Genomic DNA, 57671 nt, shown 5'->3' on the forward strand with positions numbered 1-57671 from the left:
GCAACCCTGAGACGGTCGGGAAACTGGCGCAGGGTCTTGGCATCGGGCGGCGGCAACTCGAGCGCAAATTCCAGTCGGACCTGGGTCTCTCCCCTTCACGGGCGGAGCTTCGGTTGCGCCTCGATGCCACGCGCCGGATGTTGGAGACCACCGTGCGGACCGTGACGCAGGTCGCTCATGCCACCGGGTTCTGCGATGCCTCGCATCTCATCAACACATTCAGGGCCGAGTTGGGCCTAACGCCGTCAGAGTACCGGCGAACGAATATGACCACGTCCATTTCCTCACGACCGCACGTTGCAGAGGTTCTCGTTCCGAGCCCACAAGAAGATCAGACAGAGTAGGATTATGAATTGCTGGATTATCTGACCGCAAAGGAAGCGCTGTTAGACGTGTGACGCGAGCCATTCCTGGCGTTCGAGCGATTCCGCGCTCGCGTGGAGATTTGTTGGCTACCAACGATTCTTGTAGCGTCGGCGGAGTATGGATCCGAGGCGAATGCCTGTATCGGTTGGAGCAAGATGGAGAGAATGAAGATCGGGGACACCTGCGTTGCGGCGGTACAGCCATCCGGTTCCGCCATTTTGGAGGATGGTTTGCCTGCGTTTCACGAGGCGCTGAAGGCAGGGATTACCCACAGCCTCGGGTTTAGCCAGGTTGGCGGGGATCCAGTCTGCTGGCGTGAGAAGGCACTGCCGGTCCTGCGCGAGCTCATCCTGACGCTGCCGGCAGCAAAGGAATTGGCCCCCGAAGTTCTCGAAACGGAAGACCGCGGCACTTATCAGGCCGCGCGCGTAGCTTTCAATGCCAGCGATGAAAGCCGCATCGAGGGGCTTCTTTTAACGCCCCGTGGGCGCGGTCCCTTTCCGGCGGCTCTTTGCCTTCACGATCATGGCTCGCGATTCGACATCGGCAAGGAAAAATGCATCCGGCCGCTGTCCGGCGCCGTATGCAAGGACGCCGCGTCCGACTGGGCGCGACGGTATTTCTCCGGCCGCTTCTATGGCGACACGCTGGCCGAACGTGGATATGTGGTGTTCGCCGCCGATGCGCTTGGCTGGGGCACACGGCAGGGGATCGGGTATGACGGACAGCAGGCACTTGCGTGCAATCTGCTGAATCTTGGCACCTCTCTTGCGGGCCTTGTCTTGCAGGAAGACGTTCGCGCAGCCGAGTTCCTGCAGAGCATGTCCGAGGTCGATCCGACACGGATCGCAGCGATTGGATTCTCCATGGGTGCCTTCCGCGCCTGGCAACTCGCCGCCCTCTCGCCCATTGTGCAGGCTACCGTCGCCGTCTGCTGGATGGCGACAAGCAAGGGCCTTATGGTCCCGGGCAATAATCATGTCCGCGGACAGTCGGCGTTCTACATGACACATCCGGGGCTTGTTCGGTATTTCGACTATCCGGACGTCGCAGCGCTGGCCGCGCCAAGGCCGATGCTGGTCTATGGAGCCCGAGAGGACCACCTGTTTCCGCCCGCCGCCGTCGAGGAGGCCTTTGCCAAGCTTGCCGAGGTCTGGGCCGCCCATGGCACCTCCGACCGGCTTGAGACGCGGTTCTGGCCGGGCGGTCATGTCTTTTCCCGCACCCAGCAGGAGGCGGCGTTCAGATGGCTCGACAGGGTGTTCGCGTGATGCCTCGTCACGGTGTGCGCGTTTCGCGCTTGCCCTTGCGGTGAGTTTTGTTGCAAATCATATAATTACATCAACTTCCCAGACAGATTTTCTGGGCAAACTGATGAGTGAGCAATTGCCGGCAACATCCATGAAGCCCAAGGGGCGAACACTGGTCGGGAACGTACGTGATGCGCTCAAGGCACAAATCGATGGCGGCCGCTACAAACCGGGCGACCGACTTCCGAGCGAGGCACAGCTCACAAAGGAATTCGCCGTTAGCCGGACCGTGGTGCGCGAAGCTATCGCCTCGCTCCGCGCCGACCGCCTGCTGGAGCCGCGACAAGGGGCGGGCGTATTTGTCCTAGAGGCGCCGAAAATCGTCGACCTCCCATTCCAGAACATCGATTTCGTCCGCGTCTCCTCAATGATCGAAATGCTGGAATTGCGAACCGCCGTCGAGGTCGAGGCGGCCGGGCTCGCAGCGCAGCGCAGATCGCCCTCCCAAGAGGAACGCATCGTGGAATGCTACCGGACCATCGCCGCCCTGGCGAAGGAAGGCAAGCCGACGACCGATGCGGATTTTGACTTTCACCTCGCCATCGCGGACGCCACGAACAATCCGAGATTTCGCGAATTCCTTGTCATGATCGGGCCCAGTGTCATCCCACGCCGCGCTTTGGGCACCAGTTCAGCTGACCCAGCGACCACGGGCTATCTCGAGGTGCTCGACAAGGAGCACGAAGAAATCGTCAGCGCGATCCTCGACGGCGACGAGGCGGGCGCCCGAAATGCAATGCTCCGTCACCTGAAGGGCAGCCAGTCACGCTATCGCAGCCTTCTGCGAAGCCCTGGCCAGCCGGATGCTGTGGATTGACGATGGCGGTAGATGGCTCTTTCTTCAGATGACCGAGGGGCAAAATGACAATCCGTGATGCTGCGGACAATAGTGCGAGAGCTGTTTTGCCTAAAGCCGAAACCCTTGTTTCGCGCATCAGCAATGCGCTGCGTCGGGATATCGAGGCGGGCGTCTTCCAGCCGGGCGACCGGCTTCCGAGCGAAAGCGAGCTTACGCGCACCCATGCCGTGAGCCGCAGCGTCGTGCGTGAGGCGATCGCGATCCTGCGGTCTGACGGACTTGTTGAGGCGCGCAAGGGCGCAGGCGTTTTCGCGCTGGCAAGAGACGGGTCCGCGGCCCTCTTCAACGACTTGACGGTGGAGCGGGTTTCCGCGGTAATCGAACTCCTTGAGCTGCGCTCCGCCTGCGAAATCCGGTCGGCGGCGCTGGCGGCGACCCGCCGGTCGGCCGCGCAGATCGAGAATATCCTGCGCTCCCATGAGGAGGTCGGCACTTGTCTGGCCAAGGGCGCGCCGACCCGCGACGCCGACTTCTGCCTGCATCTTGCCATTGCCGAGGCGACCCAGAACCGCCGCTTCCCCGAGTTTCTGCGGCTTGTGCGCCCAGGCATCATCCCGCGCGCGGAGTTGCAGGGCGGCAAGCCGGGGGAGCGCCCGCTCGATTACAACCAGCATCTTCAGGAAGAACACGCCGCTATTGTCGACGCCATAATCGAGGGCAATGCGGAGGCCGCCGCCGAGAGCATGCAGGCTCATCTGCAGGGCAGTCTTCAGCGATACCGATTGCTGCTGCGCTCGCGTACGGCCTCTTGACGGAAACGCCTCGTCCCGATTTGCATCGGGCAGCTCTCAGGCGGATGGCCTTGACAAGCAGCCTATGTGTCATACAGATTTTAATAGACATCATACAAGAACTACGCCGCAGCGCCGACAAAGGGACGGTACATGAATCGACGCAATTTTCCGGTCGTCTCCCCTTCGGAAGGGGTTGAGAGGCGAGTTCTGGCGGAGGCGCCGGAGCTGATGGTGGTCTCCTTTCGCTTCGACGCGGGTGCGGAAGGTGCGATGCATTCTCATCCGCATGTGCAGTCCACATTCGTGGAAAGCGGCCGATTCCGTTTCTTTATCGACGGCGATGCATTCGAGGTAGGAGCGGGCGACAGTTTCGTCATTCCGTCGAATGCCGAGCACGGTTGTGTCTGCCTGGAAAGCGGGCAGCTCATCGACTGCTTCACGCCGCGCCGCGATGACTTCATCTAAAAGAAAACCCATGCTCACCGTCAAAACGCGCCATGCGGTCCACCCTGGACACGCGAAGACGATGGACACCGCCGGATATCCTTTGCGCTCAGCCAGAACCGCGCATTTGTGAAGGGATGACGTACGTGAAGCAGATTCTGGCATATGGCGACAGCCTGACATGGGGGGCCGACCCCGTCACTGCTTTGCGCCACACGTATGAGGATCTTTGGCCGAGCATGCTGGAGGCCGGTCTCAATGGCGCGGCGCGCGTGATCCATGATGGGCTCGGCGGTCGCACCACTTGCTTCGACGATCACGCGGCGCCCTCGTGCCGCAACGCGGTGAAGACACTGCCGGTGGCGCTCGGAAGCCATATGCCGCTCGACCTCGTGATCTTGTTTCTGGGCACAAACGACCTCAAAGCTATCCATGGCGGCGTCGCCATCGGCGCGCAAGCCGGCATGCGGCGGCTGATCCAGATCGTGCGGAGCTATCCCTACAAGCCAGCTAACGCCGTTCCCGAGGTCCTGATTGTTGCGCCGCCGCCCTGCGCCCCATCGCGCAACGGTCCCCCCAATGGTGGGCGGCGGATCGAAGAATCGCTAGCGTTTTCAGGCCTTTACGCAGCTCTTGCTCAGGAAATGGGCTGTGCCTTCTTCGACGCTGGCATGGTGGCACAGGCCTCACCGGAGGACGGAGTTCACCTTGATCGGGAGGCGACACGGGCCATCGGCGGTGCACTTGTCGGTCCAGTTAAGGCAATTCTTGCCAGACATGTTTGAAACAGATTGACTCATCTTGTCATACATGTTTGAAAATCATCCGACCGCATGCGAGCCCGCATGCGGTGCGATTGAGGGAGGATACATGAGACGTTTTCTGGCTTCCGTCGCGCTTTGCGCTCTCGTCTTGGGCTCTGCGCCGCAAATTTCGCTGGCTGAGACACCCGACGACCAGCTCATCGTCGCGATGACTATGAACAACATCCTGACGCTTGACCCCGCCGCCATCACCGGCCGCGAGACGGTTCAGGTGCTCAACAACATTTACGACACGCTCGTCACGCTGAATCCCGACGACCGCAGCCTGCAGCCGGGCATCGCGGATAGCTGGGAGATCGCCGACGACAATATGTCCGTGCACTTCAACCTGCGCAAGGACGTGAGCTTCGCCTCGGGCAATCCGCTGACGGCGGAGGACGTTGCCTGGAGCCTTAAGCGGCTCCTGTCGCTCAACCTGGCGCAGGCTTCCTTCCTCAAGAGCCGCGGCTTCACCGCGGAGAATGCAGACAAACATTTCGTCGTGGAAGATCCGCACACCTTTGTCCTCAACCTGCCCCAGCCTGACGACCCGAAGCTGATCCTGATGCTTCTGGCGCAGAACGGGCCAGGCTCTATCCTCGACAGCAAGCTCGTCATGGAAAACGAGAAGGACGGCGACATGGGCGCGGCTTGGCTCACGCTCAATTCCGCCGGTTCGGGCCCCTACACGCTGACCCAGTGGAACTCGAACGAGTTCGTCATCCTCACCCGCAACGACGCCTATTGGGGCGATGCGCCGGCAATGACGCGCATTCTGCTGCGCCACCTGCCTGAGTCCCAGTCGCAGCGCCTGATGCTCGAACAGGGTGATATCGATGTGGGTTATTCGCTGCAGGCCGCAGATCTGAAGGCGCTTGCGGAGAACCCGGATGTCGAGGTGGAATCCACGCCGGGCGCGGGATTCTACTATCTCGCCGTCTCGATGAAGGACGAGCGCTTCGCCAATCCCAAAGTTCGCGAAGCGCTGCGCTACCTGATCGACTATGAAGGCATTAACGGCGCGATCATGCCTTTCTATGGCGAACTGCATCAGCGCCCTATCAGCTCGGGCGCGCTCGGCCTTCTGCCGGATCCGGGCTACAAGCTTGACGTCGAGAAGGCAAAGCAGCTCCTGACCGAGGCCGGTTATCCGGGCGGCTTCGAGACGACGATCCGCGTGATCTCGGAGCAGCAGTTCATGAACGCAGCAACCGCCATACAGAACACGCTAACCCAGGCCGGAATCAAGGGCGAGATCATCACAGGCTCGGGTGACCAGATCTATGGTGCGATGCGCGAACGCAAGTTCGAACTCCTGGTCGGTCGTGGCGGCGGCGGGCAGCAGCCCCACCCCGATAGCAACCTGCGGGCGCTTGCCTACAACCCCGACAATTCGGACGAGGCAGGTCTCACGAACTACCAGGGCTGGCGGACAAGCTTTTATGACGAGAAGCTGAACGGGATGATCGAGGACGCGCTGCTCGAACGCGACGGAGACGTGCAGAAGGAGAAGTACGCGGCCATCCAGGAACACATGGAAGAGATCGTCATGCCGATCCAGCCGTTCTCCGAGGTTATAGATACTGCGGCGTACCGGTCGGATGTGGAGGGGCTGGTCGTGAACCCCTGGCTCACGCGCTTCGACGAAGTGAACAAGAACCGCTGAGCGGACAGGACGGAAGAGACAAGCGGGCGCGTCGAAAGACGCGGCCGCTCTCTTTTATTCGTCAGACAGGCGGCGGAGTAGCCTGAGGACCGCTTTGCCGGCTGGACCGTTCTGCATGACCCTCGGATCAAGCCCCGAGGACCATGCCAGAACATCGAAGCGCCACTAGCGGTCAAATTAGGGTTGCCGTCAGAGCGCGCGTTCGTATGCCAGCGACGCCGCGATCAGCTCGCGGGCATAGGGATGCGTGGCTCCATTGCCCGAGATGGCCTCGCGGGGCAGAATTTCCGTCACCTCGCCGTGTTGCATCACGGCGAACCGCGCGCACATGTGGTCGACTACGGCCAGATCGTGGCTCACCATTACGTAGGTGAAGCCGCGGTCTTCGCGCAGCTTCTGGAGCAGGTTCAGGATCTCCGCCTGGACCGAGACGTCGAGCGCCGAGGTCGGTTCGTCGAGCAGCAGGACCGTCGGCTCGAGGATCAGCGCTCGCGCAATGGCCACACGTTGGCGCTGGCCGCCGGAAAGCTGATGCGGGAACCGATCGAGGAATGACAGGGGAAGACCGACATCGGTGATTGCCTTGCTCATCCGTGCCTCGCGGTCGCCGAGCTTGTGGATTTTCAAGGGCTCGGAAAGGACGGTGCGCACCGACTGCCGGGGATGGAGCGAGCCGTAGGGATCCTGGAACACCATCTGGATCTCGCGAGACCGGGCAAGGGGGGCGAGATCGCGCACGTTCGTCCCGCCGATGGTGACCTTACCGCTCCAGATGTCGGTGAGCATGGAGATGCATCGCAGCACGGTGGACTTGCCCGAGCCGCTCTCGCCCACGAGGCCGAAGCATTCTCCCGCCTCGACCGAGAATGACACGTCCGGCAAGACCCTGGCCGCGGCAGGCCCGGTCCCGAAGGTGATCGAGAGGTTTCTGATATCCACGCGCTTCATGCCGTCGGCTCCACGGCGTTGATCCAGTCGTCTTTCCGGTCGAGCACGGCAAGCGGCTTCCGGGAACCGCCGATCCGCGGCTGCGCCGCCAACAGACCTCGGGTATAGGGATGCCGGGCGTTGTCGAGTTCGCGCGCTGCCAGGCTTTCGACCATGTGCCCGGAATACATGATCAGCACGCGGTCACAGAAATTGCGCACGAGATTTAAGTCGTGGCTGATCATGATCAGCCCAATGCCGCGCTCGCGCACAAGCCCGTCGAGGATATCGAGTACCTGCAGCCGCACGGTTACGTCGAGCGCCGAGGTCGGTTCGTCGGCGATGACGAGGTCGGGATCGGCAAGCAGCATCATGGCGATCATGAAGCGCTGGCCCATGCCGCCGGAGATCTCGTGCGGATAGAGGTCGTAGACACGCATGGGATCGTTGATCTTCACCGCATCGAGCATGGCGAGCGCCTTCTCGCGTGCTTCGGCCTTGGTGCATCTGAAGTGACGCCGGTAGGCCTCGGCCACCTGGTGGCCCACCCGCTGGATCGGGTTCAGCGAGAACTTGGGGTCCTGCAGGATCATCGACATCCGCTTTCCACGCACATCGAGCATCTGCCTCTCCGAAAGGGACAGGAGGTCCAACTCCTCGAAGCGCATCTTGTCGGCTATGACCTTCGCCGTGGGCAGGAGTTTCAGGAGCGCGCGTCCGATCGTGGACTTGCCGGAACCACTTTCCCCGACGATGCCCAGCCGCTCGCGGCCGAGCGTGAACGACACGTCCTTCACCGCATCGCAGGTGGTGCCATTGTACCGGACTGAAAGGTTCCTTACGTCGAGGATGGAGGTCGCGCTCATCTCTTCACCTTCGGTTCATCTGCTTCGGGTCCAGCGCATCGCGCAGACCGTCGCCCAGAAGGTTGAAGGCAAGGCTGACGGCGAGGATGGCAAGGCCGGGAAAGGTGACGAGCCACCAGCTGTCAATCATGTATCGCCGCCCGGTGGCGATCATCGCGCCCCATTCGGGCAGTGGCGGCTGCGCGCCAAGCCCGAGAAATCCCAGCCCCGCGGCGGTCAGGATCACGGTCGCCATGTTGAGCGTGAGCCGGATCAGCACGGAGGGCAGGCACATTGGCACGATGGAGCGCCAGATGATGCGCGCTGGCGACGCCCCTTGAAGCCGCGCCGCAGCGATATAATCGGCCTGGCGGAAGGTCATCGTCTCGGCGCGGGCGAGCCGCGCTATGGGCGGCCAGGCGGTGAGCGCGATGGCGATGATGGCGTTGTTGAGGCTCGGCCCCAGTGCCGCAACGAAGGCCAACGACAGGATGAGCGAGGGGAAGGACAGAAAGATGTCGGTGATCCGCATCATCACCGTGTCGAACCGCCCGCCGAAATAGCCGGACGTCGTGCCGACCAGTAGCCCAATCGGTCCCACGATTACCGAGACGAGGAAGATGATGGTCAGCGTGATGCGCGAGCCGTACACGAGGCGGCTGAAGATGTCGCGGCCGAGTTCGTCGGTGCCGAAAAGATGCTCGCCGCCTGGCGCCTGGAGCGTATTGCCGAGATTCTGCACATAAGGATCGTGCGTTGCAATGATCGGTGCAATGAGCGCCACCAGAATGAGCAGCGTCAGAACGACCAGTCCGAAGGCCGAGGGCGGGCTGCCCCAAAGGAAGCGCACGATGTTGATCGCCGGGCGGAACGCTGCAGACGCGCGCGACCGGGCTTGCGGTATCTCACTCATCGGGTCCTCGGGTCGAAGATGCGGTAGAGGATGTCTGAGATCAGGTTCAGCGCGATGAAGATGATGCCGACGATCAGCACGCAGGTCATCACTGCGTTCATGTCGCCGATGATAAGGTTGTTCGTCAGGTATTGTCCGAAGCCGGGCCAGGCAAAGACCGTCTCGATCAGCACAGCGCCTTCGAGAAGCGAGCCGTAGGCCAGCGCCACGATCGTCACGAGTTGCACGCGGATGTTGCCGAAGGCGTGGCGCCAGATCGTCTGCGCGTTGGACAGGCCTTTGACCCTCGCGGTGGTGATATATTCCTGGTTGATCTGGTCGAGCATGAAGCTCCGCGTCATGCGGGTGATGTAGGCGGAGGAGGAATAGCCAAGCAGCGAGGCCGGCAGAATCAGGTGGTTGATCGCGGAGCGGAAGATGTCCCATTGTCCGGCCAGCGCGCTGTCGATCAGGAGAAAGCCTGTCTTTTCAGGCACCATGCCAATGTAGAACTGGCTCATCCGGCCGCTGCCGCCAACCCAGCCGAGCTTGGCGTAGAGAATGATGAGGGCGATCATGCCGGTCCAGAAGATCGGCATGGAATGCCCCATCAGGCTGAAGACCCGCACCAGGTGATCTTGCCAACGGTCCTTCTTGACCGCCGCGAGCACGCCCAGCGGCACGCCGAGCCCCGCGCCGATCACGATGGCGAAGGTGGCGAGCTCGATGGTGGCGGGAAGGACATGCAGGATGTCCTCGATGACCGGGCGGCCGGTGCGGATGGAGGTTCCGAAATCGCCCGTCAAAACGTCGCGGAGATAGAAGAGGAACTGCTCCCAGAGCGGCCGGTCGAGGCCAAGCTGCCGGAACACTTGTTCATAGGTCTCGCGGGTTGCGTCTTCACCGACGATGGCGCGCACCGGATCGGCGGGCATCATGCGGCCGATCACGAAAGTCAGCAGCAAAAGGCCGAGCAACGTCACCAGGATCGTGATTGCCTGACGCATAAAGCCGTTCAGCCGATACGTCGTCATCTCTCCTCCCTCACGCAACCGGGCGCTGAACAGGTGCGGCAAATGCTGTCCGACATGTCTGGACGACTTGTCATATAGACATAAACCTGTCAAGCACGCCGATCGGCTCCTTACTCGAGACCTCGAACGCCCGGCGGTCCGCCGGCAGGCGCTCCCGCTCAGCGAACCCGATTGTTCTCGATGACGGCGAAGTCGATGTCCTCACCCAGCCCCGGGCGGTCGGGCACGTAGACGTAGCCGTCCTTGTCCATCGGGTCGGACAGCGATTTCAAGTAGTCGAACCCGTCATCGTATTCGAGGAACGGATGCAGGAGCCCGCGCTCGTACCAGCGGCAGTTTTTGGAGGCGGCAACGACGTGCAAGTTCATCGCTGTGTTGCCGTGCACCTCACATGCCATCCCGAAACATTCGGCCAGACGCATCGTCTTGAGTGCAGGTGTGATGCCGCCCACGTCGTTCACGCCGGTTCTGAGGATGTCGCAGGCGCCCTCCTTGACCCATTCGGCACGGTTCCAGTGCTTTCCGGCAGCGCTTTCCGGGCCGACGACGGGGATGTCGAGATTGTCCGCCAGCCACTTGTAGGAGGACATGGACTGCTCGTCCATCGGCTCCTCGATCCAGTCGAAGCCCAGCTTCTCCAAGCCCCTGCCGAGCGTGAGCGCATCCGTGCGGGAATACCAGTGGAAGGCGTCGATCATCAGCCGGATGTCGGGCCCCACCGCCTCACGCACCGCCGCACAGGCCTTGAGGTCCATCTTCACGTCGGGCGCCCAGCTCACCGGGGGCATCCAGGTGTGCAGCTTGATCCCCTTGTAGCCGCGCTCGACCAGCTTCTCCGCGAAGCGGCCGTAATCCTCGGGCGTGGCAAGCCCCCCTTCGAGCTCGTCGCCGCACATGATCGACCCATAGGCCAGCACCTTGTCGCGGTAGGCGCCAATCAGCTTGTAGACCGGGGTATTGAGCGTACGACCGGCGAGGTCCCACAGCGCACAGTCGACGACGGCCAGCGTGCGGTCGGTCAGTTGCGCGGCCGAGCCCCGCTGCCAGTGGGCCAGCTCCTGCCAGAGCCTCTCGCGGTCGCGGTGATCCTGCCCGAGCAGCACCTTCTTGACGAATTTCTCGATGACGTGCGGACGCACGATCTCGGGGGCGGTAAAGGAGTGGCCTTCATGCCCGTCCTCGGTGCGGACGGTCAACATGGCCTGTTCGACCTGATGGGCCGGCCCCGGGTGAGCATGGCCGGCGCTGTCGGAATGACGCCGGGTGGTAGTCTTAAAGACCCGGACAACGACATCAGTAATGATCACGCGCTTCGTCCTTCTTCACACGCCGCCGACAGGCTGGAGGCCATCGCATCTCAGGCGTTGGCGTCGATGAGGTCCTTGAGGATACGCTCTTCCTCGGCCATGCTGTATGGCAATTGAAGGCGCGGGTCAATAATTCGTATGATAAGTTTGGGAATGCTAACAGACTGGTCGGCAGATCAGGGATTAACAGCCCGCTCCCTTAGGCATCGCCCGGTTCGCGTCCGAACGCGGCTCTGATTTGAAACTTCTCCCGGGAGCGGGCTCCCGCAGTCGTGCGACGAGGGATTAACATGTTAGTGTGTTGACACTAGTATTTCAGATAAGTAGCTTACCCAAATTCAAAGGGTATGATCCACAAATTCAGGGAAACGCGGCGGCATGTCCGAGCCGATTTTTCAGACGGCAGAGGAAGAACTAGCTGCCGCTCTTGAGCCTGGGTCAGTGCTCGTGGGCGACGAGATCCCAGAACGCTACTGGAACGACTGGAGCTCCTTGAGCGCCAGCAAGCCAGCCGTTCTGTTGCGCCCGCGGACCACTGAAGAAGTCTCAGTTGCCATGAATATCTGTCACGCGCGCGGCATCCCCGTCGTACCCCAGGGCGGGCTCACGGGGTTGAGTGGCGGTGCAAGGCCGGTAGAAGGCTGCGTCGCGCTGTCGATGGAGCGCATGAACGGTATTGTCGAGATCGATCCGGCTTCTGCGACCATAACCGTGTGGGCAGGCACACCCTTGCAGAATGTACAAGCTGCGGCGGACGAGTCCGGTTTCTATTTCGCGCTCGACCTTGGCGCGCGTGGCTCCTGCGCTATCGGGGGCAATGTCTCCACCAATGCCGGGGGCAATCGCGTGATCCGCTACGGGATGGCGCGCGACATGGTGCTGGGCATGGAGGTGGTCTTGCCTGACGGCACCATCGTCTCCAATCCCAACAAGATGCTGAAAAACAATTCCGGCTACGATCTGCGCCAGCTTTTCATCGGTTCAGAAGGCACGCTCGGCGTCATCACCAAGCTAGTCCTTCGGCTTTTCCCCAAACCCGCCTGCACCTTCGCCGCGCTGTGCGGCCTACCTGACTACGATGCGGTGCTGCGGCTGCTTTCAGGCGCACGGCGGAAGCTCGGTCCGACCTTGTCGGCCTTCGAAGTCATGTGGCCCGACTATTGGGAGATCGCCACCGGCAAGGTGCCCAATGTGCGTGATCCGCTTTCCGGAAAGCACACCTTTTATGTGCTGGTCGAATCTCAGGGAACGGACGAGAGGCTCGACGGGCAGCGCTTTGAAGCCTTCATGGAGGAGGAATTCGAGGCCGGCTCTATCGCCGACGCGGCGATTTCGCAGTCCATGTCCGACGTGGAAGCCTTCTGGAGGACGCGCGACGCGGCGGCCGACTTCAAGCTCGTGCTTGGCAACCACATGGCTTACGACATCGGCCTGCCGGTCAAGGATATGGACGCCTATGCCAGCCGCTGCCGCGCGCAGCTTGCCAAAGCGCTGCCTGGCTGCATCGCGCTCTTCTACGGCCATATCGGCGACGGCAACATGCATATTGTCTCCTGCGTGCCGGGCGCGGAGAGGCTGGCTTCGGAGGAGATGAACCGGATTGTTTATGGCCTGGTGCGCGATTTCGGCGGCACGATCTCGGCCGAGCATGGGATCGGCCTCACCAAGAAGCCTTATCTGCACGTTTCGCGAACGCCGGAGGAGCTTGAGCTGATGCGACGTGTCAAGAGGGCCCTTGATCCCACCGGCATGCTCAATCCCGGCAAGATCTTGGACATCCAATAGATCCGAGTATGGCGAGGGGAGGAGATATGCGAGCCATCTGGACGTTCCTGGAAAAAAACACCGAGCGCTATCTCGTCGCCGGCATCCTGGGTGTGCTGGTGATCGTGCTGGCGACCCAGGTCGTCATGCGCTACGCGCTGCGCTCGCCCGTCGTCTGGTCGGAGGAACTGGCCCGCTATCTGCTTATCTGGTGCACCTTCATCGGTGTCAGCCTGGCGGTGCGCGAGGCGCGCAACATCTCCGTTGATCTGCTTCCCGTCCTGTTCGGCGCTCGCTCACAGCGCTTCTTCACGATTCTTGCGCACCTTGGCGCCATCGCCTTTTTCGCCCTTACAACCTACTACAGCTTATCGCTGGTGATGCGCATCCGCATGATCGGCCAGGCGTCGCCCGGCCTCGGCATTCAGATGTGGCTCATCTACGCCGCCGTGCCGGTTGGTCTCGGCCTCGCCTCACTGCGTACACTCCAAGCCCTTTGGCTGATGCGGCCCGCCGGCCGTTCGGAAGCGGAGTGAGCCCATGTACGCCGTCTCCGCGCTCGCCTTCTTTCTCATCCTCCTATCGATCACCGTGCCGGTAGCGTTCTCGCTCGGCTTTGCCGCATACCTGCCGGGCTGGCTGGGTGCGCCGGTCAACTCGGGTCAGGTGGTGCGCTCCATCGTCACCGCGCTCGACTCTTTTCCGCTTCTCGCGGTGCCGCTCTTCATCCTGGCAGGCGACATCATGACTCAAGGGGGTATTGCCCGCCGCCTGTTCAATTTCGCCGACGCTGTGCTCGGTCATTTCCGGGGCGGCCTCGCCATGTCGAGTGTGGCAGCCTGCATGCTGTTCGGCGCGATTTCCGGCTCCTCGCCCGCCACAGTCGCGGCGATCGGCTCCATGGCTATCCCGCTGCTCGTTGGGCGCGGATATGATCTGCGCTTTTCCACTGCCTTGATTACCGCAGCTGGCACGCTCGGCGTGATCGTGCCGCCCAGCATTCCCATGATCATCTACGGCATGTCGGCCAGCGCATCGGTGAGCGACCTGTTCGTCGGCGGCATTGTCCCGGCCCTCGTCATAGGCAGCCTATTGATGCTGTATGCGTTCTGGTACGGCCACAAAAACCAGGACGCGATCACCACCGAGGCAGGCAAGGTACCCCTCCTCAAGGCGCTGCGGGAAAGCTTCTGGGCGCTGGTAGCGCCGGTCTTCGTCCTTGGCGGCATCTACACCGGCGCCTTCACGCCGACTGAGGCGGCCGCCATCTCCGTTGTCTATGGCGCCGTTGTCTCGGTCTTCGTCTTCCGTGAATTGACCATCAGGCAACTGATAGCGACCCTGCCCTCGACGGCGCTGACCATCGCGCCCATTCTTATCATCGCTGGCACCGGAGCGGCGCTCGGACGCGTTCTCACACTGCTTCAAGTGCCGACCATGCTGGGCGGCTTCATCGGCGGCATTGTCGACGACAAACTAATCCTGCTGTTGCTCATCAATCTCATTCTTCTGGGCGTCGGCATGGTGATGGAAACGCTGGCGGCTATCATCGTTCTGACCCCCATCTTCCTGCCGATTGTCGCGCCCTATGGTGTCGATCCCATTCATTTCGGCCTGATCATGGTGGTCAATCTGGCAATCGGCTTCGTCACACCGCCAGTCGGCGTCAACATCTACATCGCCAGCGGAATCACAAAGCTGAGCGTCGTGGAAATCTGCAAGGGGCTGGTTGCGCCGCTCCTGCTTCTTCTCATCGGCCTTACGGCAGTCACCTACGTTCCCGAACTGACCTTGTGGTTGCCGTCACTGGCGCGCTGAACCGCGCCCTATATAAAAGGAGGAATCCCATGAAACGACTTTCAATCCTGGTGTCCGCCACATCTGTGGCCGGCTTTCTGGCAGCCATGCCGGCCATGGCCGCCGAATACACCATGATCCTTGCCCATACGCTCTCCGATACGGCTCATCCGCTCTACAAGGCCTTCGAGAAGATCGAAGCCGATATCGAAGAGAAAAGCGGCGGACGCATCGACGTGCAGCATCAAGCTGGTGGCGCGCTAGGCGGCGACCGCGAATTGATGGAGTCGCTGCTTCTGGGCGACGTTCAATTTGTGCCGGTCTCGACCTCAGGCGCCGTACAATTCGTCCCGGAATTCGCCGTGTTCGACATCCCTTACGTCTTTCCGTCCGACACGACCAAGCTGCGCGCCATCCTCAATGACAGCGACTTCACCGGGGAAATCGAAGGAGTTCTGGCTGAGAAAAATCTGAAGTTCGGCGGCTTCTACAATGCCGGCTTCCGCAACCTGACAACCTCGAATGTCGCTGTGCAATCGCCCGAAGACATCGAACAGGAGGGACTGCGCATCCGCGTGATGGAGAACCCATACCACGTGACAATCTGGAAGAGTCTGGGCGGCGCACCAACGCCGATATCGTTCCCTGAGCTTTACGGCGCGCTTCAGCAGGGCGTCGTCGACGGACAGGAAAACCCCTACGGCCATATTCTCTCGCAGCGCTTCTATGAGGTTCAACAATATCTCACCAATACGAACCACATCCTTCTGGCCAATGTGAACCTGATCAACAAGGAGTGGTACGACAGCCTGCCGGGCGATTTGCAGAATGCGATCGATGAGGTCTTGGATGAGGCCGAGGCGTTTCAGTGGGCGTTGCAGGATGAAATGACGTCACAGCAGCGTGCGCAGATCGAGGAGAAACTCAAGGTGATAGACCTTTCGGAAGAGCAATTGGCAGCCTTCCGCGAAAAGACCGCACCGGTGGCCGACATGGTGCGCGAGAACATCGGCGACGACCTCGTCGATTCACTGATGAACGCAGTAAACAACCAGTAGCCGCTTCGACCCGCGCCGCGTCTCCGACTTGCGGCGCGGGCAAGCTCCGATTTGCGGCACGAACGCCGTGTGAACAAACGAAGATTCCGTGATTTCCATATCACGGCAGGAACTTCAAAACGCGATAAGCAGCCGCGTCGTGGCTCATAGATCGGTGCCTTGAGTGAGCCTGCCCATAATCGAATAGACATCCATCTGCTCGTACCTTTGAGGCATCGAGACGTTGATCGCCTCGCGCAGTGTGGTGCCCCACAAGAGCGATGAGTTGGAGCCTCCCGTAATCCCGGCGCGGTCCAGGGTTGAAGGCAGGTCCAGGTATCCGTGCCATAGATATGCAGGAAATGGAGACGGCTATAGGATACATGCCCGGCAAGCTTGCCGATTACCGGAAATATTTAACGGCTCCGGTATGCATGATAAATAACTATTGCAAAATTTACTTGATAAACTTTCCCAGTGTGGGAGTATTGCAAATTATAAGTCAGTAAATATAGTTATATATAATAATAATTATAATAGTGCATTGAGGTTGGTGCCGTATCCTATGGGTATTTTAAATCTGAATTCGGAGCGGAGATAGCCGTCTCCTCAATTCTTTTTCAGCTTAATTTATTGGAGGATGCATATCATGAATGATGCGACAAACGAAACTCTTCCAGGACAAATTGCATCAACAGCGGACACACCCGCAGCAGGATCACCCTCGGGAAGCAAGGCCTTTAATAGGATAGGTATCGGTCTACGCGTTTTCGGTAATCTCCGAGGAGGATTCTACACGTTTCTATCGGCCAAGCGGCTCTTTGACAGCGATCTGACGCCAGAGCAGCGCTCCGCTGCAGGCAGGAACGTCGCGGAATACGGCGCAATATTGGGGATCGGCGCAGCTTCAACCGCCCTTACTGCGAACTATATCTCCGATGGCGTGGAATCAACCAACCACCTCAGCAATATCATCAAAAATCTGAGCCAGAAGGTGGAAGGCGCAGCTTCTACGACGGCAACAATCGCTTCAAAAATGGGAGGCTCGGTTGCAAAGATAGGCTTGGGTATTGCAAAGGCCGCAAAGGGCTTCTTCAGCGTATTCGGATTCCTTGCCGACTTCTATTTCGCGTTCAAAAGCCTTGATGAGGGGTTGCATTCACAGGATCCGGTGGAGCGAGAGAAGAAGCTTACGTCGTACTGGGTCTCCCTGACGTCCGGCTTGATCGGCGCAGGGGGGCTGGCGGCGGGAGCCCTGCTCGGCGCCAGCCTTGCCACACCGATCGGCGTGGTGACCGGGATCGTTGCCCTTGGCTTGTTCGCCTTCAACCAGGCATATTCCGCGTATCAGGATATCAAGCTTGCCGAAAAGGTAATGGACGTCCCCGCCGGACGTTACGTCCTGAACGTCCTCAAAATGCTGTTCGGCGGACGCATGGATTCGGACCTGCAGGAGGCAGTTCTTCAGGCAAAGGCGCAAGCGGCCTATCGCGCCGAGCTCGATCAGGATCTGAGGGCAAAAAACGAAAAGCGCCTGAAAGAGCTTCTTGGAAGCGGCGTAAATGAAATCACCTATAGCGGACAAGATATATCCATGACAAAGGAGGATGTTTATAATGTCGTAGAAGTTAAAATTTCACATATTATTAGAGTATCCAATGTACTTTATAGTGGATATAGCCAAGAGAAGGCAAACGCTGAAGTAGATAAGCTCAATATCCAAAGAGGAGGTGAAAATTTAGTTTTCTTGGCTGAAAAGGATGATCCCATATTTCATTTCTCATCATCCAACGATAAGTCCGACTATTATGATTTATATGACAAGGATTCCTGGAAGGATACCGTTGACACTGCCAAATCTCTGGGTGCTGAGGTAGAATACGAATCTGCCTATATTTGGAATGTTTATCGTTCCGTGAAAGGTTTAGGAGAACTTGGCATCACCATTCTTCCTTTAGATAAACTAAAAACAGGCATTTCGGAGGAAGAAGCTCTTGCGAGCGCGGCAGAGTGGAACAAACGCAATCAGGATTCCACTCTCATTGCCATGCCAGTTAGAACCCAGGACACCGTGCAAGTACCGACCAATAGGCACATCGTAAAAGGTGAAAGCTTCGCCGAGTTCGATCCGACTGGGATCACCAGATTTGAATTGGGCGGTGGCACGGATTGGGCCCGGGGTCACAAACTCCGCCAGAATTGGTTTGAGGTTGAAAGCGGCACGAAATATTTCACCGGCGGAATGGTGAAGGATCATTTTGTGCTGGATGGCACGCCGGCCCCGGATAAACCCAGCAGTTTCGATGGCGGTGAAGGCGCGGATTGGATCGAAATAAATTCGCTCCCTGCCAAGGCTGGCGGCATCGATATCAATCTTGATCGCGAGAATGGCAAGTTGAAGTACCGCGCGGACGGTAAGCTCGTCGCAGATCTAAAGGGTATCGAAAACGCGGTCATCGGTGGGGTAAGCGACGATCACGTCATCGGCAACGAAGCGGCGAATGAGCTGAACAGCGGGGGTGGTCGCGATACGCTTGAAGGTCTAGGCGGCGATGATGTTTTGCATTTCTCTGCCGATGATGGCGTTTTGGCAAAAGGTGGAACCGGCAGCGATGAATACCATCTAGGGCGCAAATCCGCCCAGAGCGCGCCCACGAATGCAACCGTCACGATCGAGGATGCGGACGAAGAGGAGGAGAGCAACACCCTTCATCTCGACTTCTCGCTTGGCGAGGTGGGACGCCCCGAACTGGACGGCAACGATGTTGTTATCAAGCTGGCGAATGACGACGGCTCGTCAACCAGTCTGCGCTTGAAGGATGTGTATGCGGATAACGCGGACGGCACAAAGCGCCTCCAGAGCGCGTTCACCTTCCAGACGAGAGATGGGTTTCTGATCGAGCCCCTGTGGCCAGAGGTGATCCCCACAGGCGGCGGTTTCGATGGCGGCGCGAAAATCCTCTATCTTCCAATGAACGACCGCACCATTCCGGAAGGCACCAAACTTGACGAACTCACGGTTCACTTCACGGAAATCCAAACGGATTCCGGTCCGCGCAAGCAATTGCGTATAGAAGGAGCCGGCAGCGGCGATCGCATACATACGTTGCTGGACAAGTTCAATTTCTACTTCGAGGGCGACGAGCTGTCCGATTTCCTCTACGGCGGCTTTGGCGATGGCGCCCTGCCGAGCGAAGACAACCTGGCGGACAGCACCGGAGGCGTCTTCGAACTGATTCCCGCGCCCCCGGAAGATGCCGCCGAGGAAGACACGGCTGAACAGACCCAGCCTCCAGCCGGCAGCGGGACGGCTGATTCCGCTCGCTCCTATCTGCGCTCCCCGATCAGCCGGCAATACATCGATCTGCAACGGGACGGGAACGATGTCATCGTCCACGACGTGCGTAGCGGCGTGGACAATCCGGCGAGTTTCCGTCTGCAGAATTATATGCTTGGCGAAGAACACTGCCATATCACACTGGTTGACGCCGGCGGTGCCCACTTCGAGATGGGACTGGACAAGGAAGGCGACCCCTACCTTTCGGACGAAGGCACCTTCGGAGAGGGTAGGCATATATGGTATGGAAAGGTAAACTCGCCCAACGAATACATCGCGCCGCAAGCTTGCGTGGAAGCGATAGGCGGTGACCTTGACGATAAACTGACGGCAACCGCCTATTCCGAAGCTGGAGCAATGTTCGGTGACTATCTGGACGGCGGAAAAGGCAATGACACGATCGTCGGCAGCGACGGTGACGACTACCTTATCGGCGGCGATGGCGACGACGTGATCTCCGATACCGGTGGCGACGATTTGATCACCCCGGGAACCGGCGTCGACACGATTGCGTTCGGCCGGAAAGCCTCCGGCCAGAAGATCGTTTCCTTTTCACGCGCTGCCGGCAGCTCGCTGACCGTCAACCTGCCGTTCGATGTGAAGCTGGAAAACTTCACGCGTATAGACGACTCTCTCGCGATAAACGGGGTAGCGCCGGAGTCCCAGGGTGGCAGCGCACTAACGGTGATATTGAAGGACTATTTCGCCGACATCGATGCCGGCGTTCCGCCCGTCACGCTTCGCACGCCTACGGAATACGGACCGGACGACCTGAACGAGAACTACGCCAAGAAGGCGCCTTGCGAACAGTCGCCGGCCGACGAATATGTTCCGATGGCGATCTGGAAGGCGCGGACCGACCAGCTTATGACATCCTTGGCGCTCATGGAGATGAACGCCGATTTTTCAGCGGCTGCGGCGCTGCCCGTGAATACTGCGGGGAATATGCCGCAGTCGATCGCCATCCCGGCAGCCTGAATGACGGTCACACCCGGACGGCCTTTGCGCTTCGGCGCTTGGCGGCGTCCGGGTGTACCCTTCCAGGTTGCCCGCGTGTGCTCTGACGTGATTATCCGTTCTGCTGCCACCACAGATCAGCGTAGTGTCCTTCGCGGCTCAACAAGTCCGCATGTGAGCCTTCCTCGACGATTTCGCCGTGCTCGATCACCACGATCCGATCGCACAGGCGCATGGCGTTGAGGCGGTGCGTGATCATGATGGCCGTCCGATTTCTCAGGATCTCCGGCAGCCGTTCGATGATTGCCGCTTCGGATTCGTAGTCGAGCGCGCTCGTTGCCTCGTCGAAGATGAGGATCGGCGGTTGCGCCGCCAGGGCGCGCGCGATGGCGATGCGCTGGCGCTGGCCGCCCGAAAGCAGGCTGCCACGCTCGCCTACTTCGGTCTCGTATCCGTGCGGCAGGTCATTGACGATAAAGTCGTGCGCACCGGCTAGCTGTGCGGCTTTCATAAGCTGCTCCTCGGTGGCTTGCGGATTGCCGAGTTTGAGGTTCTCAAGAATAGACCCATTAAACAGGAAGCTCTCCTGCAGGACGATGCCCATGTTCTTGCGCAGCGTGGCGGTATCGGCCATGGCGAGGTCGACTCCATCGACGAGCACCTGGCCGCTCTGCGGTACATCGAGCCGCTGGATCAGCTTCGTGATCGTGCTCTTGCCGGAACCGCTGCGACCGGTGATACCGAGCTTCTCCCCGGCAGCGACTTTCAGGCTTAAGCGCCGTAGCACTTCCGGCCCGGCTTCAGTGTAGCGGAACGTGACCTTGCGCAGTTCTATCTCGCCGCGGACCCGGTGAAGGGAAGAGCGCCCCGCGCCCAACGCAGTCTCCGTCTTCTCATCGAGAATGTCGCCGATCCGCTTGAGGGAAACGCCCGTGTGCTGGAAGTCCTGCCATATCTGGGCAAGGCGCAGGATCGGCATGGTGACGTGACTGGCCAGCATGTTGAAGGCCACCAACTGCCCAACCGTAAGGTTGCCGGCGAGCACGTGGTGCACACCGAACCAAAGCAGAAGAGCGCTGGTGACCTTGTGCACCAGATTGATGCTGCCGCCCGCCCAATTGCCGAGCATGGCGGCGCCGAAGGAAGCCTTGAGAAGGGCGGCGAGGCGGTCCTCCCAGTCGCGGGAGAAACGATCCTCGATGGCCAAGCTCTTCACCGTTTCGATGCCCGCGATGGTCTCGGTCAGATATGCGGTGTTGGCGGCCTGACGCTCCAGCTCCCGCTTCATTCGACGGCGCAAGAAGGGGGCGACGACCATCCAGAGAATGAAATAAACGGCGAGAGACCCAAGTACAATCGAGGCGAGATTGACAGCATAGCTGTACATGAGCGCGATAAAGATGCCGACAAAGGCCAAGTCGAGCACCAGCATCAGGGCGGATCCGGTCAGGAAGCTGCGTATATGGTCGAGCTCGCGCACACGGGCGATGATTTCGCCTGCCTGCCTTCTGAGGAAAAAGCCGAGCGGCAGGTGAATGAGGTGGCGGAAAAGCTTTGTCGAGAGCTCTGCGTTTACGCAACTGGCCAGATGCGCATAGATGAGGCCGCGAAAATACTCCATCAACGGGTTGAAGAGCGCGATGCCCAAGAGCCCGATCGCCAGCACCTCCAGGCTTTGCAGCCCGCGGCCGACGAGGACGCGATCGATCACCAGTTCCGATAACTTGGGAGAGGCGAGCGCGAAAAGCTGGAGGGCGACCGCGGCGACGATCACCATGCGAAACCGCGCCACATGCTTTAGTATGGACGGCAGGAACCATCCCAGGCCAAAGGACCTTGTCTCCCCTGCTTCGGGGGCGGCACGCGACAGGAGAATCACGCGCCTGGAGAACCGCAGTGCGAATTCCTCGGGGGAGAGATCAATGTCCTTCCCGTCCAACGGCGAGAGCAGGTGAACGCTTTCTTCTGCTATTGACTGGAGCAGGTAGTAGCGCCCGTGGCCGTCTTCCTGGACGAGCGCTGGCAAAGGCGTAAACCGTAGCCTTTTAAGCGAAACATCGACGGCGCGAGCCCGCAAGCCCAACTGCTTGGCCGCCCGCAGGATGTCCATCTCCTGGAAAAAACCCTGCGCAGGGGCTTGGAGGTGCCAGACCTGCCCCGCGTCAGCAGCGATTCCAAACGCTCGAGCGGCCGTGACTATGGCCTGTAGACCGCTATCCTGGCGAAGGTCCGACCCTGCTTCCGCGCTGCCGGTCCAGGACGTTTCCGCAAGGGTTTCAGCAACCGTGCTCATTTACCGCTCGCGCAATGCATCGTGCTGGTATTCCATCAGCGGGCTCAAGAGATAGTCGATGATACGGCGGCTGCCGGTCTTGATCTCGGCGGTGACTTGCATTCCGGCGGAAAGGGCTACCTCCTTGCTTTTGACGGCAATACTGTCCGCCGACATCCGGATTCGCGCTGGATAGATGAGCCCAAGCTGCTCGTCTGCGATCGAATCGCGCGAGATGTGAAGGACCTCTCCCTTGATCGTCCCATAGCGGGTATAGGGAAAGCTTTCGATCTTCAGCTCCACGACCTGCTCCGCTCGGACGAAGCCGGCATCCTTGTTCAGCACGTTGACTTCGGCTTCGAGGGTGGCGTGATCGGGCACGATCACCATCAATTCCTGGCCCACCGTTACGATGCCGCCCAGCGTGTGTGTCGCCAGTTGTTGAACAACGCCGTCGACGGGGGCTTGGATTGTCAGATGTCGCGATCTTTCCTCCGCCTTGATGAGCTCTTGCCTGAGATCGACCAGCTTTCTGCGCTCCTCGTCGAGTTGCTCCAGGACGTCCCGGCGTCGTTCGGTCCTGCGCTGTAGCTTCTCGGTCTGAAGGGCCTTCCGATCGGTGAGCAGTACGTCGAACTCCGACTTCTTTCCTAGAAGCTCACGCTCCCGGTTGAGCAGAGTTTCTTCCAGCTCCAGGAGCTGCAGGCGCGGAAAGTGACCTTTATCGGTGAGTTCTTTCCGGCTCTCATAGCGTTCGCGCACATTGGCAAGCAGCGCCTGCAACTCGGCGATGTCACGCGTTGCGGCTTGCTGCTGCGCCTCGTTGCGAGCTAGCTTTGCCGCGAAGGTCTCCTCCTCCGCCTGCTGCTCCTGGTAGGCGCCCGTCAGCCGATCGCGCACGATCGCCAGCCTGGTACGAGAGACCTTCTGGGGTGGGTTGAACTTACCCGGAGGATCATCGGTGAGGAGGGCCTCCAACCTCGCTATTTCGAGTGTGGAGAATTCCACCTGCGTGCGCAGGCGCTCCACGTCTGCCCCCGCGGCGGTGGGGTTTAGCTCTATCAGAACATCGCCGCGGGCGACAGGTTGGCCGTTGCCTACGTGTATATTGGCGACCTCACCTGCCTCGGGGGCCTGCACGATTTTGGAGTATTGGCTGATGATGATCTTGCCGGGCGCCGAGGCGATCATGTCAATCCTTCCGAAAATCGCCCACAAGAGCACGAGCGCACACAGGCCAATGATCGCCCATCCGAAGAAACGTCCCACGCGGGATGGCGGACGCTCCAGAATCTCCAGGTAACCCGGCAGGAACTCGAGTTCGAAATCCTTCTTCGGCGGCGACTTCTCTGCCTTGCGCTGCGCTTTCAGCGTTTGCCGGACGATGCCGAGGTGCTGCCGGAGCCATTTGAGCGCCATGCGGTTCACCCCTCCAGTGCCGCAGCGGTCCGCGGCGGCAGCGGATCCGCGTTCGCGTCCGCGAAACCATGCCCAATTGCGTCTGGGTTCAACGGGATCTCGTCTTGCAATCTGCCCGCTTGAAGGCGCCAGAGCCGGGCATAGGCACCACCTTGGGCGAGCAGGTCCTCGTGGCCGCCGCTTTCGATCACACGTCCCTTGTCGATGACGAAGATCCGGTCGCAGGCGCGCACGGTGGAGAGTCGATGTGCGATGATAAGCACCGTCCGGCCGGAGCGGATCGCTTGCATATTGTGCTGCACGATCGCCTGGGAATGCTCGTCGAGCGCGCTGGTCGCCTCGTCGAAAATCAGAATGGCGGGATCCGTGACAAGGGCGCGCGCAATTGCGATGCGCTGCCTCTGTCCTCCGGAAAGCGACGCGCCTCCTTCCGCCAGCACTGTGTCGTAGCCTTCCGGTAGTTCCAGGATGAATTCGTGGGCGCCGGCCGTCTGCGCCGCGTTGACGATTCTCTCAAAAGAAACCGCCGGGTCAGCAAGTGCAATATTGTCCCGGACAGACCGGTTGAAAAGATAATTCTCCTGGAGGACAACACTCATCTGCCGACGCAGCGAAACGGCATTTAGGCGGGCAATATCCAAGCCGTCGAGGAGAACCCGCCCCTCTTCCGGCACGTAGAGCTTCTGGACCAGGCGAGCGATTGTGCTTTTGCCCGAACCGGACGGGCCGACGAGAGCCACTGTGGCGCCCGCGGGAATGTCTAGACTAAAGTCCTTCAAAATGGGCGGCACATCGGGCCTGTAGCGGAACGTGACGTTGTCGATGTGGATGGCTCCCATCGACCTCCGCCCCACCATTTCCTGCTCCGCATATCGCTCCGCGGGCGTATTCAACACGTCGCCAAGGCGCTCGATGGAGACCCTGGCTTGTACATATTTGCGCCAAAGCTCGGCCAGGCGCACAACGGGCTGGCTCACGTGATTGGCCATCATGTTGAAAGCTATCAACTGCCCGATGGACAATTCGAGATCGATCACCATGCGCGCGCCAAACCAAGTGACGAGGACCAACGTGACTTTCTGGATCGCCTGAACCGCGTTGTTTGAAAGCTGCATCAGGCGCTGAACCTCGAAATTCGAGGCGACAAAGGCCTGGGTCTGCCTCTCCCAGCGCCGAGCAAGCTGCGGCTCGAGCGCCAGGGACTTCACGGTTTCCATGCCGTTGAGCGTTTCGTTGAGGAAGGCGCCGTTGATGGCGCCGTCCCGATAGAGCGTCTCGATACGCTGCTGCAGCGGTGGCGTGGTGAGATAGCCGAGAAGGAAGTAGCAGGGGATCGATACGGCGACGGTGGCCGTGAGAAAAGGGGAATAGAGATACATGACGGCGAAGAAGATGCCGGTGAAGGCGAGGTCGATCGCCAGCGTATTGACCGCGCCTGTCAGGAACTCGCGCAAGGTGTCCAGTTCGCGCACGCGCATGACGGTGACGCCCACGCTGCGCGCCTTGAAATAGGATAGGGGCAGGTTCATGAGGTGCCCGAAAAGCCCGGCGCCCAGCCGCGCATCGATGCGCGTGGCCGTTTGCGAGGCCACATATTGGCGCAGGCACTTCAAGCCTACCTCCAGCACCGATACCACAACCAGTACCGCCGCCAGCACGTCCAGGGTGGCCATAGCGCGGTGGACCAGAACCTTGTCCATGACGACTTGAAAAAAGAGGGGAGAAAGAAGCGCCAGCAACTCCATGACGGCGGACGTCGCCAAAACCTCCCACGCAATATTGCGGTAGCGCAGCAACTCGGGAATGAACCAGGTAATATCGAAGGATCGTACGCCGCCGAGCCCGCCCCGTTTGCCGGATATTTCGACGACCTCGCCGCTCCACATCGCCTCCAGTTCGTCAAGGAGGATCAGTTCCGGCCCCGGGCGGTCTTCGCGCTGGATAAGCGCCCTCCCTTGGTCCTTCTTCGCCAGGATCGCCCATCCGCCCCCAGCGGGCCGCCAGGCAATGGGCAGGCTTGCCGCCCTTACCTTGCGTAGATCCCTGCGGCGCCAGCGCGCCCGCAATCCCAGTCGTTTACATAAGAGACGTACAGCTGCCTCCGGACTGAGGTCAACCAGGGACGAAGCAACCGCTTCCGCCTCAACCGGATCGTCGATGCACTGCGTGATAGTGCCTATCGTCAGCACACATGCGAGCAGGGATGCTGTTTGCCCGGAAGGCTGAGTATATCCAAAAATTCTCATGTGATACCAATAACTAGGATACGTTTAATGGTTGAATCTCGTTCGCCACCACATATCCGGGGGAGGCTGAACGAAACTCCGCGCTAAAATAACCTAAGCAAATCTTTGGCACATAGGCGCACTCCGTCACCTGAGTGACGACAACGAGGTAGGGCGCCTCCTCTTTGTTTACATAGACAATCCTTTAGTTTATGTAAACGATCTATGCATGACTTGGCAAGATAGCAGACTGCCAATCCGCACTCGAGCTGGCGATCAACGCGGCGAGAGCGATGGGCAGAAGTAATGCCCGTGGCGCCCTTACGGTTAAATCGCATAGCGGCCAATCAACGAAGACGGTCGCTTACATGGGCCAAAAAACCATTTTTCTGCCTAATTATAGGTATTCATGTTCATTTCCGAATATTATTTGAATGTATTTTAATTGATTTATAAGGATACTGTCCAATGGCTTATCCATCGCCCGTTATCCCCGTCACCAACACCGCTTCTAGCACTGAGCAGAGGCTGTTTTCAAATTCGGATATCGGAACTGCCGTACTCTCTCCCGAACCGTCGATGCGCGCCCCTTTGAGCCGACTAGGAGATGTTTACGCCAACATAGCCAAAACGCGGAGCAAGAAGGTGGCGGCGGCGCAGGTGCAGGAAACCGGCGACGCTCAGACGGCGGCGGCCGACGCGGTGGGCGGGGCCGAGGCGAAGCTCGGAGGGAAGCTGCGCGGTGCGTTCGTGTCCTATATGCGCGAGCAGCTCGACGATAGCGGTCTCAGCGATGACCAAGTGCTCGAGCATATGACCGCATTTCCGAATCCGAACGACAACACGCTGATGCGCCGCCTCGCCGATGCAGCCGGCCTCTATGGCGGCAAGGAAGGCGAAGACGATGTTGCCACGGCCCAGAAGAAGGCACTCGTAAAGCAGCTGTTGCTCTCCCTGACCGACGACATCGATTGGAAGACCGAACTTGCCGCGCCGGCAACCGGCGCCACGAATGGCGTCACCACGGACGGCGAGGTGCTGCATGGCGCCAACGAGATGACGATCGCGCAGGCCGCAGCGGCGGCCAAAGATAGGATCCGCAAAACACTTACGTCAAAGCTTGGCAACTGGGCCGCGCTCATAACGGATGCGCTGACGCCGGTCCTGATCGACGATCCAACGCTGTTCCTACCCGAGGCGCTGGGCAATATCCTCTATGGCAGCCTGGAATGGGCCCAGCTCTGGATCGGCATAGAATATGCCGAAGGCCAATCCCTTGATCCGGAAAAGCTTACCATCGATCAGCTTCACGCGCTTGGCCGGGCGGCCACGACCACCGATCTGGCAACGGACGAGGAGGCAATGGAGGCGCCAGCCGACGGTGAGGCCGAGGCGGCCACCGACACCGCCGAAGACGACGCGGCAGCGGCCGCCTACTCGGTCACCAAGCTTCTCGCCCTGATCGCCCGGGCCAAGGGCAAGCTCGGCGAGATTACCGAGGAGAACCGCACACAGGTGGAAGAGGCGCTGCAATCCGTCGCTCATGAAGTGTTCAACGAGGAGTTCGCGTTTGCCGAGGCCTTCGAGGCAGTCGGCCAGGCGATGCCTACCCGCAAGGAAATCGTCAGGGAGATCCTGAAGGAGCACAAGCTTGACCCTGACGGGAAGAAGACGAACTGGGCCTTCTCGGGGCACCTTTTTTCCAGGTATAGGAGAACGCTCGCCGAGATATATTTGGAACAGGGAAACCTGGATGGTTACGACCTGCCGGACCCTTCGGAGGCATTCGAGGAGCGCTTTGCGACCTACAAATCCGAAGTTTCAGCAGGAATGGAAACCATCCTCAGTCACTTTCTGGACAGCTACGCCAAACACCACAATCTCGACCTGAGCAGCGCCACTATAACATTCTCCCAGCCTCAGCTCGGGGCTTCGATTGGGAAAGTTTTTTGGTCGGATGGTGTCGCTGAATCAAGCGACCGCGTGCTGATCGTTGAGATCGCCATTCCGGGGTCCAGCTCACGCTATGGGTTTTTCTCGCTCTCGGAGCTCGACAAAGGCTTGCAGGATATTCCATCGGGAACATCGATGCCCAAATGGATATCAAACAATATCAGCACGTGCTTCACCGAGGTTAGTACAGATAAGTACAAAGAGCTTATGAGGAAAATTGCGGAAGAGGGCTGCCATTCAAACAATAAACGCAGTAATTTTCTTACAGCTGATCTTTTCAGAGGAAAAAAAGAAGATATTCTTGGGAAGATCAATGAATATTACACAACTCAAATCCAAAAATTTCACGATCATGCCCGCGGAGAGACCGCCAGCGAAGCGATCGGCAATTTCTTCCTCGACCTCATCCCCTTCCGTGCGATGATCGTCGCCATCCAGAAGGGCGACGTGGGGGGCGCGATCTTTAACGGATTGCTCGATGTCTTGTCCTTTATTCCTTTCGTCGGGGAAGGGATCAAGGCCCTTCAGGTTGGGGGCAAAGCCGTTGTGGCCGGCCTGTCCGCCGCACTCAAGACATCGCTCAAACAGGGCCTGAGCAAGGGCATTTCGGCGGGCCTTCACGCCACCGCCTCCTTCGGCCGTGAGTTTGGCGGGCAAATGCTCAGAGCCGCCGTGACCGGCCTGGAAAGTGCCATGCCGATCCCGACGCCCAGCCTTGCCTCCCATATTTCGGTCGCCGGCACGAGGAACACCGCGCGCGTTGCGGAAAATCTTAGAGCCACGCAGCCGGAGCTGGCCAATGCGCTGGAAGAGGTCTCGAAGCGCTCCGGCATCATAGAGATCACCGCTGAAGGCCAACAGAAGCTGGCACCCGGCGTCGAGGTGACCAAGGGCGCGAATGGCGCCGAGACTATCGATTTCGACGCTATCCACCTCCCGCTTGGCGAGGGGAACATCGATCTTGACGATGCCATACTGGCAATCGGGCATACCGACGAGAACCAGATCGTCTTCCTCAAGGAGCATCTCAACGAAGCCGGAGAGAGCTTCTATACGCTGGCTAGCCCACAGACCGGCCTGTCCTATGGCCCGCGCCTCACCGCCGACGAAGCAGACACGCTCTCCTCCAAAGGAAGCAGCGGATCTGAGAGGAAAGCCAAAGACAACTTCGCCGACGCCTCGACCGAAGCTTCGATGCACATGAATACAAGCGGAGCGAAAAACAACTCCTTCCTGGGAAGGCGCGCCTTTAGCAATATCCTCAAAATAAAACTTGAAGCGAAATTCCCAAATTTATTGATAGCTGACACCCCAAAATACGCAAATATAACACCGCACCTTACAGATTTTACATCACGAATTCAAAAGCTTAATGGCGGCCTGTGCGCTTCTTTTGTTGCTAGATGGATTCAATACCTCTGCGACTCCAAAAAAATAATTCAAGATTCGAAATTTGAAGGCAACCTCATAGAAGCTCAAAAAGATTACATGAATAATTTTCGAGGCCTCGCATCAGAAAAATCACTTTTAGAAAGCAGAAATCTGTATGTCTATAAGGAGTTCACTCAAAAAAACCGAAACACAACTCACACAATTATAGATTCTGCCAATAATGGAGATTATATATATTTATGGTTTGGCGGAAAGACAGGGCCAGGCCACGCTGTCGGCTTGGCATTTGGAGACGAGCCAAAATTTTTCGACCCTAACTGGGGCGTCTTTAAATTTGAGAACCGCGATGACCTTGCGAAGTGGGTTCCAGAATACATCCAGGAACACTATAAGAACATCCATCAAATCGGTGCTTTCAGCGTCAAAAAGCGCGCCTGGGGAGACTGACGGAAGCGACAGGTGGGAGCGGCGCATCGTGGGACGGCTTGTTAACGCGCGGCCGGAATCGTCCAGATTGCGCGCTCCGGGTCGAGTTCCGGCCAGCGCATCCCTGGCAGGAGGTCCTTCACATCCGGCATCACTCGCTGTTCGTTGAAGGCGGAGGCGCATCGCCTTCCGACCGCCAAAGCCGGAGAAGCAGAGGACAACGCGGAATACGCGATGGTGATTGGACCGTGAGGGACAGCCGTGGTGGAATTGGTGCCTATTCCGCCTGACTTCCTGGTCGGCCGCCAATGCGACTGCTGAGCAAAGCACTTCTAATGGTCATGGCCATCGCGGCCTACCCCGCGATCGCCTTCGCGGACCCTCGGGATTGGGCCCGCGAAGGCTGGAAGACGGAATTTTCCCGGTCCTCCGTGCCGTTCGACGAGATCATCTCCGGCGGGCCGCCGCGCGACGGCATTCCCTCGATCGACAAACCGAAATTCGTCAAAACCTCTGCAGTGGCGGACATTGCCGATCGCGAGCCGGTCATCCAGTTCGGCCTCGGCGAGCACATCCGGGCCTATCCGCTGCGCGTTTTGACCTGGCACGAGATCGCCAACGATGTGGTCGCCGGTACTCCGGTGGCGGTCACCTATTGCCCGCTCTGCAACGCCGCCATCGTCTTCGACCGCCGCCTGGACGGGCGGGTCCTGGAGTTCGGCACGACAGGCAAGCTTCGGCATTCCGATCTGGTCATGTACGACCGCCAGACCGAAAGCTGGTGGCAGCAGTTCACGGGCGAGGCGATCGTCGGCTCGCTGACGGGAGAGAAGCTCAGGCTTCTGCCATCGCGCATCGTCTCGTTCGGCTCCTTCCGCAAGGCGCACCCGGGCGGCCTCGTTCTCGTCCCGAACGATCCCGGCTTCCGCGACTACGGCCGCAATCCCTATGCGAGCTATGATACTGCCGCGACCCCCTTCCTTTTCAAGGGCGAGCTCCCCGACGACATCCCCGCCATGGCGCATGTCGTGGTGGTCAGGACCGAGCGCGAGCCGATCATCGTCAGCCTCGAAAAGGTCAGGGCCGACGGGTTCGAGAGGAGCGGTTACCGGATCACTTACGAGGCCGGCGTGGCCTCCGCGCTTGACGACGCGACGATAGCCAAGGGACGGGATGTCGGCACCGTGCGGGTGACGAAGGACGGCAGGGACGTGCCGCACGACATCACTTTCGCCTTCGTCGCACACGCGTTTCATCCGGACATCCAAATCGTCGCGCGGTGAAAGCTCCGCTTCCATGACGATCTGCGTAATCGCCGTGAAGCGCGCTTACATTCTCGCATATTCGCGGAGCAATCCTGTCGGTGGAGGGAGAAAGGCGACGATATGGGGGATCAAGATGCAAGCTCATCCATTACGAATCCAACCGTAAGATCTCTATCGGTGATTTACGCGAGGAGATGTCATGCCCTACCTTCCGTCACTTCCGGCCGGCGCAACCTTGCTGGACGTCTTCAAGGAGTTTCCCGATACCAACGCCCCATTGATTGAGTTTCACGAGGCTCTGCTGCGCGGCTCTTCCCCCTTCAGCGAGGCCGAGCGCGAACTGATCGCGGCGTATGTATCGGGTCTCAACCGTTGCCGCTACTGCCGCGGCGTACACACCGCGACCGCGGAGCGGCTAGGCGTGGGGGTTGGTGTGGTCGCAACGCTGGTCGATGACGGCGACCTTTCAGCAGCGCCCGAAAGGATGAGACCCGTCCTTTCCTATGCCGGCAAGCTGACAAGGGCAGCTGACGGGGTGAGCAAGGCCGATGCCGACGCTGTGTTTGCGGCCGGTTGGGACGAGACGGCGCTTTATCAGATCGTGGCACCACAGCTCCCTTCAACTACATGAACCGGCTCGTCGAAGGACTCGGCATCGACCTGGATCCGGCCTATGTGGAATCGGCTTCCAAACGTCTTTCCGAGCGCGGATATCTCCCTCTTCTTCAGTTGATGCGCGGTGCCTGACGAAAATGCTCTGCGCGCCCGAGCGCGACGGTGAGCGTGTCGGCAACATGTGCAGCCAGTGATGCCCGGGTGTACGGGGTGCAACCCAGCATGAAAGGCCTCCCGCGAGTGGCGCAAGGACCGCCTGCGATGGCCGGCCATCGCGAATCCGGTATCCGTAAACGGCATAAGGCAGCCCGGGAGGGAGGGCTGCCTTATGCTGGTCGGAGGCTGGAGGGATCTCCAGTCTGGAGATGCGTACTCAAAGCAGCCGACCGAACCGGGTTGACTCCGCGATACGCGTAAGTATATACTTACCGTTAGTGATGACTTACGCAATGAACGGCTGGGCGGCACTGGCTGACCCGACCCGGCGAACGATCTTCGAGCGGCTGATCGAGCACCCCAGCGCCGTCGGCGAACTGGCCCGTGAACTGCCTGTCAGCCGGCCGGCGGTCTCGCAGCATCTAAAGGTGCTTAAGGACGCCGGTCTGGTCGTCGATAAACGAGCCGGCAAGCAACGCATCTACCAGGTCGACCCCGATGGGCTGGCGGCACTTCGGGCCGAGCTGGACCGCTTCTGGACCAAGACGCTCGCGGCCTACAAGACGGTCGTCGAGCAACCGACGAAAGGAGATCCGATGAATATCGTAGCAGCAGACACATCCGTGCGAGCGTCGATCGTCGTCGAGGCGCCGATCGCGCGCGCGTTCAAGGTGTTCACCGAGGACTTCGGCAGTTTCAAACCCGCCGAACACAACCTGCTCAAAGTCGAGATCGCCGAGACCGTGTTCGAGCCGAAGGTCGGTGGCTTTCTCTACGACCGCGGGGTTGACGGGAGCGTATGCCGCTGGGCGCGGGTATTGGCCTACGACCCGCCCAACAGTGTGCTGCTAAGCTGGAACATCAGCCCTCAGTGGCAGATCGAGAACGACCCGCTGAAAACGAGCGAGTGGGAAGTACGGTTCATCGCCGAAACCCCTCAACGCACCCGGGTCGAGATCGAGCACCGCAACCTCGACCGCCACGGCGAGGGCTGGCAAGGCGTCCGCGAGGGCGTGGCCGGCGATCAGGGCTGGCCGCTCTACCTGCAGCAGTACGCTGACCGGATGGCCGGGGAGCGCTAAGGTTTGCGATCACCACCCGATCGTTGCATCGGCGGCCGGGGCGTTCGCGCCATCGACGGTCCCAACCTTCCCGCCCAGCGCTCTCCAGTCCCGCAAGCTTGAGTAGCTTCGTGGACCTGCTTCGACAGGCTGGCAGGGCCTGGGCCGCGCTTGTAACGGAACAGGCGCGAGCCAAGCGATTTCCTGATGCTACTGATCGGGAAGGAAGCCACCGGCTTTCTCCACTACCTGGCAATGGGAGCAAAAGCGGTGATTGGTGTACCCGCGAGCGAAACCTCAAGCCGATACTCGCGTCGTTCCCCAGGAGCGAGCGCTCCCAGTGGATCATCTCCTTTTTCTGGAAATGGGCTGCTGCACGGCTCGATGGACAGGACACCCGCGTGCTTGCGCAGGTCGTGCCAGACCTGCAGGTGGCCGAGCGTGCGTGTGTCGAAGGCGAAAGTGACAGCAAGGCCTGCCGCACCCGCGTTCGACGTGGACTTGACGACGCAACGCGCCTCGCCCTCCCCTCCGATCGGCCAGGTTCTCGCGGGCATCAGGCCGCCATCGGGGAGCTCCGTCGGCCCCAAGAGGCGGTTGCCGTTCAGCTCGACGGTGCTTCCCGAGGCAATCGCAGGGAAGCCGAGGTTGAAGTGGTAGAGAATGGCTTGTGGCACTTCCTCCGCGCCCAGGTTCTCCACGGTATCCAGAATTCGCATGGACGCGCCGCCGATCGGGGCCTCGATACGGCGCTTGAGCCGTAGGGTCTCGCCCCCATAGCGGCTCTGCACCACTTCGCCTTCGCAGAAAAGCATAGGCTCCACACGCTCCCATTCCTCTCCGTAGGCGGTCAGCCTGGCGGGCGTGAAGGGCAGCCGGCCGTGTAGCGGCTCCCCGTTCATCGGCTGCCGGATGTGATTAAGGCCGCATGTAATCAGGAAGCCGCCGAAGCCCCTGTTGAAGCCACGTCCTCCGTCGCCCTCCGGATTGACGAGCGCGGGTGCGCGGAACCCTGCGGCCGTCTGCCAGGCAAGCTGAACGCCCTGCCACGACAGCGTGCCTATATCCATCGACCGATCGGTCAGGACCCAGAAGTCGAGCCCGCCGCCGGTGGAAAATGAAAGGGCCCGCACGCCGCGTTCCGCGCCTTCATCAAGCACAATCCGTCGCACGCTTGCGACTTGCCGCAGGTCCCCGACGCGCATTCTCAGTGAATCGAGCAGCCGCGAGCTCACTCAGTGACCGCCAGGCGGGATTGGCCGCTGCGAGGCAGATCCAGGCGCGAAAAAGCCTCCGGCGGTGCGTCGTTGGCACGCATGAGGTCGACCATCAGCGCGGCCAGTCTGTCCTCCTGCTCCTTGTCATTCAGCGGCTGCTGCTGGCCCGGGTCCGTCTGCAAATCGTAGAGCCGGGTGCCGGCCTCCAGGAGCGCCCCGGGACCGTAGTTGTTATACATGGGTGAGCGCTCGACCACCGGCACCTTGAGGAGCCGCGCGCCCTTGGTGAAGGAGAAAGGATCGGCAATGCCGGCGTCGGCCAACTCCTCCGGTGTGAAGGGCGCGAAGATGTGTGTCGGCATCAGCGTGTATTGATAGATCTCCTGCCGCGCCAGGTCTTCAGGAAAGCGGTGATAGGTATAGCGGCCGTCGGCGATGTTCACCGCCCCGCCGAAATAGCCGAACAACGCGCCTTCCCGCCGCCGCTCGCCGGCCATCATGGAGGTAAGCGGATAGCCCTCCATTTCCTCTGCCGCCTCGACGCCGAAAAAGCCGAGGAAGGTGGGTGCGAGGTCGATCGATTGCGTCAAGGAGGAGGAGCGCGTTCCCGCGCAATCCGGCCGGCGCGGGTCATGGATGAAGAGCGGGATGTGCGCGACCTCCTCGTAGAGGTTCATGCGGTTCTTAGCCCAAAAGTCGTGCTCGCCGAGCAGGAAGCCGTGGTCCGTGGTCACCACCAAGGCGGTGTCTTTCCACATGTCGTGCCGGTCAAAATAGTCGAGAAGCTCTCCCAGGAGATGATCGCACATGGCAACCACCGCGTAATAGTTGGCGCGCAACTCCTCGCATTCCTCGGGCAGTTCATCGACGCGGCCGTAGCGCGGCCAATCGCGGATCGGCCCCTCCCAGCCGGTGTCGAACGGCTCCTTGAAGCGGCGCGGCGCGTGGAACGGCTCGTGCGGGTCGAAGGTTTCGATCTGCAGCAGCCAGTTGTCGGCGTCGCGGTTCACGTCGAGGAAATCGAAGCCGTGCGCAAAGCACTTGACGGAGGGGAAATCCTTCTCCTCGCGGATGAATTCCCGGTTGACGATATTCTGCGAGAAATACTGCCGCCGCTCGGTCGTGAACTGACGCGCATGATACATTTCGCGCAACCGCTCCCAGTGCGGCTGGACCATCGCCTTCCAGGGGTCGCCCTCCTGCCCGCGCACGAACTCGTAGGAATCGTAGCGGTTATGGTAGGTCGCGCCGCCATCCTCCCAATAGTGGAAATGGTCGGTGACCAAATGACTGTAGACCCCCGCCCCCTTGTGCAGCAGTTCGGGAAAGGCATTGTCGAAGGGCTCCAAGGGCCCCCAACTCCTGTGCAAGAAGGTGAGCCGGCCCGTCAGCATGTCACGCCGCGCCGGCATGCAGGGCAGGCTGCCGACATAATGCTTGTCGAATGTGACGGCGCGCCGGGCGAGGCGGTCGAAATTCGGCGTCGGGACACGCCTTCCCCCATAGGGCGAAAGCATGTGCCGGTTGAGCGAGTCGAAGAGGACGAAGACGACCTTCATTTCACTGTTCCCCGAGATTTTCCGAATGTTCGAATATGGGCGCACCCATCATTTCACCGCCCCTTGGGTCAGCCCCTTGACGATGTAGCGCTGCGCGACGAGAAGCAGCAGCAGCGCCGGAAGGATTGACAGCGCCGCGCTCGCCGCCATTTGCGTGTACTGGATCTCGAAATCCTGGGCGAATTTGGCGATGGCCACCGGGACCGTTGCAGTTTGCTTCATGCTCAGGGTCAGGGCCACGGCAAACTCGTTCCAGGAGAAGACGAAGGTGAGCACCGCCGTCGCCGCCAGGCCGGGCGCAATGATGGGCAGCACCACGTGCCGCAGCAGGATGGGCGTCGTGGCGCCGTCCATCCTGGCGGCCTCCTCCAGCTCCCGCGGCACATCCCGCACGAAGACGCTCATCAGCCACAGCGCCATCGGCAGGTTCAGTGTGGTGTGCGCAAGGATGAGGCCGATGAAGGTGTTGTCGAGCCCGACCGGCCGCGCCATCGCGTACCAGGCGCTGGCGAGCGCCACCGGCGGGATCATATGGAAGATCAGTGTCCAGGCGAGGAATACATGCACGATCCAGCCCGGCCAGCGCATGCGGTGGAGCGACCATGCCGCGAGCGTGGCGACCGCTAGACAGAGCGCGGTGCTGGCAATGCCGACGATCAGCGAGTTGCGGTAGTTGAGCAGGAAATCCGATGTCTTCGAGAACAGGACCTCGGCGAAATTGAACCAGACGGGGCTGAAGAGGAACTCGCCCATGAGCAGCGAGATCTGCGTGCGGAAACCGGCGGCGACCGTCCAGGCGACCGGCGCGATGACGATGGCCGCAGCGGTAACTAGGACGAGGTGGGTAGGCGCGATGCGCCCTTGGCGAGAGACGGGACCGTTCATCATGTCCTCCCGAGGCCGCGGCGGGCCGAAAGGGCGATGACAAGCAGAAGCGAAACGAGGAAGATGACGGCGACGGACATGGCGGAGCCGTAGCCGATGCGGTCTTCGGTGAAGAAGCGCTGGTAAAGCGTGAAGCTGACCACCTCCGTCGCCGTCCCCGGGCCGCCGCTCGTCAGGAGATAGACCTCGTCGAACACCTTGAAGGCCAGCACGAGGCGGAAGGCGAACGTCACGACGATGGTGGGTATCATCAGCGGCAGCGTGATGTAGCGAAACTCCTGCCAGGGCTTCGCGCCGTCCACTTTCGCAGCCTCGAAGATGTCCTGCGGCAGCGATTCGATGCCGGCGAGAAAGAGCAGAAAACAGAACGGCGTCCAGTGCCAGATGTCGACGACGATCACCGACAGGAGGGCTGTCTCGGCGGAGCCCAGCCAGTCGTGCTGCATGACGCCCAGCAGCGCGAGCCCCTGGTTGATGAGCCCGAAATCGTAATTGAGCATCAACTTCCAGATAGCGCCGATGACGATGCCGGGAATGAGGATCGGCAGGATGAAGATCGCCCGGTAGAGGACGCGGCCGCGCGTCACCTTGCTGCACAGGAGCGCAAGCCCGAGCCCCAGCACCATCTGGCCAGCCACGGCGCAGAAGGCGAAGATGAAGGTGTTGACGAGCCCTGCCCTGAACAGCGCGTCGGAGCCGAGCGCACGGTAATGCGACAGGCCCACGAAGCTGCGGGTGGAGTCGCCGCCAGCCCAGGTGATGTCCTGGAAGCTGCTTACGAACAGGTTGGCCAGGGGAAGCACGCTGAGCAACAGCATCAGCGCCAATGCCGGTGAGAACGTCAGCCAGCGCCACAGCCGGTCATCGCCGAACGCGGCGCCGGCCTTGCGCCCGCCTGTCCGGTCTCCCGCCAGTGTGGCGACCGAGGCCGTGCTCATCGTGACTCCCCCTCTCCGCCTCAGAGCGGCTCAATCTGGCTGGTATCGTACTGGTGCTTGTCCATGATGGCGTGGATCTCGTCGGCCATGCCGTTCAGCGACTCGACGGCGGAGATCTCACCGGCGATGGCTCGGTTGAGCCCGAGCTCCAGCACGGCGATCACCTCGCTCGCTTCCGGGAACTGGTAGATATTGACGGCGTGCGGAAGCGCCTGCGCCAGCGGCTTCATCCAGCGGTAGCGGTGCTCGTCGGCGATCGGCTCGTCGTAGACCGCCGCGTGTACGGGGATGCCGCCGGCCTCCGCCGTGGTAAGCTGGGCCTCCTTGGTCTGGAACCAGCGCAGGAACTCGACTGCGGCGCGCTTGCGCTCGTCGGGGACGTTATGGGCGACGCCCGCCAGCCAGTGGCCGAGGCCGGGCGCAGTGGGCAGCTCCGGCAGCGAGGGGGGCGGGGCCCACTCCACCTTGTCGACCACCGCCGACTTGTTGGGATCGTCCATCTGCGACCACGCGGCAATCACCATCATGACGTGGGCTGCCTGACCGGTCACAATGCTTTGAACGACCTCGGCCTGGTCCATTGCCGCCGTCTTGGGATGTCCGGCCTCGCGGGCAAGTCGGATATAGTATTCGAGCGCTTCCCGCCCTTCCGGGCTGTTCAGCGTGACTGTGTAGTCTCCGGACGATTGGTCCCTGAAGATGCCGCCGCCATGGCCGTAGAGATAGGGGTAGAAATCGTAGGCCACGGTGTGCGGGCCGCGCGCGCCGCGCTGGACGATGCCGTAGCGCTGCGGCGGCTCATGGAAGCGGCGCGCATTCTCTTCCAGCTCGGCAAAGGTCGCCGGCGCTTCGAGTCCCGCCTCGGCATAAAGGTCGCCGCGATAATAGAGCATCGGGATATTGGGCTGGACGGGCACCGACATCAGCTTGCCGTCAGCTGTGACGGTCTTCTTTTCAGCGTTGTAGTAGACGGTGTCCCCCAGCGTGTAGACCTTCGGATCGAGCTTGAAGCCCGGATCGATGTCTGTGATGGGTGCGACGAAGCCGCCGGCATACATCTCCGTGAACCAGCCGGAGTTCATGATCAGGATGTCGTACTGGCCCTCGTTCGCGCGCACCGAATTGCGCTGCTTTTCGAGCGAGCCCGCGAAAGGATTGACGTCGAGTTCTACCCGGTTGCCGGTCTCGGATTCGTAACGTTCTACGGTTCTGCGGAAGCTATCGAACCACGGCGACTGGTTGATGACGATGGTGATGGGCGCAACCGTCTGCGCCCACAAAGGCCGCCATGTGGCAGCCGTCGCTGCGGCCGCTCCCATGCCGGCAAGGGCGTGACGTCTGTTGATTCCAGGCAGATTCCTCATGATTTCCTCCCTCACGACGACCTCGTGCTCCGAGAGGAAATTTCCACAAAAGTCCCATTCCCACAAATAACTAACTAGGCCTTATCGATACCGAATCGGAATGATTAGTTGGTGGGTTCCCGCTCGCAGATCGCGACCAGTTCCTCGACAATTGCCTCCGCTGCCGGCGAGAGCCACCCGTCCTTCCGCGTGATGATGCCGGCGCTGCGGAAGGCGTCGAGCTCCGGCACCTTGAGCATGACGAGGTCGACCGCCTCCGGCAGCTTGAGCGTGGTCGACACAGTGAATGTCAGCGCATCGGAAAAGCGGGCCATCTGCAGAAGAAATGCCAAAGAATCGGTCTCGACGACCGCTTTCGGGGGCGGGAGGTCCATGGCCGTGAAAAGGGCCTTAAGTCTTTGGTGAGCCCGCGTGGTCTCCGGCGGCATCGCCCAGGGATATTTCAAGAGCTCCGGGGCAGCGAGATTGCGCCTGCCTGTAAGCTCGTGATCCTTCCGGCAGCACACACCCAGCCGATCGGTGGAGAGCGGCTGCATCCTGAGGTCGCGGGCAGCATCCGAGGCGGGCAGTTCGGCAACAACGAGGTCGACCTCGCCGTGACGCAGGGCCCGCAGCAGCGCATCGTCGAAGCCACCCTCGATTCTGACCCTTATTGATGGATTCTTGGCGGCAGCCTTCGCCACGGCCGCCGGCAAAAGCCGCCTCAGCCAGGCCGGTCCTGCTCCGATCGTCACGGTGCCGACCTTGCCTCCACGGAGCGACTCGATCTCGTTCTTCGCATCGCCGAACTGGACCTTTATGGCTTCCGCATGCCGCAACAGGCTCTGGCCGTAGGGTGTCAGTTCGACCCCACGCGGCATGCGCTCGAACAGCTTCACGCCCAGCTCGAGTTCCAGCGCCCGCACGGTCTTTGTGAGCGTCGGCTGCGCGATCCCCAAGATAGTCGCGGCGAGGGTCATGCTTCTACGTTCCGCGACCGTCAAAAAGTACTCGAGTTGGCGAATATTCATTTGAGTTTAGCGGATTGGAGAACGACCGGATCGGATTGTAGCCCACGCAAGCCAGCAAAGGCCTGCCACTACTGGTAGCGTGTATATCTGGTTTGGAAAAGCTCTGGAAAGTCGGAGGCCTCTTGAGCGCACCGCCCGTCAATCCAAATCGTCCCGTATACAGGCGTTCGCGTGTCCGGGCGCGACTTCGCGCAGTGCCGGAACGGGTCCCGCGCAGGCGTCGAGGGCAAAGGGGCAGCGGGTTCTGAAGACGCATCCCGAGGGCGGGTTGGCCGGACTGGGTATGTCGCCAGTAAGGATCTGCCGCTTTCCCCGGCGTGCCGGGTCGGGCGATGGCACGGCCGACAGCAGCGCCCTCGTATAGGGATGACGCGGATTGGAATAGAGCTCCCGGCTGGGGGCTATTTCCACGATCCGCCCGAGATAGAGCACGATAACCGTGTCGGCGACATATTCGACGACCGCCAGATCATGCGCGATGAAAAGCATCGTCAGTCCGAGCCGCAGCTGCAGGTCGCGCAAAAGGTTGATGATCTGGGCCTGTATCGACACGTCGAGCGCGGACACGGGTTCATCAGCGACGATGAGTTCGGGTTCGAGAACCAGGGCCCGCGCAATGCCGATGCGCTGGCGCTGGCCGCCGGAAAACTCGTGCGCGTAGCGGCTGAAGGCATCGGCCGGCAAATCGACCGCGGCGAGCGCTTTCACCGCCTTCTCGGCGCGCTCGGCCCTGGTGCCGAGGCGCTGGATTTCGAGCCCCTCGGTGAGGATTTCACCGATGGTCATTCGTGGTGACAGGCTGGCGAACGGATCCTGGAAAATGTACTGCACGCGGGCGTGGAGCCGGCGCAACTGCCGGGCCGAGAGCCGCGCGGTCTCGACACCGTCGAAGCGCACGCTGCCTGAGGTCGGTTCGATCAGTTGCGCTACCATACGGCCGATGGTGGTCTTGCCGCTGCCCGATTCACCGACCAGGCCGACCACCCTGCCGCGCGGAACCTCAAACGAGACATCCTCCACGGCCCGCACCACCGGGCCGCGGCCGAATGCGACGGGCGCGAAGTGCTTGGTCAGACGGGTGACGGAAAGCAACGGTTCCTCCGGCATGGTCAGATTTCCTGCCATCGGATGCAGCGGCTCGCGTGGCCCTTCCCCGTGTCGACGAGATCCGGGAATGCGGTGGTGCAGGCGCCGATCGCATGGGGGCAGCGGGGCGCGAACGCACAGCCGGGCGGCAAGTCGACAAGGCTCGGAACGGAGCCGGCGATCGTCTGCAGCGGAGCGCCGGCCTCTTTGAGCGCTGTCGCTTCGCCGAGCTGCGGCACCGAGCGCATAAGGCCCTTGGTATAGGGGTGACGGGGATGGGAAAAGACGCTGCGCACGTTCCCCGCTTCAACGATCGAACCGGCATACATCACCGCAACCCGGTCGGCGATCTCGGCTACAACGCCGAGATTATGGGTCACGAACAGCATCGCCATGCCACGCTCGGCCTGGAGCTTGGCCAGAAGGTCAAGGATCTGAGCCTGGATTGTGACATCGAGCGCCGTGGTCGGCTCGTCGGCGATGAGCAGTGCTGGATTGCAGGCGAGCGCCATGGCGATGGTGGCGCGCTGGCGCATGCCGCCCGATAGCTCGTGCGGGTACTGCCTAACCCGCCGCTGCGGGTCGGGAATACCGACATCGACCAGCAGCCGAGCGGCATCGGCGATGGCTTCACGACGAGACTTTCCCAGATGGATACGGATCGGCTCGGCAATCTGCTCACCGATAGTATAGACCGGGTTGAGGCTTGTCAGCGGCTCCTGGAACACCATTCCGATGTCGTTGCCTCGGATGCAGCGCAGGGTCTCGTTATCGAGGGCCTGCAGTTCGGCCGTCTCGCCGGACTTGCGTCGCAGCATCAAGCGACCCGATGCGATCCGCCCGATCCCTTTGGGCAGAAGCCCGACGATGGAAAGGCTGGTCACCGACTTGCCCGAGCCGGACTCGCCGACGAGCGCCAGGGTTTCTCCGGCCGCGATAGTGAGGTCCAGGTCGCGCACTGCCGCCACCTCGCGGCCGCCGATGCGGAACGTCGTCGTCAGCCCTTTGATCTCGATGACGGGCGGGCCTGCCATCAACTACTCCAGAAGGCCCGCTGCATGCAGGATCACGTCGATGCGCGCGGCTTCTTCGTCGTTGAGCGCACGTTGCGGACGGGGCATGAGATTGGTGTCGATGATCCCGAGGCTGCGCATCGCGGTCTTGAACGCACCGATGCCGGCGGAACCGGCGCTGGTGCGCGGCAGGCTCACCCGGACCATTTCGAACAGACGGCACAGCCTCTCCTGCTCCGCGCGCGCTGCTGCGATGTCCCCCGCTTGGCAAAGATCCCACAAACGTACATAGCCACGCGGATCGACATTGCCGAGGCCGGGCACCACGCCGTGCGCACCCATGCCAAGTGCTCCGTCGACCAGGATTTCCGAACCCGTCATAGCGAAGAAATTGGGATCCGCTGCCATGTCCATCAGCACATACCGGAAATTGCCGTCGTCGCCGCTTGAGTCCTTCAGTCCCGCGATCGCGCCCTCCCGTGCCAATGTCACGGTCGTGGCGCGCTCGAGCTTGGTGCCTACGCAAACCGGAATATCGTAGGCGATGACCGGCACATCCAACGCTTCGCGCACATAGCGGAAGTGGTCGATGATTTCCGGCTGGCTGGTGCGGGTGTAGAATGGAGCGGTCACGACCACCGCATCCACGCCGGCTGCCTGGGCTCTACGCGCGTGCTCGATAACGCGCTCCGTCGTCGGGGCGATGACGCCGGCGAAGATGGGCACCCTGCCCCCGGTTTGCTCGACCGCATGCTCGATGATTTTCACGCGTGTGGCTTCGTCGTGAAAAACCACCTCGCTGGTCGAGCCAAGGACGAACAGGCCGTGCACGCCGGCATCCAGCAGATGGTCGATCGCTTTGGAGAAAGAAACGTAGTCGACTTCGAGCCGTTCGTTGAGCGGCGTGATGACCGGTGGAACGACACCTTTGAACAGAGGCATTTGAGACCTTCTTTTGAAATTCAGTTGAGATCGGCGCGCGGGTTGAAGGCGTCGCGAAGCCCGTCACCCACGAAGTTGATGGCAAGGACCGTCACGACCATGGCCGCGCCGGGGAACATCCACTGCCAGGGATAGCTTTCCAGAACGAGCGTCGAGCGCGCGGAGTTGAGCATGTTGCCCCAACTCGCTTCCGGCGGGGGCACCCCCATGCCGAGGAACGACAAGCCCGCCTCCAGCAGGATGCCGCTGGCGACCTGCAGGGTCGCGTAGACCACCAGGATGTCTATGCTGTTGGGCAGGCCGTGCCGCAGCAACAGGTGCGGTAGGCCCGCCCCCATGCCGCGCGCGGCGACGACGAAATCGCGCTCGCGCAGCTCCAGAAGCCGCGCCCGCACCATGCGCGACAGGACCGGCCAGGAGAGCAGCGAGATGACGATGATGGTGGGAACGATGCCGGTGCCCGCAATCGAAGCAAGCACCAGCAGGAAGATGACGGGCGGCAAGGTCATCGCCAGATCGACCAGCCGCATCGCGACGCTGTCGACGAAGCGGCCTCCGAAGCCGGCCACTGCACCGATGACGAAGCCAATGACCGTCGAAATCGCCATTGAGACCGTCGCCACCAGCAGTGAGATTCGGCCGCCCTGCATAAGGCGCGCCATCACGTCGCGGCCGACCCCGTCGCTGCCGAGCCAGTGGGCCGCCGAAGGGCCCTTGTTCATCGCCAAAAGGTCGATGTCGTTGGGGGCATAGGGCCACCAGAGATCATAGCTGAGGATCGCCAGCACGATCGGGAGCAGGATCGCTACGCCAGCGACCGCGGCTCTGTTGGTTAAAAACCGGTCCACCGCCCGGCGCAGGGGCCCCTTGGGCCGCTCGGCAGCGAAAGCGGGTGCGGACGCGGCCATCTAGCTCACCTTGATGCGCGGATCGACCGCGGCGTAGATGATATCGGTCAACAGGTTGACGATGATCACGCAGGCCCCGGTGAGCAGGGTCGCGCACATGATCACGGGGTAGTCCCTTCTCGTCACGGCGTTGATCATGAGAAGGCCCATGCCAGGCCAGTTGAAGACGCTCTCGATGAAGATGGCGCCGCCGATGGCGATGCCGATGGTCGAGCCGATCAGGGTTATGACGGGCAGAAGCGCATTGCGGACGGCATGCTTGACGATGACCCAGAACTCACGAACGCCCTTGGCGCGAGCCGTCCGCACATAATCCTGGGACAGAACCTCGAGCAAAGACGCCCGCATGTACCGCATGATCATGGCGCTGTGGGCGATCGATAGCAGGCAGGCAGGCAGCACGAGGTGGCTGAGCAGATCGCCGAGGGAAAACGGCGCTCCAGGTGTCAGCATGCCGCCCGAGGGGGCCCAGTCGAGCATGACCGAAAAGCCGTAGAGGCCGAGCAGAGCAGTCAGGAACGCGGGGCTTGAGATGCCGATGAAGGAGAGCACTGAAAGTGAGACGTCCGTGGCCGTGTTCCGGCGTACCGCACTGAGGATGCCGGTGGCTATGCCGACGACGATGGCGATCACCAGCCCGGAGAACATGAGCAGGATCGTCGGGCCGATACGATCGAGCACGAGCGGCAGGACCGGGATGCCACCCCTCTGGATGGAATAGCCGAAATCGCCGCTGAGCGCCGCACGCAGCCAGGCCAGATACTGCACCGGCAGAGGTTGATCGAGACCGAGCCGGACACGCAAGGCGTCGAGATCGGATGCGGACATCGGCACCGACGGGTTGATATAGGCGTCGATCGGGTCGCCCGGCGCCAGCCGCAGCAGGCCGAAGATAAGCACGGTAAGGGCCAGCAGCATGAAGAAGCCGACGGCGACGCGGCGAATGATGTATTGCGACATGCGAAATGATCCCTGCCGTCGCGGCGGACAGGCAGACGATCGCCCGTCCGCCGCTACGACTGCCTAGGTCAGGGGGCGATATCCCAGTTTTCGGGATGCGCCTGGTAGGGCCCGCCGGCAGGAGCCGGCGTCCAATAGAAGTCCTTGAGGTTGGCGGAGGCGACACCATAGCGGCTTGCGACCCACATGGATCCCCATGGCATCTTCTCGTTCATGACCCCGCAGACCTGCTGCCACAGCTCGTTGGATTTGGAGGTGTCGGTTTCCGCCATCGCCGTTTCTATGGCCTCAGTCAGCTCCGGCATATCGATATGCATGATGTTGTTGCCCACCGGCGGCACCTGTGCGGCATTCAGGTTGACGTTCAGGCTCGCCGGGTTGGGGCCGTTTTGCGCGCCGGCGTAGACCAGTGGAAACTGATCCCAGTCCGTGCCGCGAACGATGCCGTTGTAGGTCGGCACGTCCACCGCGCGCGGGGAAACGTTGATGCCGACCTGGGCGAGCATCGCCTGGATCGCCGCCATGACGTTGCCGACCTGCGGGCTGTTGTAATAGGTGAGCCAGGGGATCGTCTCGCCGCCGCTGATCTGGTCCCAGCCGGCCTCGGCCAGAAGGGCCTTTGCCTTCTCCGGGTCGTAGGCGTAGTCGTTGAGACCGCCCGGGACGATCTGAGGCGCCACATAGCCGCAGCTCGCCACCTTCGCGGCTCCGCCATAGAGGCTTTCGATGATCTGATCGCGGTCGATGGCATACATGACCGCCTGGCGCACACGCACATCCTGCCATAGATCGACCTTATGGTTGAAGCCGATGTAGTTGACGACGTAGGAATCGCCCTCGATCACCCGGAAGCCGTCATTGCCCTCGAAGGTTTTCGCATCGTCCGGCTCGACATAGGTGAACTGAATCTCGCCGGCTTTCAGCGCGGCGACCGCAGCAGCCGCGTTGGCGAAATAGCGATTGATCAGGCGGTCGACCTTGGGTCGGCCATTTCGGTAGTCGTCGAAGGCCGCCAGCTCCACATACTGGTCACTGACATACTGGACGAACTTGAAGGGTCCGGTACCGACCGGCTCAGTCGACCACCAGTCGCTATTGGCAAGTTCGGCGGGATCTCTGGAGCCGAGAAGATGCTCGGGCAACATCATCACCTGCGTCAGGATCGCGAGGAAAGCCGCGTTGGGCTTGCCGAGGGTGACCACGGCCGTGCTGTCGTTGGGCGCTTCGACGGAGGCGATGTCGCCTAGCCTGGCGGCAAAGAGGCTGCCACTGTCCGGATTCTTGGCCAACTCCAGTGAGAACTTCACGTCGGCCGAGGTGAAGGGCTCGCCGTCATGCCACTTCGCGTCGGCCAGCTTGAACGTGTATTGCAGACTGTCCTCGCTTATCGAAACATCCGCCGCCAGGGCGCCGACAATTTCGCTGAGATCCGGGTTATAGATGACCAGTGGCTCGTAATAGGTGCTGAGCCAGGTGAAGCCAGCCGTCGCCTGGTGCGGATGGAAATTGCCGGGATAGCCGCCCGGCCCCACGTCGAACCCGCCGGTGATGGTCTTCTCGCTCTGCGCCATCGTCGTCGGGATTGTCAACGCGGTTGACGCCAGCAAAATCCCCGCTGCCGCCACAAGGCGGCCGAAAGTCCGTCGTTGCATAGTCTCCTCCCTGGTTGACTAGTCCTCCCGGCTCGCCACCTGATGGCGGGAGCGGTTCATGGCGATGACCTGCTGAATGCCGCTGTAGTGCGCATCGAGGCGCCGTCGCGCCGCCTCGACATCCCTTGCGGCGATCGCCTCCACGATCTCATGGTGTTCGCGCCAGGTAGCGAGCGGCGTCGGGCTGGCCAGGTTGGCGAAATCGGAGGCCTTGTGGAAGGCCGTCCAGAAGATGTCGATCAGCGTGCTCAGCATCTTGTTGTTCTGGCAGCGGAACAACAGCTGATGGAAAAGCTGGTCTTCCTCGGCGAAACTCTCGCGTTCGGCGCGCTCGCGCATCCGCTCCGTGACCGCGCGCAAGGCAGCCACATCTTCCGCGCTGATCATGGCGATGGTTTTGTCGATCAGACCCGTTTCCAGGACGCGGCGAATTTCGAGCAGTTCCTCCACATCCCGGAGCGATGCCTGCAGTCCATAGGCCAGATTGTCGAGCAACGGTTGAAAGGAGAATTCCTTGACGAATACGCCCACGCCGCGACGGGTCTCGAGAACTCCTACAGATTCCAGGGCTTTGATCGCCTCGCGAACCGAGTTGCGCCCAACGCCGAGCTGCTGGGCGAGAAAGCTTTCGGGCGGCAGCGGATCGCCAGCCTTAAGACCGTTGTCCTCGACATAGCTGCGGAGGCTCTCCTGCACGCTGACGTGCAGGAGCGGCGGCCTCTCCAACGGCTTGATCGGCTTCATCTTGACAGCCTGCCCTTCCAATTTCCCGTTCGCGTCCATTCTACGTGACCCATATCTTGTAGCATAGCGACTTGTAGGATATGTTGCAAGTCAATAGCGGAGGACGCATCGCGATGCATGTGGGATTGATCGGAGTGGGGCACTGGCACGCCCATATGCACGCCAAAGCGGCCGTTTCCGCAGGAGCCCAACTTGGAACGGTATGGGATGCGGACCGGCAGGTCGCCGAGAGCTTCGCGGCGCAGTACGGGATTTCCGCTTCCAATGAGCCTCAAGCGGTCATCGGGCACTCCTCGTTGGTTGTCATCATGGGACGGCCGGATAGTGTGCCGCCACTGGCGGAAATGGCGATTGCCGCCGGCGTGCCGGTGATCCTCGAAAAACCTGCGGCGCCCGATTCAGCCGCCCTTGCAGCCCTTGCAAGATCGGCATCCTCCGCCGGGGTTTTTGTAGCGGTGCCCCTCCCCAACCGCCTCGGGCCGGCCATGCGCGAATACCATCGGCTGGCCACCGAGGCGCGGGCCGGTCCCATCGCCCATGCGCACTTCCGCATTATCAACGGTCCGCCCCAACGTTACCGGGACGACGGTGTGGCTTGGATGCTCGATTTTGCCGTATCCGGTGGCGGCGCCCTGCGCAATTTGGGCATCCATGGTATCGATTGCGCACTCAGCCTCGCCGAGGGCCCTGTGCAGATTGTCTGCGCCCAGATCGGCAAGTCTATCCACCGCGAGGAAGATGTGGAGGATTACGCCCTCATCGTGCTGGTAGACGCCAATGGCGCCGTCTTCACGATAGAGGCGGGATACACCTTCGCCTCTATGCTGCCGGGCGGCGATTTCGAATGGCGCATCGCGACCGCCAACGCCTATTTCATTGACCACGGCGACGCTGCTCTCGCCGTCACATTGGACGACCGGTGTCGCGAACCATTGCCGCCGCTGCCGCCATCCGAACGCTACACCGCCTTCATGATCGACACGATCAACCGCTTGGCCGCGGGCGCCCCTCCCCTTGTCGGGATTTCGGACTACGCCCGCGCCATGGACCTGATCGACCGTGCCTACGAGGAAGCGCTGCCATGATCAACGTCGGCATAATCGGTGCCGGACATTTCGGTGCAGTACACGCTCGTGCGGTCGGGAGACAGGCCGCGGCTCGGGTCCACGCCGTGTGCGGCGGTAATCCCGCACAGGCCGCTGCATTCGCCGCCCTGCATGGCGGCCAGCCGTGCCGCGACTGGCAGGCGCTGCTCGATGACAACTCCGTCGACGCGGTCGTGATCGCTACTCCACATCATCTGCATACCGAGATTGCCGTTGCGGCGATCGAGGCCGGCAAGCATGTCCTACTTGAGAAGCCGATGGCACCGACGTCACGGGATTGCGGCGCTATTGAAGCCGCGGCAAGTCGCTCGGACACAGTCCTGACGATCGGCCACGTGATGCACTTCTTCCGCCCGATCATGGTGGCACGCGATATCCTCGTGAGCGGGCGGCTCGGTCGCCCCGTGACGGGCATGAGCCGCCTCGTCAAGCTATGGATGGAATCCAACCGCCGGCCTTGGCATCTTGACCCGCGGACCGGAGGGGGCATGCTCATGACAGCGGGGATCCATGCCCTCGACCAGCTGGTGTGGCTGATGGATAGCCGAGTTGCTGCCGTCACCGCCCTTGGCGGAGCCTTCTTCCACGATCAGGCCGCCGACGATACCGCCTACCTCGGCCTTCGTTTCGTCGACCGGCGCATCGGCCAGGTCAGCAGCATCGGCTACCGTGATGGCGCCGTTTCTTCCAGCCTGCAGATCGTCTGCGAGGACGGCGTTCTGGACGTCGACCTCAATACCGGTGTGCACGTAGGCCAGGGCACCAAGTGGAGCCCCGTTGCCGATTCCTGGCAGGCCGACGGCATGGACGAGGCTGTGTACAGGGAGTGGACGGACTTTCTTTATGCAATCGAGACCGGCGGACCGCCACCTGTCGACGCGACCTATGGACGGCACATCGTTGAGATCGTCACTGCAGCGTTGACATCAGCCGGCGAGCACCGCGAAATCCTGATCGATGGTTGACAACGTGACCAGCCAATCCGCCCCTCGGAGTGCAGCAGCCGTAGCAAAGTTCGCGCGCCGCGACGGCCGCTGGGGGCGTATCAGGGGCAACTGGGCGACCCTCCTTTTGCCGATCGGCAATGACGATGCAATCGACTTCACCCGGCTTGCCGACGAAATCGACCGCCTTGTCGCCGCTTCGGTGGACGGTATCTATTCCAATGGCACGGCCGGAGAGTTCCACAATCAGACCGAGGCGGAGTTCGACGCCGTCCAGGACCTGTTGGCGTGCCGGTGCTCGGCCGCCGGCATGCCCTTCGTTATCGGCGCCTGCCAGGCGGACGCCCGCCTGTCGCTGGATCGCGTGCGCCGAGCGGCGGCTTTTCGTCCCGAAGGCATCCAGGTGATCCTCCCCGACTGGTGGCCGGTGGTGGCGGAGGAAGCGACCGACTTCCTCATGATGGCAGCGGACGCCGCCGATACCGTACCGCTCATCCTCTACAATCCCCCGCACGCCAAGCATGTCTTCACACCAGCGGAACTCTCACAAATCCTCGAAACCGTGCCGCAGGTGGTAGGCGTCAAGCTCGCCGATGGCGATGCAGAATGGTATGCCGAGGCGAGGCGGATGCTCGACCGCTGGGGTGTCTATGTCCCCGGCCATCACCTCGCAAGCGGCGTCTCGCAGGGTGTCGCCGTCGGGGCATTTTCGAACGTGGCGTGCCTCAATCCGGCCGGCGCGCAACGATGGACATCGCTCATGTCGACGGATCTCCACGCAGCGTGCGATATCGAGACGCGCCTGCGCGCCTTCCTGGATACACACATCGCGCCGTTCGGCCGCGACCACGGATATTCCAACGCCGCCCTCGACAAGCTTCTGGCCGCTGTCGGCAATTGGGCGGATATCGGCACCAGGCTGCGCAGGCCCTATCGCTGGATCGACCCCGAGATCGCCACGCGGCTCCGTCCCGCCGCGCAGGCAGTGATACCTGAGATTATGGCGCCGGACTGAGCAAGGAAGTGTGCCGTGAAACGACCGAACATCCTCATGATCATGACAGACCAGCAGCGCCGCGACACGCTGGGCGCGTACGGGTGCGATTGGATCCCGACACCCAATCTGGATCGCCTGGCGGCCTCGGGAACCGCCTTCACGCGCGCGACCGTCGACAACCCCATCTGCACGCCGTCGCGCGCCAGCATCTTCACCGGAAAGATGGTTCCGGACCATTCCGTCTACCGGGTCCATGACAATCTTCCCGACGACGAAGTGTTGTTCACCGAAAGGCTGCGGCTTGAGGCAGGCTACCGGACGGCGCTGTTTGGGAAGCTGCACGTCAGCAGCCGCCTTGCGGAGGAGCGGCGCCGGCATCCCAATGACGGGTTCGAGATCTATGAATGGTGTCTTGAGCCTTCCGTCGGCATGGACAGCCGTTTCAACGGCTACGTAGCCTGGCTGCGCGCCAATGCGCCGGACTTCCTCGCCACCCTCAAGGCCAACAAACGCGGTGAACTGCATCACCCCGAAGCGGTGCACATGTCCAAATGGGCCGCCGACAGGACGATCGACTTCATCACCGGCGCCGAGGACGATGATCGTCCATTCTTCTGCCTGATGAGCCTGTTCGATCCGCATGACCCCTATCAGGATCATCCCCTGTCGATGCGCCCGCTCATCGATGAAGCCAGGATTCCCGCCCCGATCGCCCGGCGAGCGGCGCCCGACTGCGTGCGGCGCGAGCAGGAGGGCTCCTATCTCGGGCGCTCCGCCGACTTCACCGCCGCGGAGGTGCACCAAATCCGCCTGGGTTACGCGGCCTCGATTGCCTTCGCGGACCAGCAGATCGGACGCGTCCTCGATGCGCTCGACCAGGCCGGGCTCGCTGAAAATACACTGGTGATCTTCATGTCCGACCATGGCGATCAGCTCGGCGACCATGGTCTGTTCGTCAAAGGAGTAGCGCTTTACGAGCCGACGGTCGGCGTTCCGCTCCTCCTGCGCTGGCCCGGACAAGTCCCGTCCGGCGCGCAGTGCGGAGCGCTGGCGCAGGGTCGCGACATCGCGGCGACCTGCCTTGCCGCGGCCGGGCTCGATACCGCCGCACACTGCCCCGACAGCGAGGATCTGGCAGCAATGGCGCAAAGGGGCAAGGCCGCCCGGCAGGCGGCAATCTGTGCCTACCGCAATTCTGGGGTAGACAACCAGGGCCAGTTCTGGGACCCGCCGATGCTATCGACGATGGCGCGCAACGAGCGCTTCAAGCTGGCGCTCTATGCGTCCGACGACAAGACCGAGGTGGAACTGTTCGACCTCGAGTCCGATCCGGGAGAGCAGCACAACATCACCGGGGACGTTGCCTATGCGGATATGGAGCGCTTCCTGATGACGGAGATCGCGCACTTCCTGCAGAAGGAAATCATAGCGCGCCGGCCACGCGCTGGCTCATCGATTCCAGACGTAAGGCAGCGGCTCATGAACAAACTCAAATAGAGAGGCAACTCCTCTCACATGACAAGTGACAGCGCCACCGCCAAGAGCACCAGGAACAGCGTGATTGAGACCACGACCTTGATGTGGCCGGCGCCAAGAGCGAACATCTCCTTGAGCGCGGTCTTGACGCCGAGGGCGGCGATGGCCGTGATCAGGAGCCAGCGCGAGACTTCCGACAGGAAGGCGGCAAGGGCCGCTGGAACGAGGCCGAGGCTGTTGACGACGACCAGCGCCGCGAACAGGAGGACGAAGGACGGCAGGGAGACCTTCGCCCCGCCCTCCCCACGCCGGGCAAAGAGCATGATGGCGATCACCACAAGCGGCAGGAGCGCCACGCGCAGGAGCTTGACGAAGGTAGCCGTGTCGCCCGCCTCGTTGGACACCGCGTAGCCGGCGCCCACCACCTGCGCGACATCGTGGATGGTGGCGCCGATCATCACGCCGATCACGCGATCGCTGAAGCCAAGGGCCGTGAACAGGATCGGATAGGCGATCATGGCGATGGTGGAGAGGCCGGTGACGGCAATGACGGTGAAGAGCGTGTCCTTCTCGCGCTCGGGCCGCTCGGGCAGCACGGCGGAGATGGCAAGCGCGGCCGAGGCGCCGCAGATCGCCACCGCACTGCCGGTCAGCAAGCCAAAGGTCCAATGACGGCCGAAAAGCCGCGCCATCACCACGCCGAAGCCGATGGTGGCGACGACCGAGATGAGCACCAGCGCTATGGGCTCGAAGCCGAGCGCGCCAATCTGCTCGAAGGTGATGCGCGCGCCGAGCAACCCGACACCCAGGCGCAGCAGCGTCCGGGACGAGAAGTCGATACCCGCCGCGCTGCGCGGCTCTCTGGCCATGAAGTGGAACGCCATGCCGAGGAGCAAAGCGAACAGCATGGCCGGCCCGCCATAATGCTCCGACAGGAAATTCGCCGCCACGGCAACGAGCAGCGCGAACAAGACGCCCGGCGCCAGCGCCTTCAGCTTTTCAAGACGGGCTTCGGTCATCGGTGCGGAAAAGAAGCTCATGGGGTTGCACCTGTCAGAATAGATGGCTGGGCTGTGCGGGGAAACGCCGTCCCTTACCGGCCGATCGACCGTATCTGCTTCAGGAGATAATTGTCGACGGCAATACCGTCGCGGACCATCTCCCACTTCAGCGCCTGTCGCCGCCGCCCCGGCAGGCGGGCGCCTTCGGTCTCCTCGATCAGCCGCGCCATCTGCGCAAAACGCACCGTCGCACCGGGGCCGAAGGCTTCCGGATCGATGGCGATGATGGTCTGGCCGGTTCCCGGCGGTGGACCCTTCGCATCGAAGAAGGAGGTGGCATCACAAGCGTAGTTGGTGCCGGTGAGCCCGGCGCACAGCATCTACACCATGATGGCAAGCACGGTGTCCTTGGCCTCGGGCAGCCGTCGGCAGCCACTCCACCGCGAGATCGAGCGCGGGATAGGTGAAGCCATGCGCGGCGGGGGAGAAAGCGATTTCAACATCTTAGTTGGAACGAAGCGGAAGCTAAGTGTTAGAAATCGCAAGAGAGCTCAAATCCTCGATGATTCGAGCCAGCCTGAACATGCAAGGGGGCTTGCCGCCCACTCCGCGCCCATGAATCTCAACGCACCTTAGAGCACGATCTCGAAAAGTGAATGCCGATTTTCGGATAAGATCATGCTAAAACAAAAAGATAGATCGTGATGCCGATTCCACGAAAGGCATCACGATCTGGCTGTCAGAACTTGCCGATGAGGTTGAGGAAGGCGCCCTGATCGTTGAAGGTGAGGTCGCGGAGATCGTCGGAGAAGATGCCGAAATTGTAGCCGACGCCGACTTTGAAATTGTCGCCCACGTGCCGGTACAAGGCGACGAGAGCGCCATAATCGGTGGTGTCGGCCTCGGGCATGTGCATGACGCGTCCTTCGAGAAGAAGGTCCCAGCGCTTCACCACGTGCAGATCGGCCCGCAGGATGCCGAGATGCGCCGATGAACGCTGCCATTCCTCCTCGAAGTCCGTTCCATCTCCGATGCGATAGCGAACCTCGCCGATGCGGAAGCCATACTTACCGCCGACGGTAAGCCACGGCATAAGGTCATAGGCGAGATCGGCCGAGAGGATATGGCTGCGCTGAGCCGGTGCATAGTACTCGTCCGTGGCACTGCTGATCACCTGGTTGTTGCCCGGAAGGTCATAGAGCCAGGTGTATTTGAACAGCGCATTAAGCCGGTCGTTTTCGACCGGACGGTAGGCATAGCCGAGGGAGGCCTCGACATAATCGGTGTTGCGGATGGTGGTCCGCTCCGATTGTGAATCGGAAAGCACGGCATCCACATTGGCAAGCAGCCGCCAGTCGGGGTTGGTCTTCCAGCCAAGTGCGGCAGCCAGCAAGTAGGTGTTCTGGTCGCGCGTTTCCAACTCGGAGCGTTCGATCCGCACCTCGCCGCGTAACCGGGCGTTGATCCCCGCCTCCTCGTCCTTGTAGGCGAGGCTGAGCGAAGGCGCGTAGCGGTCGAAATCCTCGCGCGCCTCGGCATTGCCTGCCGTGTCCTCATAGACCGTGTCGTCGCGTACGCGGCCGATCTCAAGACCGCCATCGACGGTCCACTGGGCGTCGGGCGTGTAGGTTACGCCGTAGGTCTGGGTGAGCGACTTGCGGTGGCCGTAGAGGTCGTAATTGCTTTCCGAATAGGCCGAGACAAAATCGTCGATGCGCCGGCGCAAGCCGGTGACGATCGTCCCTTTATCAGTACCGGAGAGCGCATTTCGGTCCAGATCATAGGCCCGGTCAGGGTCGAGCCTGTAGCCGAAGTAATAGTGGTCGTTCTCCGTCGGGTCGTAGGTGATTGCGGCCAATCCCCCAACGCCGTGCGTGCCATAGGAAACTTCGCCATTGACGCCGATCGTCTCGGTCAGGCGGATTTCCGCGCCGATGCCGGCGCGATCGTTGCGGGCAATGTCACCTGACCGGTCGAGCGTGCCTTGCGCAAAGGCATAGACCAGACGGTCGTCGTCAACGCGGTAGTCGGCGCGCACGCCGGCATCGAGCCGGAAGCCGTTGTAGCCGGACTTGCGACCGCGGCGGGCCGTCGGAGACATGACATCGCTGTAACTGACGCCGAAGGACAGCTTCCAGTGCTGGTCATACTCCCAGCTTACGCTGCCCGTGCCATCCCGCTTCACCTTTCCGTCGCCATCCTTGAGGTCGTCATAGGTGAGCCCGAGTGCGACCCGGTCGCTGAGAGCAAGGTCTGCATGGGCGCCCCAGATGCGCCTGTCGACATCGGTTTCGTCGAAAAGAGTGGCAAAGCCAGCCTCTTTCTCCTCGTAGTAGCCGCCGACCGTTCCCTCGATCCCGGCACCGATCTCGTCAAGGGCAACCTGCCCGCGCACGCGCCAGGCTGTGCCGCTGTCCTTGTCCGCATCGGTTTGGCCGGCACCGCCCCAGGTCAGGCCGCCATCGGTGGAGCGCGACAGGGCAAAGCCCCGTCCCTCGGAGCGTGCGACCTCGGCTTCGAGGAAAGTGCGCTCGGAATGGCGCAACTGCAGGTCGGCGCCGACAGCCTTGTGGTCGGAAAGGTCGGTGCTCTCATTGAGCCCGGTCACGCCGACACGGATGTTCTCATTGAGCCAGTGCTGGGCACGTCCGCCATAGACATAGCCATCCAGATCGCCCGCCACCGGTGTGTACTCATACTGGACCGCGAGGTAGAGCCGCTCGCCGCCGAGCGCCCCATTGCGGACGGGGCTGGTCGTGCCGGTCATGGAAGAAAGTGGCCGACGCAGGATGATGACGCCCTGCATGTAATCGAAGGTGTAGTCTTCGCCATAGCGCAGGGTGCTGCGGGAGATCACCCGGCCGGTAACGGGATCCCGGGTTTCCACCCGCACCGTCTCGGAACCCTCGACGATATCCTGCCGCTTCAGGAAATAAGCCGAGCCGCCGGTGCCGAGGAACTCCTCGCGCGCGGGAAGCGTGTCCGGCTGGGCTGCGTAGAGCGTGACATCTGTGCGCCGCTCGCCGAAGCTGGTGGCCTCCTCGGAACGGTAGACGGCGTTGGCCCCGTAAAGCGCCCGGTCGGAACGCAGGAACTCGGTACCGGTGATCACCGTCTTGTAGTTGCCCCACATGACATGGCTGTCGCCGCGCTCCAGCCGCACATAGAATTTGCCCTTCGTCGGTGCGTCCTCGACCATCGAGGAATCGTCGCCATAGACGGGATAGTAGTCGTCCGGGTCGAGCCGGCGCAGGATGTCGCGGGTATTCTTGCCGTCGAAGTCGTCGAAGATTTGATCGAGATCGTCCTCGCCCGTATCGGCGGCGGCCGTCAGCAGATATTCGCCCTTGATCTTCCCCTTGAGGTAAAAAGCCAGCCTTCCCCTGGTGTAGACCTCGTCATATTCGCCGGGGCGGACCGTCTCTATGTCGTCGTCGCCCATGCGCTTGCCGATGGTGAGATCGGCGAGGCCTACATAGAACCAGTCATTGTCGGGGATGTTGATGTCACGCCTGAAACGCAGGCCGCCCGTCTTCGAAGAACCCTTTACCGCCACGTCGACATCGTGCTCGCCAGGCGGCAGGATGCGGCTCACGACGAAGGCCTGATCAGGGTCGACCGGTATGGTCTCACCCAGGGCCTCAACGGTGTAGCCGGGTGGCACGTGGCGGCCATAGACCGTCACTGCCCCGCCGCGCACGGGAATGTTGCGCAATGCCGTGCGGTCCTCGCCCCAGCCGGGAGCGACAGCTTCTTCCTGCGAGTGTTGCGACAGTTCGCGTATTGAGCGCGCAATGGTGAGTGGGCGGGTTTCGTCATAGCGCCCACGCGCGTCATAGACACGCAGCGTATATATGAAGTCCCGCTCCTTCCCGTCCGTGGGCATGATCCAGTCGGCCGTACCGTTGATGGCCACCGGGACCACTGCCATCGGCCGGCCGTCAGCCGGCTCCTCGTCGGTGAAAATGCGGATCTCCGCTCGCTCGATGAAGGCGGGATAATTGGCCGTGGCGAGGAATGTCACCGTCTCGCCGGGCTTGTAGAGCCGTTCGACCGGCATTGTGGAGACGTTGAGGATCGTCCCCGTCTCCAGCCCGTCGAACTTGACCTGGATGTCGACTGCCGAAAGGTCGACATCGGTCTGCCGCTGCCGGTCTACGGGACGCTCGGCAGCAGCCGCTTCCGGTGGTCCGGAAGCAGCGCTCTTGTCGACGGTCTCGCCGTCGACGCTGATCATGAAGGGAATTGCAGGACGGTCCTGAGCCGTTTCCGCTTCAGTGTTCTCGCCGATTGCGAGACGACCAACCGTGCTGTCGTCGAGTGCCTTTCCGCGAAGCACGGGGGAACAGGCCCCGTCGAGGCAGCTGCCCGCCATCTCCGCTTGTGCCGAATCGGCCTGGGTCAGGGCCAGCACGGCGCCGCCGGCAAGGAGGATTGAACGATGCCAACGCACGAGGGACTGCAGCATGCGAGCGCCTCCTTTTTCCATGTCCGACTTCCCGGCCGTCATTGGTCCATCTCCATGCGAGACTCGATCTCCAGCCGGTATCTGCCTCCGTTGCTTCGCCAGCGCTCGGCGATCACATCCTCGATGTGGTCCATACGGGCCTCCGCCAGCTCCGTGTCAGGCCCGAAGTAACTCAGACGGAGGACCGATCGCTCTTCGGAGAGAACGTGGATCAGCTCGTTCATGCCCTCGGCCCAGGCAGGGTTCAGCGTCGTCTCGCCGGGCACAAAGGCATCCTCTCGCAGGTCGAGCCGGACCACACGGCCGAGCGCCGCCCCGAAGTTGAGCTTGGTCATCTTGCCGGCCGTCAGCCGCACCACGCGCGGGTTCTCCGTCGTCAGGCGGTAGCCCGTGGGCAGCGTGCGCGGATCGAGCTTCATGATGAAGTTGGAGCCGATGCGGCTGTCCGGCAGGTCGGCGCAGGCGACGTGGAAGCGGCCATGCGCGTCGGTGGTCACCAGCCAGCCATTGACCGTGGCCATGCGTACGCCCGCCAGCC

Annotated in this window: 44 protein-coding genes and 1 pseudogene (1 of these 45 running past the window's edge); 20 read left to right on the plus strand and 25 right to left on the minus strand. The window is 61.4% G+C overall.

The window, feature by feature from the left end; all coding sequences use genetic code 11:
* The 7 genes from GPJ75_RS23815 to GPJ75_RS23845 all read left to right on the plus strand — a co-directional run.
* On the plus strand, window positions 1–344 hold a 344-nt coding region (locus GPJ75_RS23815), incomplete at its 5' end, for a helix-turn-helix domain-containing protein (protein ID WP_163272077.1).
* 252 nt (window positions 345–596) lie between these two features.
* Complete coding sequence (locus GPJ75_RS23820; protein ID WP_205602627.1) at window positions 597–1637, plus strand: dienelactone hydrolase family protein; 1041 nt, start codon at window positions 597–599, stop codon at window positions 1635–1637.
* 103 nt (window positions 1638–1740) lie between these two features.
* Window positions 1741–2493, plus strand: a complete 753-nt coding sequence (locus GPJ75_RS23825; RefSeq protein WP_163272081.1) for a FadR/GntR family transcriptional regulator — start codon at window positions 1741–1743, stop codon at window positions 2491–2493.
* 44 nt (window positions 2494–2537) lie between these two features.
* A complete protein-coding gene (locus GPJ75_RS23830) occupies window positions 2538–3287 on the plus strand; it encodes a FadR/GntR family transcriptional regulator (RefSeq protein WP_163272083.1) in 750 nt (249 codons plus the stop codon).
* A 132-nt stretch (window positions 3288–3419) separates the two neighbouring features.
* Window positions 3420–3734 carry a cupin domain-containing protein gene (locus GPJ75_RS23835; RefSeq protein ID WP_163272085.1) on the plus strand — a complete coding sequence of 105 codons (315 nt, stop codon included), beginning with the start codon at window positions 3420–3422 and terminating at the stop codon, window positions 3732–3734.
* Window positions 3735–3859: 125 nt separating this feature from the next.
* On the plus strand, window positions 3860–4498 hold the full coding sequence (locus GPJ75_RS23840) for an SGNH/GDSL hydrolase family protein (protein ID WP_163272196.1): 639 nt from the start codon (window positions 3860–3862) through the stop codon (window positions 4496–4498).
* An 85-nt stretch (window positions 4499–4583) separates the two neighbouring features.
* A complete protein-coding gene (locus GPJ75_RS23845; protein WP_163272087.1) occupies window positions 4584–6182 on the plus strand; it encodes an ABC transporter substrate-binding protein in 1599 nt (532 codons plus the stop codon).
* Window positions 6183–6371: 189 nt separating this feature from the next.
* Here the strand turns inward: GPJ75_RS23845 and GPJ75_RS23850 are convergent, their stop codons facing one another.
* The 5 genes from GPJ75_RS23850 to GPJ75_RS23870 form a co-directional block, all read right to left on the minus strand.
* Window positions 6372–7130: an ABC transporter ATP-binding protein gene (locus tag GPJ75_RS23850; protein WP_163272089.1), complete on the minus strand. Its 759-nt coding sequence runs from the start codon at window positions 7128–7130 to the stop codon at window positions 6372–6374.
* Window positions 7127–7975 (minus strand): ABC transporter ATP-binding protein, encoded by an 849-nt coding sequence (locus tag GPJ75_RS23855; protein WP_163272091.1) that lies wholly within the window; start codon window positions 7973–7975, stop codon window positions 7127–7129. Before GPJ75_RS23855 ends, GPJ75_RS23850 begins: the two co-directional genes overlap by 4 nt.
* A 4-nt stretch (window positions 7976–7979) precedes the next feature.
* Window positions 7980–8867 carry an ABC transporter permease gene (locus tag GPJ75_RS23860; RefSeq protein ID WP_163272093.1) on the minus strand — a complete coding sequence of 296 codons (888 nt, stop codon included), beginning with the start codon at window positions 8865–8867 and terminating at the stop codon, window positions 7980–7982.
* On the minus strand, window positions 8864–9880 hold the full coding sequence (locus GPJ75_RS23865) for an ABC transporter permease (protein ID WP_163272095.1): 1017 nt from the start codon (window positions 9878–9880) through the stop codon (window positions 8864–8866). Before GPJ75_RS23865 ends, GPJ75_RS23860 begins: the two co-directional genes overlap by 4 nt.
* Before the next feature lie 158 nt (window positions 9881–10038).
* Window positions 10039–11187, minus strand: coding sequence for a mandelate racemase family protein (locus tag GPJ75_RS23870; protein WP_163272097.1), 1149 nt, complete (start codon window positions 11185–11187; stop codon window positions 10039–10041).
* A 378-nt stretch (window positions 11188–11565) separates the two neighbouring features.
* Here GPJ75_RS23870 and GPJ75_RS23875 point away from each other — a divergent pair, with 378 nt between their 5' ends.
* From GPJ75_RS23875 to GPJ75_RS23895, 5 genes are all read left to right on the plus strand, one after another.
* A complete protein-coding gene (locus tag GPJ75_RS23875) occupies window positions 11566–12972 on the plus strand; it encodes an FAD-binding oxidoreductase (RefSeq protein WP_163272099.1) in 1407 nt (468 codons plus the stop codon).
* A gap of 26 nt (window positions 12973–12998) precedes the next feature.
* Window positions 12999–13487: a TRAP transporter small permease gene (locus tag GPJ75_RS23880; RefSeq protein WP_163272101.1), complete on the plus strand. Its 489-nt coding sequence runs from the start codon at window positions 12999–13001 to the stop codon at window positions 13485–13487.
* Between the two features lie 4 nt (window positions 13488–13491).
* Window positions 13492–14769, plus strand: coding sequence for a TRAP transporter large permease (locus tag GPJ75_RS23885; protein ID WP_163272103.1), 1278 nt, complete (start codon window positions 13492–13494; stop codon window positions 14767–14769).
* Window positions 14770–14834: 65 nt separating this feature from the next.
* Complete coding sequence (locus tag GPJ75_RS23890) at window positions 14835–15806, plus strand: TRAP transporter substrate-binding protein (RefSeq protein ID WP_163272105.1); 972 nt, start codon at window positions 14835–14837, stop codon at window positions 15804–15806.
* A gap of 628 nt (window positions 15807–16434) precedes the next feature.
* On the plus strand, window positions 16435–20100 hold the full coding sequence (locus GPJ75_RS23895) for a calcium-binding protein (RefSeq protein WP_163272107.1): 3666 nt from the start codon (window positions 16435–16437) through the stop codon (window positions 20098–20100).
* Between the two features lie 91 nt (window positions 20101–20191).
* Here GPJ75_RS23895 and GPJ75_RS23900 read toward each other — a convergent pair whose 3' ends face one another.
* Genes GPJ75_RS23900 through GPJ75_RS23910 form a run of 3 tightly spaced genes read right to left on the minus strand, consistent with a single transcriptional unit; the run spans window position 20192 to window position 26016 of the window.
* A complete protein-coding gene (locus GPJ75_RS23900; RefSeq protein ID WP_163272109.1) occupies window positions 20192–22372 on the minus strand; it encodes a type I secretion system permease/ATPase in 2181 nt (726 codons plus the stop codon).
* On the minus strand, window positions 22373–23770 hold the full coding sequence (locus GPJ75_RS23905) for an HlyD family type I secretion periplasmic adaptor subunit (RefSeq protein WP_163272111.1): 1398 nt from the start codon (window positions 23768–23770) through the stop codon (window positions 22373–22375). It lies immediately after the preceding gene.
* A 5-nt stretch (window positions 23771–23775) separates the two neighbouring features.
* Window positions 23776–26016, minus strand: a complete 2241-nt coding sequence (locus tag GPJ75_RS23910; protein WP_281354834.1) for a type I secretion system permease/ATPase — start codon at window positions 26014–26016, stop codon at window positions 23776–23778.
* Between the two features lie 447 nt (window positions 26017–26463).
* On the opposite strand from GPJ75_RS23910, the gene GPJ75_RS23915 reads away from it, so the two are divergent.
* The 4 genes and pseudogenes from GPJ75_RS23915 to GPJ75_RS27235 form a co-directional block, all read left to right on the plus strand.
* Window positions 26464–29787, plus strand: a complete 3324-nt coding sequence (locus GPJ75_RS23915) for a YopT-type cysteine protease domain-containing protein (protein ID WP_163272115.1) — start codon at window positions 26464–26466, stop codon at window positions 29785–29787.
* 314 nt (window positions 29788–30101) lie between these two features.
* On the plus strand, window positions 30102–31049 hold the full coding sequence (locus GPJ75_RS23920; RefSeq protein ID WP_205602628.1) for a DUF3179 domain-containing protein: 948 nt from the start codon (window positions 30102–30104) through the stop codon (window positions 31047–31049).
* A 181-nt stretch (window positions 31050–31230) separates the two neighbouring features.
* Window positions 31231–31662: a carboxymuconolactone decarboxylase family protein gene (locus tag GPJ75_RS23925; protein ID WP_246249235.1), complete on the plus strand. Its 432-nt coding sequence runs from the start codon at window positions 31231–31233 to the stop codon at window positions 31660–31662.
* Window positions 31663–32083: 421 nt separating this feature from the next.
* Window positions 32084–32377: pseudogene (locus GPJ75_RS27235) on the plus strand (ArsR/SmtB family transcription factor); the annotation flags it as partial.
* Between the two features lie 731 nt (window positions 32378–33108).
* On the opposite strand, the gene GPJ75_RS23935 reads toward GPJ75_RS27235, so the two are convergent.
* From GPJ75_RS23935 to GPJ75_RS23995, 13 genes are all read right to left on the minus strand, one after another.
* On the minus strand, window positions 33109–33996 hold the full coding sequence (locus GPJ75_RS23935) for a DUF4432 family protein (protein ID WP_163272121.1): 888 nt from the start codon (window positions 33994–33996) through the stop codon (window positions 33109–33111).
* A gap of 98 nt (window positions 33997–34094) precedes the next feature.
* On the minus strand, window positions 34095–35639 hold the full coding sequence (locus GPJ75_RS23940) for a sulfatase (protein ID WP_163272123.1): 1545 nt from the start codon (window positions 35637–35639) through the stop codon (window positions 34095–34097).
* 48 nt (window positions 35640–35687) lie between these two features.
* Window positions 35688–36527: a carbohydrate ABC transporter permease gene (locus tag GPJ75_RS23945; protein WP_205602629.1), complete on the minus strand. Its 840-nt coding sequence runs from the start codon at window positions 36525–36527 to the stop codon at window positions 35688–35690.
* Window positions 36524–37462: a carbohydrate ABC transporter permease gene (locus GPJ75_RS23950; protein WP_163272127.1), complete on the minus strand. Its 939-nt coding sequence runs from the start codon at window positions 37460–37462 to the stop codon at window positions 36524–36526. The genes GPJ75_RS23945 and GPJ75_RS23950 overlap by 4 nt, the downstream gene beginning before the upstream one ends.
* A 20-nt stretch (window positions 37463–37482) precedes the next feature.
* Window positions 37483–38826 carry an extracellular solute-binding protein gene (locus GPJ75_RS23955; protein ID WP_163272129.1) on the minus strand — a complete coding sequence of 448 codons (1344 nt, stop codon included), beginning with the start codon at window positions 38824–38826 and terminating at the stop codon, window positions 37483–37485.
* 104 nt (window positions 38827–38930) lie between these two features.
* Complete coding sequence (locus tag GPJ75_RS23960) at window positions 38931–39836, minus strand: LysR family transcriptional regulator (protein WP_281354835.1); 906 nt, start codon at window positions 39834–39836, stop codon at window positions 38931–38933.
* A gap of 138 nt (window positions 39837–39974) precedes the next feature.
* The gene (locus tag GPJ75_RS23965) at window positions 39975–40943 is read right to left on the minus strand and encodes an ABC transporter ATP-binding protein (RefSeq protein ID WP_163272133.1); all 969 of its coding nucleotides are present in this window, start codon (window positions 40941–40943) and stop codon (window positions 39975–39977) included.
* Between the two features lie 2 nt (window positions 40944–40945).
* Window positions 40946–41956, minus strand: a complete 1011-nt coding sequence (locus GPJ75_RS23970) for an ABC transporter ATP-binding protein (protein WP_163272135.1) — start codon at window positions 41954–41956, stop codon at window positions 40946–40948.
* A 3-nt stretch (window positions 41957–41959) separates the two neighbouring features.
* Window positions 41960–42877, minus strand: a complete 918-nt coding sequence (locus GPJ75_RS23975; RefSeq protein WP_163272137.1) for a dihydrodipicolinate synthase family protein — start codon at window positions 42875–42877, stop codon at window positions 41960–41962.
* A 20-nt stretch (window positions 42878–42897) separates the two neighbouring features.
* Complete coding sequence (locus GPJ75_RS23980; RefSeq protein WP_163272140.1) at window positions 42898–43785, minus strand: ABC transporter permease; 888 nt, start codon at window positions 43783–43785, stop codon at window positions 42898–42900.
* A complete protein-coding gene (locus GPJ75_RS23985) occupies window positions 43786–44745 on the minus strand; it encodes an ABC transporter permease (protein WP_163272142.1) in 960 nt (319 codons plus the stop codon).
* Window positions 44746–44813: 68 nt separating this feature from the next.
* The gene (locus GPJ75_RS23990; RefSeq protein ID WP_163272144.1) at window positions 44814–46397 is read right to left on the minus strand and encodes an ABC transporter substrate-binding protein; all 1584 of its coding nucleotides are present in this window, start codon (window positions 46395–46397) and stop codon (window positions 44814–44816) included.
* Between the two features lie 18 nt (window positions 46398–46415).
* The gene (locus tag GPJ75_RS23995) at window positions 46416–47141 is read right to left on the minus strand and encodes a FadR/GntR family transcriptional regulator (protein WP_163272146.1); all 726 of its coding nucleotides are present in this window, start codon (window positions 47139–47141) and stop codon (window positions 46416–46418) included.
* Window positions 47142–47254: 113 nt separating this feature from the next.
* On the opposite strand from GPJ75_RS23995, the gene GPJ75_RS24000 reads away from it, so the two are divergent.
* From GPJ75_RS24000 to GPJ75_RS24015, 4 genes are read left to right on the plus strand one after another with little or no spacing between them, the layout of a single operon-like run.
* On the plus strand, window positions 47255–48226 hold the full coding sequence (locus GPJ75_RS24000) for a Gfo/Idh/MocA family protein (RefSeq protein ID WP_163272148.1): 972 nt from the start codon (window positions 47255–47257) through the stop codon (window positions 48224–48226).
* The gene (locus GPJ75_RS24005; RefSeq protein ID WP_163272150.1) at window positions 48223–49212 is read left to right on the plus strand and encodes a Gfo/Idh/MocA family protein; all 990 of its coding nucleotides are present in this window, start codon (window positions 48223–48225) and stop codon (window positions 49210–49212) included. The genes GPJ75_RS24000 and GPJ75_RS24005 overlap by 4 nt, the downstream gene beginning before the upstream one ends.
* Window positions 49205–50206: a dihydrodipicolinate synthase family protein gene (locus tag GPJ75_RS24010; protein ID WP_163272152.1), complete on the plus strand. Its 1002-nt coding sequence runs from the start codon at window positions 49205–49207 to the stop codon at window positions 50204–50206. Before GPJ75_RS24005 ends, GPJ75_RS24010 begins: the two co-directional genes overlap by 8 nt.
* 15 nt (window positions 50207–50221) lie before the next feature.
* Window positions 50222–51685, plus strand: coding sequence for a sulfatase family protein (locus tag GPJ75_RS24015; protein ID WP_163272154.1), 1464 nt, complete (start codon window positions 50222–50224; stop codon window positions 51683–51685).
* Window positions 51686–51699: 14 nt separating this feature from the next.
* Here GPJ75_RS24015 and GPJ75_RS24020 read toward each other — a convergent pair whose 3' ends face one another.
* The 4 genes from GPJ75_RS24020 to GPJ75_RS24035 all read right to left on the minus strand — a co-directional run.
* Window positions 51700–52704, minus strand: coding sequence for a YeiH family protein (locus GPJ75_RS24020; protein WP_205602630.1), 1005 nt, complete (start codon window positions 52702–52704; stop codon window positions 51700–51702).
* A gap of 53 nt (window positions 52705–52757) precedes the next feature.
* Window positions 52758–53045: an Ldh family oxidoreductase gene (locus GPJ75_RS24025; protein ID WP_246249237.1), complete on the minus strand. Its 288-nt coding sequence runs from the start codon at window positions 53043–53045 to the stop codon at window positions 52758–52760.
* A gap of 359 nt (window positions 53046–53404) precedes the next feature.
* Window positions 53405–57133, minus strand: coding sequence for a porin family protein (locus GPJ75_RS24030; protein ID WP_246249239.1), 3729 nt, complete (start codon window positions 57131–57133; stop codon window positions 53405–53407).
* A gap of 38 nt (window positions 57134–57171) precedes the next feature.
* Window positions 57172–57671: the 3' portion of a CshA/CshB family fibrillar adhesin-related protein gene (locus tag GPJ75_RS24035; RefSeq protein ID WP_163272156.1), read on the minus strand. The gene runs 4726 nt beyond the window's last position; 500 of the gene's 5226 nt are visible here — the last part of the coding sequence; its start codon lies off the right edge, out of view; its stop codon occupies window positions 57172–57174.

It is taken from the genome of Chelativorans alearensis, assembly GCF_010993735.1.
GTDB lineage: Bacteria > Pseudomonadota > Alphaproteobacteria > Rhizobiales > Rhizobiaceae > Chelativorans > Chelativorans alearense.

What these genes read in the sequence shown, in the direction of transcription:
- GPJ75_RS23945 (WP_205602629.1), bottom strand. Translation starts at nt 36,527, where the DNA reads ATGATGAACGGTCCCGTCTCTCGCCAAGGGCGCATCGCGCCTACCCAC.
- GPJ75_RS23830 (WP_163272083.1), top strand. Translation starts at nt 2,538, where the DNA reads ATGACAATCCGTGATGCTGCGGACAATAGTGCGAGAGCTGTTTTGCCT.
- GPJ75_RS23975 (WP_163272137.1), bottom strand. Translation starts at nt 42,877, where the DNA reads ATGCCTCTGTTCAAAGGTGTCGTTCCACCGGTCATCACGCCGCTCAAC.
- GPJ75_RS24005 (WP_163272150.1), top strand. Translation starts at nt 48,223, where the DNA reads ATGATCAACGTCGGCATAATCGGTGCCGGACATTTCGGTGCAGTACAC.
- GPJ75_RS23970 (WP_163272135.1), bottom strand. Translation starts at nt 41,956, where the DNA reads ATGGCAGGCCCGCCCGTCATCGAGATCAAAGGGCTGACGACGACGTTC.
- GPJ75_RS23990 (WP_163272144.1), bottom strand. Translation starts at nt 46,397, where the DNA reads ATGCAACGACGGACTTTCGGCCGCCTTGTGGCGGCAGCGGGGATTTTG.
- GPJ75_RS23985 (WP_163272142.1), bottom strand. Translation starts at nt 44,745, where the DNA reads ATGTCGCAATACATCATTCGCCGCGTCGCCGTCGGCTTCTTCATGCTG.
- GPJ75_RS23850 (WP_163272089.1), bottom strand. Translation starts at nt 7,130, where the DNA reads ATGAAGCGCGTGGATATCAGAAACCTCTCGATCACCTTCGGGACCGGG.
- GPJ75_RS24020 (WP_205602630.1), bottom strand. Translation starts at nt 52,704, where the DNA reads ATGAGCTTCTTTTCCGCACCGATGACCGAAGCCCGTCTTGAAAAGCTG.
- GPJ75_RS24000 (WP_163272148.1), top strand. Translation starts at nt 47,255, where the DNA reads ATGCATGTGGGATTGATCGGAGTGGGGCACTGGCACGCCCATATGCAC.
- GPJ75_RS23925 (WP_246249235.1), top strand. Translation starts at nt 31,231, where the DNA reads ATGCCCTACCTTCCGTCACTTCCGGCCGGCGCAACCTTGCTGGACGTC.
- GPJ75_RS23940 (WP_163272123.1), bottom strand. Translation starts at nt 35,639, where the DNA reads ATGAAGGTCGTCTTCGTCCTCTTCGACTCGCTCAACCGGCACATGCTT.
- GPJ75_RS23910 (WP_281354834.1), bottom strand. Translation starts at nt 26,016, where the DNA reads ATGAGAATTTTTGGATATACTCAGCCTTCCGGGCAAACAGCATCCCTG.
- GPJ75_RS23865 (WP_163272095.1), bottom strand. Translation starts at nt 9,880, where the DNA reads ATGACGACGTATCGGCTGAACGGCTTTATGCGTCAGGCAATCACGATC.
- GPJ75_RS23950 (WP_163272127.1), bottom strand. Translation starts at nt 37,462, where the DNA reads ATGAGCACGGCCTCGGTCGCCACACTGGCGGGAGACCGGACAGGCGGG.
- GPJ75_RS23835 (WP_163272085.1), top strand. Translation starts at nt 3,420, where the DNA reads ATGAATCGACGCAATTTTCCGGTCGTCTCCCCTTCGGAAGGGGTTGAG.
- GPJ75_RS23860 (WP_163272093.1), bottom strand. Translation starts at nt 8,867, where the DNA reads ATGAGTGAGATACCGCAAGCCCGGTCGCGCGCGTCTGCAGCGTTCCGC.
- GPJ75_RS23855 (WP_163272091.1), bottom strand. Translation starts at nt 7,975, where the DNA reads ATGAGCGCGACCTCCATCCTCGACGTAAGGAACCTTTCAGTCCGGTAC.
- GPJ75_RS24030 (WP_246249239.1), bottom strand. Translation starts at nt 57,133, where the DNA reads ATGCTGCAGTCCCTCGTGCGTTGGCATCGTTCAATCCTCCTTGCCGGC.
- GPJ75_RS23960 (WP_281354835.1), bottom strand. Translation starts at nt 39,836, where the DNA reads ATGAATATTCGCCAACTCGAGTACTTTTTGACGGTCGCGGAACGTAGA.
- GPJ75_RS24025 (WP_246249237.1), bottom strand. Translation starts at nt 53,045, where the DNA reads ATGCTGTGCGCCGGGCTCACCGGCACCAACTACGCTTGTGATGCCACC.
- GPJ75_RS23880 (WP_163272101.1), top strand. Translation starts at nt 12,999, where the DNA reads ATGCGAGCCATCTGGACGTTCCTGGAAAAAAACACCGAGCGCTATCTC.
- GPJ75_RS23875 (WP_163272099.1), top strand. Translation starts at nt 11,566, where the DNA reads ATGTCCGAGCCGATTTTTCAGACGGCAGAGGAAGAACTAGCTGCCGCT.
- GPJ75_RS23885 (WP_163272103.1), top strand. Translation starts at nt 13,492, where the DNA reads ATGTACGCCGTCTCCGCGCTCGCCTTCTTTCTCATCCTCCTATCGATC.
- GPJ75_RS23895 (WP_163272107.1), top strand. Translation starts at nt 16,435, where the DNA reads ATGAATGATGCGACAAACGAAACTCTTCCAGGACAAATTGCATCAACA.
- GPJ75_RS23995 (WP_163272146.1), bottom strand. Translation starts at nt 47,141, where the DNA reads ATGAAGCCGATCAAGCCGTTGGAGAGGCCGCCGCTCCTGCACGTCAGC.
- GPJ75_RS24010 (WP_163272152.1), top strand. Translation starts at nt 49,205, where the DNA reads ATGGTTGACAACGTGACCAGCCAATCCGCCCCTCGGAGTGCAGCAGCC.
- GPJ75_RS23965 (WP_163272133.1), bottom strand. Translation starts at nt 40,943, where the DNA reads ATGCCGGAGGAACCGTTGCTTTCCGTCACCCGTCTGACCAAGCACTTC.
- GPJ75_RS23900 (WP_163272109.1), bottom strand. Translation starts at nt 22,372, where the DNA reads ATGAGCACGGTTGCTGAAACCCTTGCGGAAACGTCCTGGACCGGCAGC.
- GPJ75_RS23915 (WP_163272115.1), top strand. Translation starts at nt 26,464, where the DNA reads ATGGCTTATCCATCGCCCGTTATCCCCGTCACCAACACCGCTTCTAGC.
- GPJ75_RS23905 (WP_163272111.1), bottom strand. Translation starts at nt 23,770, where the DNA reads ATGGCGCTCAAATGGCTCCGGCAGCACCTCGGCATCGTCCGGCAAACG.
- GPJ75_RS23825 (WP_163272081.1), top strand. Translation starts at nt 1,741, where the DNA reads ATGAGTGAGCAATTGCCGGCAACATCCATGAAGCCCAAGGGGCGAACA.
- GPJ75_RS23980 (WP_163272140.1), bottom strand. Translation starts at nt 43,785, where the DNA reads ATGGCCGCGTCCGCACCCGCTTTCGCTGCCGAGCGGCCCAAGGGGCCC.
- GPJ75_RS23955 (WP_163272129.1), bottom strand. Translation starts at nt 38,826, where the DNA reads ATGAGGAATCTGCCTGGAATCAACAGACGTCACGCCCTTGCCGGCATG.
- GPJ75_RS23845 (WP_163272087.1), top strand. Translation starts at nt 4,584, where the DNA reads ATGAGACGTTTTCTGGCTTCCGTCGCGCTTTGCGCTCTCGTCTTGGGC.
- GPJ75_RS23920 (WP_205602628.1), top strand. Translation starts at nt 30,102, where the DNA reads ATGGTCATGGCCATCGCGGCCTACCCCGCGATCGCCTTCGCGGACCCT.